Below are 56,180 nucleotides of genomic sequence, written 5' to 3'. Positions count from 1 at the left end.
GCGTGGGGCCGTGCATCCCCGCGCACCGTCTTTCCCCGCATGGCATGCAGGCCCGCAGCGGCCGTGCTGCCCCTCGGCGACCCGGGGAGGACACCATGCCCGAGCAGCAACCATGCCGACACCGATCCGGAGCCAGCCCGCTTTCCCTAATGGCGGCCACGGCTGCACTGGCGCTCTACGCGCTGCGACTGCGGCCGAGACTGCTGACCTGGGGCGCGACTCCGGGCGAGGTCACCCGCGCCTACCCCGGCGACGAGCTCTTCCCCGGCGCCGACGGCACCTCGACCATGGCCACCACCCTTCCCGCGCCACCCGAGAAGGTCTGGCCCTGGCTGGTGCAGATGGGATACGACCGCACAGGCTGGTACAGCTGGGACCGCCTGGACCGCTACGGAGAACCCAGCGAGGACCGCATCGTCCCCGAGTGGCAGAACCCGGAAGAGGGACAACGCCTGAAGACGACGCGGAACGGCCAGTCCTGGTTCACTGTGGCCCGTTTGGAGCCGAACCGGACCCTGGTGCTGCGCTCGGACCTGAGTCTGCCCTCCGGCCGCTCCTTCGACCCGCAGTCGGACCCTCTGGGAGGCCAACCGGAATACGCCAGAAACGTGCCGTAGGGCGTCAGCGCCTGTGATCTGAGGCTTGCGAGCCCGCTGACTGGCCACCCGTTCGGATGGTTTTCTGATGAGAGTCGCAATGCGCCGCCTGGAAGGCTTCTTCCCTGATCACGCGCTTGTGACGCGCTGTGCGGGCGTCGGCTGCGCGTGCTCCGTCCGGGTGAGCGGCCGGGATCGCAGGCCCGCCGCCGGGCCGTCGCCGACGGGAAGCGCGGCGCCCGCCGCGAAGCGTGGGGGAGCGAACTCGTCCACCCCGTGGCCGCCGTGGTCCGTTGCCACGGCGATCCCGCCAGCGACGACCCGCTGTATCTGCGCGAGGCCGACCAAGTTTCCAGGCCCCGGCGCGAGCTGCGCGACCTCGTGGAGCAACTGCGGCCGGACTACCGGGGCACCGACGAAACGCGCTGGTAAGGGCCTATGCCGAGGCCCATGGAGGTCGTTTCCCACGCTATCGCTCCCATTTTCCCGTATGGCTGGTCTGCAGCACATCGAGCCCGGTCTTGGCGATGAGACCCTGGATGAGGCGAGGGGGCTGGATCCGTTTCAGCCGCGTCTTCACCAACGTGGTGAGCTGGTCGAAAGTGTGTGTTTGGTGAGGTTGGCCAGCGACCTCTTCAGGTGCGACCACGCGCTCTCGACGGGGTCGAGCTCACTGGTACACAAGGCGGGCAGCGGTTTCCTGCCCAGCCCTCCAGGCCGTACCTGACCATGTGCGGCGGCCGGATCAGTGACCGGAGGCGGGCCGGTCGTTGATGAAGGAGTGCAGCAGGGCGTTGACGAGGTCGGGACGGGTGGCGAAGGCAAAGTGGTCGGCGCCGGGGAGTTCTGCCAGACGGGCGTGCGGGATGGTCTGGCGCAGGTGTAGGGAGACTCCGGAGGGGACTTCCTGGCCTCTGGTGCTGCTCATCAGCAGTGTGGGAACGGTGATGGCGGTCAGCAGGTGGCGGTCGTCGTCTCGTGAGATGTTGTCGAAGAAGCCGAGCAGTGTCTCCACGCCTGCGTTGTAGCTCATCTGGCGGAACCAGGAGCCGAGCTCCGTGGCGCGGGCGGTGTCGACGTCGGCGAAGACCAGGCCTGGGTCGAGGACCGCGTCGGTGATTCCCTTGATTCCATGGTCGCGGGCGGCATCGGTGAAGTGGGCGATGGCGGCGTCGTCGAAACCGTGTGGCCAGTCGTCGCTGCGGCGGAACTTGGGGGAGCCGTTGAGGACGGCGAGCTTGCCCAGCAGCTCCGGGTGCTGAGCGGCGAACCGTAGTGCGACGTGCCCTGCCGAGGCGAAGCCGACCACGGTGGGTCGGTCCAGGCGGAGGTGAGTGATGAGGGCCGCGAGGTCGGCGGTGTACAGGGCGGTGACGCTGTCCACGTCTGGGGGCAGCTTGTCGGAGGCTCCGTAGCCGCGCAGGTCGAGGAAGACGTTGCGGGCGTGGGGGTCGAAGAACTCCTGCTGGGCGGCCCAGGAGCGGGAGTCCAGGGGGAGGCCGTGCACCCAGACGATGGGCCGGCTGCCCGCACCGGTCTCGTAGAAGGCGATCCTGCCTCCCTCTACGTCGAGGAGGCGGGCCTGGTCGAAGCTGAGCGGAGGCATGGTGGCGTGCTCCTGGCGTCGGGCGGGAGGTGCCGGGTGTGGCACCTCCCGCTGCGGGTGGTCACAGTCCGGTCGGGTAGGTGACGTTGTCCAGGCCGGGCACGGTCACCTTGGCCGGGTTGTTGTCGGCGGCGACGAGCTGGCTGACGGCGTAGTCCGTGACGGAGCCGGACAGCAGCTGACGCGGGTCCTCCATGACCATCCGCAGGCGGGTGGTCATGGCGCGCCAGTCGTCGGGGCTGTGGATGACGGGCATCTCGCTGATCTCGGTGACGGACGGGTCGGAGATGTCGGGGACGGCGAGGCGGCCGGGGGCGTAGCGGGGCAGTCCGGGGAACATCAGGTCGCCCAGTTCGACGGTGGCGCGGGTGTTGGACCAGATCTGGCGCAGGGGCTGCTCCAGGGCTGCCACCTTCGACAGGTCTCCGTCCAGCGGGGTGGTGAAGGTGGGGGCGTGGGGCGCCATGTAGAGGCGTTCGAGGGGGAGCTGGTAGCCGGACGCGCCCAGGAGCATGGTGGCGACGCTGGAGGTGTTCCAGGTGACACCGGCGGTGGGGCGACCCTGCTTGCCGGCGATGACCACCATGGCCCGGTTCCAGTCGATCTGCTGCTCGCGGAACCAGTGGATGATGCGGCGGGAGATGTCCAGTCCGGTGAGGAAGAACGTGGCGATCATCATGTGGTTGACGGTTCCGTGCCCCTCGGCCGTGCCCTTTTCCAGGTAGTCGGTGCGCAGCGCGGTGGCGTTGAGGCGGGTTTCGTCCTCCAGGGCCGCGCTGAGGAAGCGGTCGGTGACGGCGAAGGTGTAGTCGGCCATGTCGGCGATGGCCTGCTCGCGGCCGCGGTAGGTCTCGACGGCGATGGTGTCGCGCCACAGTTCGGCACTGTTGGCCTCGCGGCTGCGCCGCACCTCGGTCAGCAGCCGCTCTGTCTCGCTGCGCCAGCCGGGATCCGCGTACTTCTCCCGTAGCTGTACGAGAGTGGCGACGGCGGGGCCGAGGTGGGAGACGCCGGCGAGTTCCTTGAAGCCCTTGGTGGAGAAGCGGAAGCCCTCGACCGTGGGGGGCTTGCCACCGCCGGGGTAGAGCGCGAAGTCGGTACCGGTGGCGACGATCAGGGGTGCGTCGGCCGTGTCGGCGGCGGCGGTACGGGTCAGGTGGGAGCCGATGCTGGTGGGCCCAGCCGTGTAGGTGGTGAACAGGTCGACGAGTTCGGGGCTTTCGTTGGCGGCCATGGCGGTTCCTTGTCGTGGAGCGGTGCGGAGCGGAGGGGCGGGGTTCAGGGTGTGAAGCGGTAGAGGACGGTGCGGGCGGCGAAGCGCACGTCGGCGGTGAGACTGTGGGAGACCGCGATCAGCAGTCCTTCCTCGTCGTCGTGGATGACGGCGACGTCGGTGGCGCCCGTGGTGGGGAAGGTCTCCGTGCGCACCAGCTGCCCGTCGCGCCACTGGTAGATCTCGGAGTCGAGGTCGGTGGTCGGGTCGGCCGGAGTGCCCAGGACGAAGTTCACGCGCACGACGTACAAGGTCCCGTCCGGGGCCGGCACGATGGCGAACTCGCGTGCTCCCAGCCCGTGCAGCGTCTGATGGACGACGAAGCGGGAGCCGTCCCAGCGCAGCAGCTGCGACTCGCTCTGCAGCCGGGCCACCAGCAGGAAGAAGTCGCCGTCGATGGCGAAGTGCACGAACGCGCGGCCGTGCCGGTCGGCCAGCTCCTGGTGGGGCTGGAACTTCTCTCCGTCGAAGCGGTAGAGCACCGACGGACCGACGTGCTCCGCGTGTGCCAGGAAGTGCTGGCCGTCGACTGCGAAGGCATGCCAGTTGTAGGCCCACTGGGAGTCGATGTCCTGGAAGTGGACGAAACGTTCACCGTCCCAGACGAATATCGGGGAGGGCAGGTTGTCGTCCTCCTGCCCGGGGATGACCACCCCCTGGGCCAAGGCCAGGAAGTGACGGTCCTCGATCGTGAAGTGCTTCCACTGCTTGGCGGCGAAGCTGTCGAAGGACTGGAACTCGACGAAGGAGCTGCCGCCCCATTCGAGGACACGTGAGGTGGCGGCGAACTGATAAGGGCCTTTACCGGTACGGATGCTTGCCACGGCGAGGAAGGAGCGGTCGCCGATGCGGAAGAACTCCGCGTCCTCGCCGCCCGGCAACGACACGCGTTGGAACGGCTCGTACCCCTGGTCGCCTCGCTTGAGCAGCAGCAGGTCGGTGTCGCTGTCTCCCCCGTTCATGTCCACCGGGGTGTCTGGCACGTCGTAGGCGAGCTGGGGAATGGCGAGCAGACGCAGGCCGTCCAGGTCGAAGGGCTCCACGCCACGGGCGCCCGAGGTGGGGATGGACTGGAACTCGGTGAGGTGTGTGCTGGGCATGGTTGTCGGGCCTCTCCGCCGGAGTACGGGTGGTGGGTGCGTTGACCAGGGCGCGGTCGGTGTCGACGCGTCGCTCCCGGGGCTGCCGTGGGCCGGGTCAACCGGGAAGGTCCGCCGACGGCAGGGCGAAGTTGTTGTCGAAGACGTGGTCGGTGTCGTAGCGCGACTTGAGGAGCACGAGCCGGTCCAGCACCGCCCCGGGGAAGGCGTCCTGCAACTGCTGTCGTCCGGTGCCCGTTTCGAAGCTCAGGTAGAGCCCGTTCAGGTGCGGGTGAAGCCTTTCCCACTGCCGGTCCAGGTTCCTGCGCCCCGCCGGCACGGTGGCGGCCATCAGCGAGAAGTTCTGCGTGCGGTGCGCGTAGGCCGTCGCTGTCGAGGGCGTGTCGTTGACCGCTCCGCCGACGGACCGCAGCTGCACCATGGGCGCCCCTCCGGCCATCAGTACCGATGTGATGGCCGCGGCGGCGGGGTCGGTGAGGTGCTCCAGCAGCCCGGACCGCGACACCGTGAGCGGCTGCTGCGCGTACTGCGCCGCGTGCGTGGCCGGCAGCAGCTGGTGGTACGGAGTGACGAAGGCCTGGTTCCGCAGCACGGGTCCGGCGGACAGCACGGGTGCGAGCGCCTCCCGCGCCCCCTCGGTGCCCGCCCCCGCGTGCACGGTCATCGCCTGGGCAATGGGCTTTCCACCGGGGCCCGCCATGAGCGTCAGGAAGCTGGTGACCGTTCGGGGCGCCGCCTCCACGGCGGCCCCCCACCGGGTCAGGAACGCCGCTGTGTCCCCGGCGTCGAACGTGGTGACCGCGGCGATCACGTCGCCCACCGGCTCGGCCTGGAACTCGAACGCCGTCGCGACCCCGAAGTTGGCTCCCGCGCCGCGCACCGCCCAGAACAGGTCCGGGTCGTGTTCGGCGTCGGTTCGCACGAGGGAGCCGTCCGCCAGAACGAGTTCGGCGGTGCGCATATGGTCGATGGTCAGGCCGTGCAGGCGGGACATGAGGCCGATACCGCCGGTGGTGGCCAGCCCGCCGACCCCGACATCCCCGGTGTCTCCGGAGGACAGGGCCAGACCGTGGGGCGCGAGCTGGGCGGCGACGTCTCCCCAGCGTGCTCCCGCTTCCACACGTACCAGCCCGGATCGGGCGTCGAGCACCTGCACGGCGCTCAGTTCGGAGAGGTCGACGACGATGCCGCCGTCGTTGGTGGAGCGGCCGCTGATGCCGTGGCCGCCGCTGCGCACGGTCAGGGGAAGCCGTGCGGTGCTGGCGTGGGCCAGGGCGGCTGCGATGTCCTCGTGATCGCGGACGCGTATCACGGCGGCCGGTGCCCCGGTGCGGGTGTAGGTGTGCCGCACGTTGTCGTAATCGCTGTCGCCCGGCCGGATCGCGACCGCGGCGAGACTGTCGGGGAGGGGCAGCCGAGAGGCCGGCGGTGAGCTGTCGATGGTGCGCATGGATGCCTCCGCGGTCTCCGTACGGGGACGGGGATCCGCACGTTTCCTTTACTGGGGCGGGGGTCCTACTGGGGTGGCGTGGTCCGCACGCCATGGGCGCGGGTGATCAGGTACTGCAGCGAGGCGTCGGCGTACGGGCCGCTGCGGGCGATGAGCCGGCCCGCGTGCCTGCCGAGGTCCTCGGCGCTGAACCAGCCGGGGTTGTCCGCGCCGATCGCGGCCCGTGGACGGGTACGGATGGGGCCGATGATGAGCTCGTACACGCGCGGGCCCGCACTGTTCAGTTCCGCGTCCAGCGAGCGCACTAGCGACTTCTTCGCCGCGTTGGTGGCTCCCACGAGGGCGGCGAACGGATAGGGGATGTCCGCGCTGAAACCGCTCAGATGCACCAGCGCTCCCTTTCGGGACAGCAGTGGGGTGAGCGCACGCAGCGCGTGGAAATGGCTCGTCAGGTTGGAGGCGATCATTTCCTCCCACTCACGGTCGGAGATGTCGAGGATGCCGGTGCGTTCCGGGCTGCCCCAGTCGCCGATCGAGACGACGGCGCCGTCGAGCGCGCCGTGAGGCGACAGCTGTGCGCGTACCTTCTTGCTGTCGGCATCGCCGACATTGACGGTCCGGGTGATCAGGGTGCCGGGCTGCCCGGCTTCCCTGACGTAGTCGGCGAGACCGGCCAGTCGTTCCTCGCTGCGACCGGTGGCCACGACGGTGGCTCCCTGGCGAAGCAGCGCGAGGGTCATTCCCTCACCGATGCCACCGGTCGCGCCCGCCACCAGAACGGTCCGCCCGGACAGCAGCCGGTCCTCCTGTATGTCGCTCATGGGGCGATCTCCTCTCTGCGTGGCGGGCCGAGACCCGCTATGGGGTGGGTATGGATGGGTGCGGTGACTGGCCGGTACTCGTGGGTGCTCGCGTCGACAGCCTCAGGCGGCTGCGGCGGTGCGCTTGCCCAGTTCGACGGCGTTGCCGTAGGAGCGGGCGCTCATGGCCATGGCCGGGACGTTCTCCTGCATCAGGCGCATGCGGTGCGGGGCGTCGTGGTACTTGGGGTCGAGCTGGAACTCGGCGGCCAGGGAGAACCAGGTCACCGGGACGACACCGGCCTGGACCATGCGCTGCACCGCCGCGTTGTGGGCCTCGAGCGAAGGGCTGGCGGAGGCGTCGACCGCCACGTGCACGCGGTAGCCCTCGCGCAGGCCGCCGAGCACGGTCTGCAGCACGCACCCGTCGGTGGCGATGCCGCCGATCACCAGGTTCTCCCGGCCCTCCGCCCGGACCGCCTCGGCGAACGACTCGTCCAGGAAGGAGTTGAAGTCGACCGCGCGCTCGATGACCGGTTGGTCACCGATGGCCTCCAGCAGCTCCGGGTACAGCGGGCCGGACGGCTTGCTGGACTGGCCGTTGGTCACCACCAGGCCGCTCTCGTACCACTTCGCGGTCTTCGCCAGGCCCACGACGTTGTTGATGTGCTCCGCCAGGTCATGGGAGCGCAGCAGGTTCGCGAAACCGACGGCGTAGTCGACGAGAACGACGGTGGTGTTGGCCGGGGTGAGGGTCTCAGGTGCCATGACTGGCCTTCTTTCTCTTGTGGTGAACGGTGGCGACGGTTCGGCTGCTGAGCAGACCGAGCTATCCGATTCGTTGATGACCGCTTGGTCATTAGTGAAGGTAGTACTTCGGGCTTCTAATGTCCAGGTGGCCACTTAGAGAGTTTTGCTGGCTCGGGGTAAATGGGATGGATCGGCATAATTAGGCAGGCTAGGCTCGCGCGCCTAATGACCAATGGGTCAGCGCATTAGTAACCTTGTGTACGCTTACGGGATGGACACGCCACCCACGAACCCCGCCGACCAGGACGCTGCTCCGGTCAAGAAGCGCAGGCGGGACCCGGAAGCAAGCCGGGCCGCGATCCTCGAAGCCGCCCGGGCCGCCTTCGCCGAGCGCGGCTACGCCAAGACGACCGTCCGCGACGTCGCGCGCCGAGCCGGAGTGACCCACGGCCTGGTCCTGCGGCACTTCACATCCAAGGAACAGTTGTTCCTCGCCGCGGTCCCCAGCCCCCGCACGCTCATGGCGGAAGTGGCCGGCGACACCAAGACCTTGCCGACGCGCATCGCCCGGTCCTACGTCCGGCGCATGGCCGAGAGCGGAGGCAGCGACCCGTTCGTGGCCATGTTGCGTGCGGTGGCCTCTGAGGAGGAGACCGCCAAGCGGTTGTTCACCGCGATGCAGCAGGACAGTCTGGAGATGTACCGGCAGGTGATTCCCGGCCCCGAACTGGAGGAGCGTGTGGCGTCTGTGGGCGCCTATCTCATTGGGGTGACGTTCTCCCGGTACGTCTTCAGGAGCGGACCGCTGGCCGAGATGTCGGACGAACAGCTCGTCCGGCACCTCATCCCCAACCTGCGCAGCATTCTGCTGGACTGATGACGGGTACCGCCTGAGCACCTTCGCCGCCAGAGCGTCTTCGGTGTCCGGCTCCGGTCGGCCCTTGCTGCCCTGTCGCCTCGGCGAGGCGAGCGCGAAGGGCCGTCGACGTTGCGGTCAGTGGTCCTCGAGCGGGTTGGCCACCAGCGCGTCCCAGTCGAGACCGGTGAGTTCCTCGCCGGGCGGGACCAGGTCGTATGTCTCGAAAAGCCAGTCCTCCACCCGGTGCAGGTCCAGTTCGAACAGCACCCGCATGCCGCAACGCTCCAGGCGCAGGCGCAGCATCGGCCGACCTCTGCTGATCCTCGGCCAGACCCGCACGTCCCCGATCCCCGTCGGCGCCAGCAGGCCGTCGTGGAGAAGGTCACGGCCGATCTTCCAGGTGACGGGAGGCCCGATTTTCGGGCGGAAGGTGACCGAGGCGATAAGAGGATCATTGCGATCGAAACGGAACTCGGCTCGGAGGGGACTCCGTTGGGAGTCCCAAACGATCCGGAAGATCTGCAGTGACAGGGGGGCCACCCCGTTCGAATTCGGCCCTGGGGGCCAGGGGCCAGGCAGGTTCTCCACCATGGGTTCGACTCTCTGGTGCGATTTCTTCTACGGAATGCTTCCTGCGGTACCACCGCCCTCTCTCGGACACGCCCCTGACGCGTACACACTGGGCCCTGGGACGGCCCGGGGCCCTGCGGACGCGACGGTGACGGTGAGGGTCAAGCAGTAGTGACGGTCAGTCGGTGCCGAGCGCCGAGCGCCGTGCGCAGGGTGCTGATCGCCTGGGTGATCGCGGCCTCGGCGGCGTGGGTGTCGCGCAGGGCGTTGAGCATGACGAAGTCGTGGATGATGCCCAAGGCGCCGCGTCCGGCCGCGGGGAGTCTGGGGCGCGGCCACGGAGAATGTGGGGTGCGGCCTGGGGCGGCCCTGTCGGCCGGGCCGCCCGGCAAGGGTCAGGAACCGCTGTGGAGGTCGGCGTAGAGGAAGCGGTTGGCCTGGTCGACGGCCGCCTTGGCGGCGTTGGTGTTGGCGAGGGCGTTGAGCATGGCGAAGTCGTGGATGGTGCCCTCGTAGCGGACGGCGGTGACGTCGTTGCCCGCGGCGCGGAGCTTGGCTGCGTATGCCTCGCCCTCGTCGCGCAGCACGTCCGCCTCGGCGGTGATGACCAGGGCCTTGGGCAGGCCCTTGAGCTGGTTGAGGTCGGCGCGCAGCGGGGAGGCCAGGATCTGCTTGCGGTCCTTGGCGTTCGGGGCGTAGGCGTCCCAGAACCACTTCATGGCCTTGCGGGTCAGCCAGGGACCGTCGGCGTACTGCCGGTAGGACGGGGTGGTGAAGTTGGCGTCGGTGACGGGGTAGAAGAGCATCTGCCCGCTCAGCTTCGGTCCGCTGCGCTGCTTGGCCATGAGCGTGACGGCAGCCGCCATGTTGCCGCCGACGCTGTCACCGGCGACGGCGACCTTTGAGCCGTCGACGTTGATCTCGCTGCCGTGCTCGGCGACCCACTTGGTGGCGGCGTACACCTGCTCGATGGCAATGGGGTAGCGGGCCTCGGGCGAGGGCGTGTAGTCGACGAAGATGACGGCGGCGCGGGCACCGTTGGCGATCTGCCGGACCAGCCGGTCGTGGGTGTTCTCGTTGCCCAGGACCCAGCCGCCGCCGTGGATGTACATCACGGCGGGCAGCTTGCCGCTCACACCCGTCGGCCGGACTATGCGGATGGTCACCTTGCCGGTGGGGCCGACGTTGATGGTGCGGTGGGTGATGTCGGCCGGGGGCTTGGCGACGGGCCCGGATTGGGCACTGTCCAGGGCCTTGCGGGCGTCGGCGTAGGACAGGGTGTAGATCGGCGGGTTCTGCGCGGCGGCGCCGGCGAAAGTCTGGGCGTCCTTCTCCAGGACCACGCCCTGGTGCGTGGCGGACGAGGATGGGGTGGCGGAGGCGGTGGCGTTGATGCTGATCGTGACCGCGGTGACAAGTGCGACGGCGGCGACGGCCGCCTTGCGGCTGATGCGAACACGGGTGGTGGACATGGAGAACTCCTGGTGCGGTGGTGATGAAGAGGGCGGTGGTATGGAGGGCGCCCTGACCCGCCCCGCCGGTCGGACGGCAGGTCAGGGCACCGGGCTTGCGCACCCTGGCCACGAGGTGGCCACGGTGCCGGTTCAGTGCGGTCAGGCGGTGCGGAAGGCGGTGTGCAGGGTTGCGACGGCCTGGTTGATGGCGGCCTCGGCGGCGTGCGTCTCGCGCAGGGCGTTGAGCATCACGAAGTCGTGGATGATGCCCTGGTAGCGGACCGCGGTGACCGGGACGCCTGCCTGGCGGAGCTTGTTGGCGTAGGCCTCGCCCTCGTCGCGCAGGACGTCCGCCTCGCCGGTGATGACCAGGGCCGGCGGCAGCCCGGCGAGCTGCTCGGTGGAGGCGCGCAGCGGGGAGGCGGTGATCTCGGCGCGCTGCTGCTCGTCGGTCGTGTACTGGTTCCAGAACCACTGCATGGCGTCGCGGCGCAGGAAGTAGCCCTCGGCGAACTGGTGGTACGAGCCGGTGTCGAAGGCGGCGTCGGTGACCGGGTAGAACAGCACCTGCTGGACCAGCGGTACGTCGCCGCGCTCCTTGGCCACGAGGGTCAGCGCGGCGGTCATGTTGCCGCCGACCGAATCGCCGGCGACGGCCAGGCGGGAACCGTCCAGGCCCTTGGACACACCCTGCCCCACGACCCACTGCGCGACCGCGTAGTTCTGCTCGATGGCGACCGGGTAACGGGCCTCGGGGGAGAGGTCGTACTCGGGGAAGACGACCGCGGCGTTCGCGCCCGCGGCGAGTTCGCGCACCAGGCGGTCGTGCGTGTGGGCGTTGCCGAACACCCAGCCCGCACCGTGGATGTAGAGGATCACCGGCAGCGTCCCCTCGACGCCGGCGGGCCTGATGATGCGCGCCCGGACACTGCCCGTCGGCCCGCCCGGGACGGTGATCCACTCCTCGTCGATCGCGGGCTTTTCGATCTCGCCGGACTGCACCTCGTCGACCGCCTTGCGGCCCTCGACCGGACCGAGATCGAACAGGTACGGCGGATTGGCGGTCGCCTCCGCGAAGGCAGCCGCAGCGGGCTCCAGGACCGGCTGAACCGGCTCGACGGCATCGGACATGTCAATCTCCTGGGGTTGGGTTGGTACACCGGCCCTTGCGGCGACATGACACGGATCATGCGCAGATTCCCCGGTGTGCGTTGATCGTCACGCTAAGACCTCTGCCTGGGCGGTGATTGATGGCGAGCGCACCGCTGCTTGTTCTTCGGCGAACGGCAGGTGTCGCCGACCGTCACCCGCCGTTGAGCGGTTCTGCTCCGCCGACCAGCCGTCCGTCCCCGGCCGCGAGACGGTCGGCGCATGTACTCCTGCCGGCGTCTTTTACAGGACGACCACTGGATCATGCGGGGCGCGACGGATGGCGTCCCGCCAGGTGGTGTAGGGGATCAAGACACCGGAATCCGCAGGCCAAGGACGGTTGCTGCGCCCGATCGGTTGTCCGACTCGCTTTACCGGGACGCTTCGTGGGCTGCGGCCTCCAAGCAGATCGTCATGGGCCTCGAACCGGAACGCGTAGCGCTTGATCCCCTACACCACGTCGTGGAACGTCGTGGGACACGGCCGCGCGACGTTCCACCGGCTGCACCTGCTGCTGGACAAGCACGCGGCAAGGCAGAACTCGTCGGCACGCTCAGTGGGTTCAGGTTCCAGGCGTCCGTCGCGGTCGGTGATCCGGCACGCCTCCGAGGTCACGCCGATCCGGGGCGGCACAGCTCACAGCTGCTGTTTACCCAGAGGTGGCCGCGCCGGTGCGCGGCCTGTCGAGGCGGGAGCCGGCGGGGGCCCGTCATGCCCCCAGCACCTCGCCGGGAGCTGTATGCCCTCCTGGCGTGGCTCTTTTCCGCCCCTCAGCGAGCAGGAGCGGCAGTGTGCGCCGCCTGCCATTGGCTCGGGGACATGCCGTAGGCGGCCCGGAACGCCCGGGTGAAATGGGCGGGATGGGGGAATCCCCAACGCTGTGCGATCGCCGACACGCTGGGAGCGGATCGCCCGACGCGGTGGAGTTCCTCGCGGCATTTCTCCAGGCGACGCTGCTTGATCCAGCGGCTCACGGTCGTGGCTTCGCCCTGGAACAGTTTCTGCAGGTAGCGCACGGAGATCTGGTGGGCGCTCGCGATCGCCCCCGGTGTCAGGTCAGGGTCGGCGAGGTGCTCTTCGATGAACGTTTTGATCCGCAGGAGCAGCGCATGGGAAGCGTCAGGTTCGGCGCTCCCGTCCCCGTCATGGCCGAGCTGCCCGGCGAAGAGACTCGCGAGGAGGTTCATGGCGTGGCCCGCGAGCCGCTCGCCCACCTCGGGTCCGCAGTCCGCCGCTTGCGTGGCGAGCCCGGAAAGGAAGCACGAGACCAGCGCGCCCAGCCCCTGGTCTCCGCGGACGGTCGTGCAGGTGATCCGTCCCAGTTCGGCGCTGCTCAGCCCCACGGCATGGCGCGGGACGACAAAGTACACGGTTCGCCCCTCGGACCGCAGCTCGTACGGACGGGCGGCCTCGAAAAACGTGAAGTCTCCCGCCCGGAGGACCGCTTTCCTTCTGTCCTGGGCGAGTGTCCCCGGTCCGCCGCACTGAAGGGCGATGGCCAGGTGCTCCTTCCTGCCACCCGCCGTCAAGCTCGGCCCGCCGACCGCCTGATCCGCCGCGCCGTCCACCGTGAAGACTTCCACATAGGCGAGGCGGCCGGTCGTCGCGCCGCTGCCGGGGCCACTGGTCAAGACATCCATGGTCCGCCCTCTGCTGGATCACAGACGGCACGTGTGCCCGCCTTTTGCAGTCCCTTGCTCCGGCATGTCGGGCAGCGGCCGCCCCAGGGCAGGCAGGCTGCTGCGTTCCTGCCACTCGCGCGGCGACATCCCGTAGGCCGCGCGGAACGCCCGGCTGAAGTGGGCCAGGTGGGTGAAACCCCAGCGTCGTGCGACCGAGCTCACCGTGGGGGTGCGGGGGCCACGGGGGTCCAGCTCGCGGCGGCACTCCTCGAGCCTGCGCCGCAGGATCCACCGGCTCACGGTCATGCCTTCGCCTTCGAAGAGCTTGTGCAGATAGCGCGTGGAGATGCCGTGCGCCCGGGCGATCGACTCGGGCGACAGGCCGGGATGGGCCAGGTTGCGGTTGATGAAGAACCGGATCCGCAGAAGCAGGGCGCGCTGGGCGGTCTCGGCGTCGATCCTGTCGTGACCGAGTCGTTCGGCACACAGCGTGGCCAGCAGGTCTGTCACGTTGCGTGCGAGCTGTTCGCCGACCTCCGCGGTGTGCGCTGCGGCGGTATCGGCAAGGCGCGACAGGAACGGAGACAGGAGCCGTGCCAGTCCTTCGTCACCGCGGATGACCCCTCCGGTGAGGCTGTGCAGATCCGAATCCGGCACGAGCAGGGCAGGCCTCGGCAGCATGACCGACACGATCTCGACCGGCTCCGTATACACCGATGCGTACGGGCCGTACGAGGTCAGGATGACCATGTCGCCCGGTCGCATTGCGCCCTCCTGCCCGCTGTCCTGTGCCACCACCCTCGGCGTTCCGCGGCGCTGCAGGCCGACGAGCACGTATTCCTCGGGATCATGTGAGAACAGGCGGTGAGTGCGGCTGACATGAGCGGGACCTGACAGCACCGTGTTGATCCGCAGAGGACCGAGCTGGTTACTGGCGATGGAGGCCGAAAACGGTCTCGGCCCTTCGAGGAAGTTCATGTTGTGACGGAAGTGCGTCTGCATCACGAGGTCAGCGAAGAAGGCGTGCCGGTCTCGTGGTGTTACCTGGTCCGTGGAGACGATGACGGTCATGGTGACTCCCTCGAATCCTTTCTGCCATGGAAGAGTGCGCGCAGGCCCAGCTCGCGGGACCGCCGCGATGTCTGCGGTCGTTGCCACCTGCACCGGTGCGGCACGTACTCCGCATCTGCAGAGTCGGTCGCGTCCCGCTTCGTGGTGTAAGCGACCTTGCTCGACGCGTTCCGGTAAGCCGCGCGTCGGCCACCCCACCGGACACGGCGCCCGGATCGCACAGCGGCTGACCAGCCGTCAGACCATGCGCGGCCCCGAACCGCGCCGATGACCTGCGGATTCCGGCGCCTTGATCCGCTACACCACTTGGCGGGACGCCACCGCAGAGTCACCGCCCGACCGACTGTGTGGCGCACGAGGCCGCCCCGTCCGCTGGTCGCCCATGTCGCGATGGGCCGCGTGGTGCGCGACGGCCGACCGGATCGTCCCGGACACCCCCACTGTCGCCGTGTGTATCGAGAGAATCCGCTGCCTTGCCGGCCCACTTCCGGCCTCGGTCGCTCGCTCGCTGAGGAAGGCGTGCGGCGTCTCGTTGACCTCTCGGGGTCGTTCAGGCGACGTTGCGCAGGCTGCCTAAACCGGGATCAGGCTCGCTTCCTGCATCAGCACGGGCCCGTACGCGGTCGCGTGGAGGAGCAGGACACGGTTGGCCCTGGCCGTAAGCGTGGACGTATGCGGCGATGTCGGCACGTTTGTCCGTGCTGATCGGGACGTAGGGCATGGCTGGCTCCGGTTACCTCGGTGTGACCGACCAATGCCCGCACATCGGGTGGTCGGCACGCCTGAGTTTCCGGTGCCCGAGGCCGCGAAACATCTGTCAAATGACAGCGGTCGGCGTCACGGGTGGGCGTGAATGGCTGATGAGAGGCGGTACGGGAGACTCCGGCCTCACGGGCGACTCCGGTGCTCGCCAAGCCCCGTCCGTCCCTTGCCTACGCACCGGCCCCCGCTTACCTTTGCCGCTACTCACACGTGTCCCTACCACGTGTGAGTACCTGTGTCAGCGTTTTTTCGAGACGCCTCTCGCCGCATCCCCGTTCGCGTCTCCCAGCACGAAGGCGGTCGCATGACCACCACCCCTCCCCGCCCCGACCCCGCTCCTCCGTACACGGAGCAACGCCCCCCGCCCGAGCGCAGTGCCCGCTCCTGGGTCGTCACCACGATGGCCCTGGCGCAGCTGGGACTCTTCCTGGCCCTGCTCACCCCGGTCTTCTCCAGCCTGGCCATCAAGGTGCAGGACATCGTCCCCAAAGACGACGAGGTCTCCGCGCTCGGCCTGGTCAGCAGCCTCGGCGCAGTGGCCGCGTTCCTCGCCAACCCGGTCTTCGGCCGGATCAGTGACCGGACGAAAGGCCGGTTCGGCCGGCGGCGGCCATGGCTGGTGATCGGCGCCCTGGGACTGACCGTCGGCCTCGCCGTCATCGCCACCGCGCAGAGTCTCGCGGTCGTCGCCGTCGCCTGGTTCCTGAGCCAGATGTTCGCCAACGCCGCCCTGGCCGCGTTCACCGCGTCGGTTGCCGACCAGATACCGGTCTTCCAGCGGGGCAAGGTCGCGGGCCTGATCGGCGTCATGCAGAACGTGGCCATCCTCGGCGCCGCCTACGCGGTGAGGGTCCTCGGCACGGACATACTCCTGCTGTTCATGGTTCCGGCAGCGGTCGGGCTCGTCCTGGTCGTGCTGTACGTGATCGTCCTGCCCGACAAGCCGCTGCCGCAGCGTCCGCCGTCCGGCGGCGGCCTTCGTACGATGCTCAGGACGTTCTGGGTGGACCCCCGCAAGCAACCGGACTTCGCCTGGGCCTTCGTCTCCCGCTTCATGGTGATCCTGGCGATGTTCATGTTCACCACCTTCCGACTGCTGTTCCTGCAGGACCAGCTGGGGCTGTCGGACGACCGGGCGGTGTCCGTCATGGCCACCGGCGTGCTGGTCTACACCGTGGTCCTGATGGCTGCCGGCCAGCTGGCCGGATGGCTGTCCGACCGCTTGCGGCGCCGCAAGGTCTTCGTCGGGTTCTCGGCGCTCGTCTTCGGCATCGGCACGGCCATGTTGATCACGACTCACTCCGCAGCCGGCTTCTACGCCGCCGAAGCAGTCCTCGGCCTCGGCTTCGGCGTCTACGCGGGCGTGGACCTCGCCCTCGTCCTCGACGTCCTGCCCGATCCGGAGGACTCAGCCAAGGACCTCGGCGTGTTCAACATCGCCAATGCCGCACCGCAGTCCATTGCTCCAGCCATCGGCGCGCTGCTGGTCAACACCGCGGGCGGCCGCGAGTACCACCTGCTGCTCGGCGTCGCCGCCGCGGTCTGTGTGGTCGGCGCCCTGGCCGTCATCCCCATCAGGAAGGTGCGCTGATTCGTGTCCACGGGGCAGCGCACGCCGCCCGGACCACCACCCACGTCAGGTGCTCACCGGCGCCGACGCCCGGTCGCCGCGACCTGACAACGGTTGGTGTCAGAGATCGGTGGGAATGGCTGCGGGGTCGCGGTTGAAGGCCTCCCGGGCGATCTCCACGCGGCTGCGCAAGCCGAGCTTGGCGAGGATGTGGGAGATGTGCGTCTGTGTGGTGCGCCGGGTGAGGAACATGCTCTGTGCGATGTCGGATGTGGAGCGGCCGGCCGCGACCAGGAGGGCGATCTTGTGCTCGGTCGGGGTCAGGGCGTCCCAGCCGTGCGCGGGCCGCTTGGTCCGGGCGCCACGCACGCCACTGCGGATCCCGTGCCGGCGTAGCCGTGCCTCGGCGCGGCGGATGTCCCAGACCGCGCCGAATCCGCCGTAGAGGTCGAGCGCTTCGCCGATAAGGCGCTTGGACTCGCCCGTGTTCCCGTGTTCGGCCAGGACGACGGCCAGGTCCTCCAGCGTTCCCGCCAGCTCCACCGGCACGCCGACGGCCCGGTAGTGCTCCATCGCCGAGCGCAGCGGTGCCGGATCGCGCTCGTAGAGTCCTGTGCACCAGTCGGCGGCGGCCGTGGCGCGGGCCGGGACCTGCTCGGTGGCTGCCTCGGCCCGGCAGGCGGCCAGCGCGGCCGCGGCGGCGGAGTCGTCGTCCACGGCGAGTGCCAGGCGGACAACCGTGGGCAGCCACTGGTGGATCAGCGTCATCTCGCCCGGCTCTCGGGTGAGGAGACCGCCGAGGTGCGAGAGGGCCAGGTGCGGGTCCCCGTTCTGCTCGGCGGAGAGCGCCTGCGCGAACAGCAGGAAGTCGGTGTTCTCGCGATCGGCGACCGTGACCGGTGGCTGACTCAGTCCGGCCCGGAGGTGCCCCTCGGCCGCGGCGCGATCGTCCCGGCGGACGGCGATGAGGGCGGCCAAGCCGTGCCACAGCCACATGGGGCCGCGCTCGCGCAGACCCCGGTAGGTCATGGCGGAGACGCTCTGGTCGACCGATTCGAGCTCCGCCAGCGTGTCGTCCCACTGGCCCAGCCAGTAGGTGAGGACTGCGGCGGTGACGCTGAACCTGGCGTCATCGGTCCGGTCGTCGTCGAGCAGGAACTGCCGCGCCTCCCGAAGGGCTGACTCGGCGTCCGACCACCGGCTCAGGTTCTGCAGGGTGAAGATCCGGGCATGCAGTGCATAGCACCGCAGGTCCGCGTGGTCGTCGGTGGCGTTCAGTGTCTCCAGCGCGCGGTCCACGCAGTCCAGCGCGGACAGGTACTGCCGCTGTACGGAATGGGTGAGCCACAGATCGGTGAGCGCGTAAGCGATGGCGAATGTGTCTTCGGCCCTCTCGCCGATCTCCAGTGCGCGGCGCGCGGTGGCGTCTGCGGCTTCCAGCGCGCCCGACCCGGCCCGCTGGAACATCGCCAACGAGCCGAGCAAACGGGCGCGCCAGGCGTCGGGCAGATCTTCCTCCAATGCCTGATCCAGCGCTGCGACCGCCGCGTCGTTGTCACCGCCGCTGAACAGCGCGCGGGCCAGCACCCAGTACATCCGTCCACGGTCGGCCGGCTCCCACGACACCGCCAGGGCCTGCCGCGCGCGTACCGCGGCCTTCTCGTGCTCGCCCGCGCCGACCAGAATCTGGGCAAGAGCCGCGCTCAACGCGGCACGGTCACGCTCGTCCGCGACCCCGTGTTCCAGTTCCCGGTCCAGCAACTCGGCCGCGAGGGTCGGGGCCCTGACCGCCAGCACCGGAGCGGTGTCGGCGAGCCAGCGCCGGGCCCAGCGGTCGCCGACGCGGCCCGACTCCAGCAGTTGCTGCGCCACCCGTTGGGGCTCGACACCGCCGATACCGTCCAGCGCCCTGGCCGCGTCCTGGTGCAGCGCAACGCGAAGTGCCGTCGGTATGCCGTCGTACAGCGCCTGGCGGATCAGCGGATGCCGGAACGCCATCCGCTGACCGGCATCGACGAGGATCCCGGCTGCGACCGCCTCCTGGAGATCACCTGAGATGTCGATGGTGGACCGGCCCAGGAGCGCTGCCACCTCCCCGACCGCGAACTCCCGGCCGAGCAGCGCGGCCACCCGCAGCATGTCGAGCGCGTCAGCCTGTACGAAGCTCAGCCGACTGTCCAGCGCCGCAGCCAACGACCTTCGGACGGTGCTCAGCGAGGTCTCCCGCAGATCGGCACGCTCGCCGACCGTCACGACGCCTTCACGCACCAGGGACTCGACCAGCTCCCGCACGTACAGGGGATTGCCGCTGGCCTGGGCGGCAAGGTCGACCAGCGCGGGACCGGGCGGCGCACCGGCGACATCGGACAGCAGATCGCGGATCGCGTCCGGGCCGAGGGGCCCCAACGAGATCGTTGTCGTGGCGTGGCCGCGCAGCGCGGCGCGTAGCCGCCGCATCCCGGATCCGCGGGGCACCGGCCGGAAGGACAGGACCAACAACAACGGCAGGTGCGCGGCGGTCGACGCCAGGCGTCGGCACACGTCCAGCGACGCGTCGTCGGCCCACTGCATGTCATCGAGCACCATCATGGTCGGCGCGGTAGCGCAGTCCTCCTCGACCAGGGTGTGGAGCATCTCGATCATCGCGGCGTGCACGGCGTTGCTCAGGAGGAGGTCGGGTCGCTCGGCGCGCGCGAAGCGCAGCATCTCGGCGCGGCGGGCATCGTCCGTCCGCTGTTTGATCTCCAGGCAGTCGCACAGCAATCGCAGCGGCAACGGGTGCGCGACCTGATCCGCGATGCCGTGCAGTACCGTGCAGCCTGACTCCTTGCCGGCCGCGGCCGCCGCGGCGACCAGCGACGATTTTCCGATACCGGGCTCACCCTCGAGCAGGACCACGCCACCGGTGCCGACTTGCAGCTGTGCGATGGCGTCCCGCAGCACCGCCAGCTCGGCCTCGCGTCCGACAAGACGGGTCGGGAGGCCCGACGACATCGTCGGGTCCACCCGCCGCACAGGGGATATCCGGGGTCTACGAGTGGTATCTCCTGTGGCCGTTGTCATGTGACCGCTTTCCCGCCGCTTCACCCGTCTCCGACATGGTTTCAACAGAAAGCGTACTGTCGTAGTCGCTCCGTGCCATGAGACGGTAAAACCTGGAATGCGGTGAGAGAGTCGGAGACCTGACTGATGATCTTGAATGCGTGATGTTGTCATGGGTCGGGTCGCCGCTGCAGGACCTGAAAACTCCCTCTGATCTGCCGTCAGAAGCTGCGGGTAAGTCGCTGCGGGCGCCGTCGGCGCCGCGTGCTCAGCGGAGCACGAGTTTGCGGAGTTCCGAGGCGATCTGCTCGGGGGCTTCTTCGGCCATGAAGTGGCCGCAGTCGACGGTCGTATGGGCCAGCTTCGGTGCCCAGGCGGACCAGAGTGCCCGGGCGTCGAAGCCGAGGGCGGCGCCCCAGTCCTGCTGGAGCACGGCGACCGGCATCTCCAGTTGGCTGCCGGAGTTCCTGTCGGCCTGGTCGTGGTCGACGTCGATCTGGGCGGAGGCGCGGTAGTCGGCCACGATCGAGGGCACCGCGTCGCGGCAGGCGTCCAGGTAAGCGGCGCGGATGTCAGCGGGAATGGCCTCGGGGTCGCGGGTCCAGATGTCGAGGAAATGACCGAAGAAAGCGTCCGGTGCGGCCGCGATCATCTGCTCGGGCAGGCCCGGGGGCTGGGCCATCAGGTAGAGGTGGAACCCGATGGCGGCTTTCGTGCCGCGCATCACCTGCCACGTGTCGAGGGTCGGAAGAACGTCGAGGCAGGCCAGGTGGGTGATGGTGGTGGGATGGTCGAGTCCGGCGCGGAAGGCGACCAGGGCGCCGCGGTCGTGGCCTGCCAGTGCGAACCGCTCGTGGCCGAGCGCGCGGGCCAGGGCGACGATGTCGGCGGCCATGGTTCGCTTGGAGTACGCGTCCGGGCCGGTCTCGGCGGGTTTGTCGCTCGCGCCGTAGCCGCGCAGGTCGGGGCAGATGACCGTGTGGTCCGCCGCGAGGTCGGCGGCGACGTGCCGCCACATCAGGTGGGTCTGAGGGAAGCCGTGCAGGAGCACGATCGGGCTGCCCGAGCCGCCGACGGCGGCGTTGAGGGCGATGCCGTCGGCGACCTGGACGCGCTGGTAGTCGAAGCCGGGGATGGTCGGTGCTGCCACGGTGTGCTGCTTTCGTCGAGTGTGGGAGGGGTCCGCGGTCGGCGGACACCATCGAGACTGCCGCGCGCGAATCAGCATCCGATCAGCGCGTACCGTGGCAGGCGGGAAGAGCAAGGCCGGGAGGCGGGGATGGAGCGGGTCACCTTCGGTGTGCTCGGGCCAGTGGTCGCGTGGGATGCGGCCGGTGGCGTTCTCGGGCTGAAGGGGCCGCGGCACCGGGCGGTGCTCGCTCGGCTGATCACGGCGCGCCGACGCGTGGTTCCGGTCGCCCACCTCGTGGAGGACCTGTGGGAAGAGCCCGGGCCGGGCGCCGTGGGTGCCGTACAGACCTTCGTCGCCGCGCTGCGCCGTGTCCTGGAGCCGGACCGCCCGGCCCGGGCCCCGGCCCGTCTGCTGGTCACCGAGGGCCCCGGGTACGCGCTGCGGGCAGCACCGGATGCCGTGGATGCCTGGCGGTTCGAGGCGGCCGTCGGTGCCGCCGCGAAGCTGCCGCCCACGCGGGCGCTGGAACAACTGCAGGCCGTGCTGGACATGTGGCGTGGCCCGGCGTACGCGGAGTTCGTCCAGGAGAACTGGGCACGCGGGGAGCGCTCCCGCTTGGCCGAGCTGCGGCTGCAAGCGGTGGAGCAGCAGGCGCAGGCCCGGCTGGCTCTGGGGCTGGCCGCCGAGGCGGTACCCGACCTGGATGCCCACCTGGCCGAGCATCCCTGGCGTGAGGAGGGCTGGCGGCTGCTGGCCCTGGCGCTCTACCGCACGGGCCGACAGGCGGATGCACTCGCGGTGCTGCGCCGGGCCCGCACCATACTGGCCGACGAGCTGGGCCTGGACCCCGGCCCGGAGCTGCGCCGACTGGAGACGGACATCCTCACCCAGGACCCGCGCCTCGACCCACCGGACGAACCGATGACGGCGGCGGCCCGGCTGTGGGCACGGGCGGCCGCGGCCTACGACCGTACGGGCGCCGCAGGCCCGCGGGCCCGGCTGGATGCGACGGTCGGACTGATCCGCAATCTCGCGGTCACCGGAGGCAGCGGGCTGCAGGCGGCCCAGGAACACCGCCTGGCTGCCATCACCACGGCGGAAGAGCTCGACGACCCGGAGCTGACCGCCCGCGTGATCGGTGCCTACGACGTCCCGGCGATCTGGACCCGCAATGACAACCCGCAGCAGGCGCAGCAGATCGTCGCGGCCGCCGAGCGCACCCTGGCCGCCTTGCCGCGCGGTGGCTCACACGAGGCGGCGCGCTGCCGCCTGCTGGCCACGGTCGCACTGGAGATGCGCGGCACCCGCTCCGCACGCGGCCCGCAGGCCGCAGGCGAGGCGGAGGAGATCGCCCGGCGCCTGGACGATCCCACGCTGCTGGCGTTCGCCCTCAACGGGGCCTTCATGCAGTCCTGCACCCGGGCCGGGCTCGCGCCGAGACGGGATGCGCTCGGCACGGAGCTGGTCGCGCTGGCCATCCGCCACGGCCTGGTGACCTTCGAAGTACTCGGCCACCTGATCCAAGTGCAGGCGCGCAGCGCGCTCGGCGACTTCCCGGCGGCCGACGAGCACGCCGCCGCCGCGGACCGGCTGGCCCAGCGCCACGAGCGGCCGCTGGCGAGCGTCTTCACCCAGTGGTACCGGGCGCTGCGGCTGGCTGCCTCCGGGCAGATCGCACAGGCGGAGGCCGCATACCGGGCCGCTGCCGCACGGCTGGACGGCGCCGGCATGCCTGGCGTCGAGCACGGCCTGCTGCCCCTCGCGCAGCTGTGCCTGCGCCTGGCCGACGGCAGTACGTCGGCAGCGGCAGCAGCCGTACACGTCGACGCCGATGCGGACTGGGGCCCGTACCGCCCTTGGGCCGAGGCCTTCGTCCCGCTGCGCACCGGCCGCCACGCCGAAGCCCGGGGGATGCTGCGCGCCTTGCCGGAGCCGCCCGCGGACCTGATGTACGAGGCGCTGTGCTGCCTGGAGACAGCAGTCGCACTGGAACTCGGTGACCGGGTCGGGCTGGAACGACTCCGCACCCGCCTGCTGCCGGCTGCGGGCGAACTCGCAGGTGCGGGCAGCGGCCTGGTCACCCTCGGTCCTGTGGACGGGTGGCTCGCCGCCATCACCGATGCGCTCGACTGACGTGCTCGCATGCGGATCCGGCTGTGCGGCTCTCACCTGCCACGGGTCAGGGGCGGACGTCATGGCCCCGCTGGTGCGCCTTTGTGGACGTCATCGGTCAGGACGCCGGCCCGGCGTGCCCGTGTCCGGTGGCGGGGATGCCGGCCGGGCATGCGGAGGGCAGGGCGAGCTCCTGCACCAGCCCGGCCAACGACCGCGCCCGGGCGACCCACCGCAGGGCGAGGAAGCCCAGGACCGTGCCGAGGGTGTTGGCGATGACGTCGTTGATGTCCACGGAGCGGCCGTTGCTGAACAGGATGTACGACAGCATCTGCGTCAGCTCGATGGCCAGGCTGATCCCGGCACCGGCCAGAGCGGCCCGTCCCGGGGAGGACACGCGGACGGACATCAGGGACAGCAGCGCCCCCAGCGGCAGCATCATGATCACATTGGGGACGAAGCTGAAGTCCGCGATGATCAGCGGCACCCACTGGACCATCTCGTACCAGGGGGTCTGGTTGGCGTACGTCCCGAACACCACGTGCAGCGGGAAGATTGTCAGCTGGAGGACCGCCGCCGCGTAGAGAGCGCCGCCCAGCCGCAGCAGTGCATGCCTGCCGGTCCAGCCGGGGCTGCCGGCGCGGGCACGCAACAGAACCAGGACGGCGAAGAGGACCAGTGCGGGCACCAGCACCATGGCCGCGGAAACCGTGAAGTCGAGATTGACCATGCGTGTGAACACTTCCCTGTCGTGACAGCCCGTTGCCGTCGTCTCGCCCCGAGTGTCACCGCCTCGCACACCCTCGCGGATCTTCCGCAGGACAGGTTCCGCGGCCGCCCGTTACGACTTTCGGCAGACCGCGACGACCTACCGTGGACGGAGGCCGCACCCCGCACCGCCTTGTTAGGCTCGCCGGTGTGATCGTCCGCTGCAGCTCGTGGTCGCGCGTCTCGGCGTGGACGATCTCCCTGGCAGTACCGCTGGGCACGCTTGGCCTACTGGACCACCGGTGGGGTGCGTTCAGCGTCACGGGGTTCGGGGCTCCGCCGCTGGAGGTCGCGCTGCTCGCCGTGCTGGTGGCCCTCCTCGCCCCGCACCTGAAGGTGAATGTCCTGCCTGTCGCCGCCATGGCCGCTTCCCTGGCCTCGCTCGGCGTCGCTGCCGCGGTCCGCGCCGGGGACTCCTCGGACGGCGACCGCTTCACCGGCCTGGACGGGTACGCGTTCACCGAGCCCGTCGCGCTCGTCGTCGTGCTGGGCTTCGTCACCTGGCGGGCCACGCCCGTCGCGGTGACGGTGACCGCCCCCGCGCTGCTCGCCGCGGTGGTGCTGCGCCCACTGGCCAGCGGTGTGCGCGACACAGTCGTCGCCGTGTCCCTCTTCCTCGCGCTGATCGCCTTCGCAGTGGTGGGGGCAGGGCTGGCCGCCCGCCTCGTCGCCGCAGACCGGCGCCGCCGGGAAACCGCGCTCCAGCTGCGCCAGCGCACCGAGTTCGCCCGGGACCTGCACGACTTCGTGGCCCACCATGTGACCGGCATCGTCGTGTTGGCGCAGGGCGCCGGTGCCGTCGCGGCGAAGAAGCCGGAACTCCTGCCGCCCGCGCTGGAGCGGATCGAGCAGGCGGGGATCGAGTCGCTGGAGTCGATGCACCGCATGGTCGGGATGCTGCGCGAGCCGGACAACAGGGTCGCCCCGCGGCCGGTCACCGACCTCGGGGGTGCCGTACGCCGGCTGGTCGAGCGGTTCGAGCTGCCAGGTGCCCGGACGGAGTTGGCCGAAGAGGGCGAGCCCGGCCCACTGCCGGCAGAGCTCGCCACCACCGCGCACCACGTGGTGATGGAAGCCCTCACCAATATCCGCAAGCACGCCCGCCACTGCACCAGTGTCGAGGTCCGGCTGACCCACACCGGGGACACGGTACGGGTACGAGTGAGCAACGACGGCGGTGGGCGCCGGAGCACCGGCGGGCGGTTCGGCCTCCGAGGTCTGGAGGAACGAGTCGCGATGATCGGCGGCACGCTGCGCTCGGGCCCGGCCGCCCGGGACGGCTGGCTGGTCGAGGCAGTCCTGCCGACCGGCACCGCACCTACGAATGCGTCCGGTCCCGCGGCACCCGGCCAGGGCCACGACCGGACACAGAGAGAGACCGTGTGACCATTCGCGTGCTGCTCGCGGACGACCAGGCGATGGTCCGCACCGGTTTCGGCCTGATCCTCGCAGCGGAGGACGACATCGAGGTCGTCGCCGAGGCGGTGGACGGGGTCCAGGCCGTGGAACTCACCGCCCGCCACCGCCCGGACGTCGTGCTGATGGACATCCGGATGCCCCGGCTCGACGGCCTGGAAGCGCTGCGGCTGCTGCGGCGGCCGGGCGTGGCCGAGCCGCCGCAGGTGATCGTCGTGACGACGTTCCGCGACGAGGAGTACGTCCACCGTGCGCTGCTCGGTGGTGCCTGCGGTTTCCTGCTCAAGGACTCGGGCCCCGCCCTGCTGGTCGAGGCGGTGCGGGCCGCGGCGTCGGGGGAAGCGCTGATCAGTCCCGCCATCACGGTGCGGCTGCTGCGCCATTTCCGTGCATCGGCGACTGCCGCGGGGGCTGCTCCGGGCGCCGAGTTGTCTGCCCGGGAGACCGAGGTGGTCACGCTCGTCGCCAGGGGGTTGACCAACGCCGAGGTGGCGGCTCGCCTCCACATCACCGTCGGCACGGTCAAGACGCACTTGACGCGGATCCAGAACAAGATCGAGGCGCGCAACCGAGTGGAGATCGCGGCCTGGGCGTGGGAGTCAGGCCTGATGAACAGCTGATCCGCGACGCGGGACGCAGGCCGGTACCCCCTGCGGCGCGTACTGCGCCGCCTCCGCCCCGGACCAGCGGGCGAGTGCGTGCGGGAGGGCGACCAGACCCTGGGGCGTGGGCAGGCGTCCTGGTGCTCGCTTGGCGAACGAACGCAAGCCGTCCCTGGACGTGGTGGTGAGCGCACCGTTCCCGGCGTTCGATCCGAGGAGCCGAGGGTGCTTGTGAGTGGCGCCCCTGGTGCGCCGCACCCGCTCGGCAGTGCACCGACGACGGACACGGTTGACACTTCTATTCTCTCAATGAATAGTTACCGCCGTGTCCACGCCCCATGTCCTCCTCGGTCTGCTCACCCCGCGCGCCCTGCACGGGTACGAGTTGAAGCACGCCCACGACTCGCACCTGCCGGGTGCCAAGCCGCTTCCCTTCGGGCAGGTGTACGCAACCCTCAAGCGTCTGGACCGCGACGGCCTGGCCGCCGAGGCCGGGCACGACCGTGTGGGAGGCCCTGACCGCACGGTGTACGAGGTCACCGACCGTGGGCGGGAAGCGCTGGCCGCGTGGATCTCGCGGATCGAACCGCCGGCGCCCCACCTGTCGAACGAGCTGCTGGCCAAGGTCGTGATCACCTTGCTGGTGACGGACGAGGCGACCGCCCGCCGCCACCTCGCCGCTCAGCGGGCCGCCCATCTCGCACGGATGCGCGCACTCACGGCGGCGAAATCCTCCGGAACGCTGCCCATCGCCCACGTTCTGGCCGCCGACTTGGCGATCGCTCACCTCGACGCGGATCTGCGGTGGATGCAGACCGCGATGGACCGCGTCACCGACCTGCACCAGGAGGTGCACCAGTGATCATTGAAGCCCGTGACGTGGTGAAGGCCTACGGGCCGACACAGGCTCTGCGCGGCATCTCGGTCGGCATGGGGGAGGGCGAGATCGTCGCCGTCACCGGGCCGAGCGGGTGCGGCAAGTCGACGCTGTTGCACATCCTGGCGGGCATCCTGAGCCCGGACGCCGGCACCGTCCGGTACCAGGGCAGGCGTGTCGACGAGTGGAGCGAGTCCCAGCGCTCGGCCATGCGGCGTACGGACTTCGGGGTGCTGTTCCAGTTCGGCCAGCTCGTCATGGAGCTGTCCGCGGCGGAGAACGTGGCGTTGCCGCTGCTGCTCGGCGGTGTCCGCCGGCGCCGGGCGGCGGCGACGGCACTCGAGTGGCTCGACCGGCTCGGGGTGGCCGATCTGGCGGACAGGCTGCCCGGTGAGATGTCCGGCGGGCAACAGCAGCGGGTGGCTCTCGCCCGTGCCCTGGTCACCGAGCCGAAACTCCTCTTCGCCGACGAGCCGACCGGTGCACTCGACACCCTCGCGAGCGAGGCCGTCCTGCAGCACATGGTCCAGGCCGCCCACACCCAGCGCACCACCGTCGTGCTCGTCACGCACGACGCCACGGTCGCCGCGTACGCGGACCGGGAGATCAGGCTGCGCGACGGAGCGGTGGAAGCCGCCGAGTTCGCTCTGCTCGGTGCGGGCACAGCGCTTTCCGCCGGCACCGCGGAGACCTCCCGGTGAGCCCGCTCACCACGCTCCGGCTCGCTCTGGCCGGCGGCCGGGCGGACCGGACCCGCATCGCACTGACGGCGTTCGGCGCCGCGCTCGGCACACTCACCCTGCTTGCCGCGGCAACGGTCCTCGCCGTGACCGAAACGCACGCGGCCACGTACACCAACGATCTGCTCAACGACGAAGGGCTGCGCCCCGGTGTCGCGTTCGGGATGCTGCTGCTGACCATTCCGGTCCTGGCGTTCGTCGCGCAGTGCAGCCGACTCGGCGCCCCCGGCAGGGAGCGCCGGCTCGCGGCGATGCGGATGGCGGGAGCGACACCGCGCCAGGTGGTCCGGATCGCGGCGGCCGAGACCGCCCTCGCGTCCGCCTTCGGTGTCGCGACGGGCTACTGCGTGTACTTCCTCGGCCGTGTGCTGCTCGACGCGCCCGGTGCCGACGGGCGCCGGTCCCTGCCGACGGATGTCCTGCCCGGACCCGCATTGATGACTGGCATCGCCGCGGGTGTGCCGCTGTTTGTCACACTGCTGGCGGTGCTCACCCTGCGCCGCGTGACGCTCACCCCGCTCGGTGTGGTCCGCGGTATGTCGCGAGGCCGCCCGAGCAGGACGCCGGGCGTGCTCGTCCTCGCGGGTCTCGGAGCGTGCGCGCTCGTCGAACCGGTCCACCGGTACTTCACCGACCATCCGCGGAACGACGACGTGCCCCTGCTGGTCATCGGAGGACTGATCACGGTCGGTGTCCTCACCGTCAGCGTCGGCGTCGTGTCGGGAACCGGCTGGATCGCGTACACCGTCGGCCGGGTGCTGCACCGTTTCGCCCGTCGTCCCGCCGCGCTCCTCGCGGGCAGGCGGCTGATGGCCGACCCGTGGTCCGGCAGCCGTACCTTCTCCGCGATGCTGGTCGCGCTCATCGCCGGGTCCGCAGCCGCCGGACTCTCCGCGCTGACCGTGGCAACGGTCGCGGCCCAGGAGGAGAACACGCGACGGTTCGCACGGCTCCTCGGTGAACCGTACGACCCGTCCGGCACGGGCTTCTACGAGCGCGCCTACGCATTGGTGGGATACGCCGTTCTGGTGGCGATGGCGATCGCCGCCATGGGCCTGCTGGTGGCGCTCGTCGACGGTGTCGCGGCCAGAAGGCGCACACTCACCTCCCTCGTCGCCGCCGGCACCCCGAGGGGCATCCTTGCCCGCGCGCTCGGCTGGCAGGTCCTCACGCCCGTCGTTCCCGCGGTCGCCCTGTCGGTGACCGTGGGCGCGCTGCTGCCGCGCTTCGCCGTACCGGACGCCCGCGAAGCGGCGCGGATGGAGGTGCGCCGCTGCACACCGCTGCCGGGCGATCCGGCCGACGCCTGTCAGGACCCCGCGTACGAGCAGGCACACACCTTGCTGCTCACGGCGCAGAAGGTGCCGGTCACCGTACACGTCCCCTGGGACCGGCTCGCCCTGCTCGCCGGCGGAGCCGTCGCCGCCACCGTCGCGATTACCCTCGTCGGTCTGCTCTTCCTCCGCTTGAACACACGGGCCACGGAGCTGCGCGTGCAGTGATCCGAGTCGCGCATGCGGGGAACCCGCCGCAAGGGGAAGGTGTGGATCAAGGACCGGTACGCCACCGGTTCTGGGCCGGCCCGGACGTATGGCATGGGCTGCTTCACCTCCGTCGGTGTGCCTGACAGTGGTGGGTGTCAGAGATCGGTGGGCACCGCTGCGGGGCTGTGGTTGAAGGCCTCCCGGGCCACGGGGCTGTGGATGCCGAGCTTGGCGAGGATGTGGGAGGTGGGCGTCTGCGCGGTGCGCCAGGGCGTCCCAGCCGTTCGCGGGCGGCGCTCCCGGACGAGGAGACCGCCGAGAGCCGAGAGGCTGGGTGCTGGTCCCCGTTCTGCTCGGCGGAGAGCGCTCGCGCGAACAGCAGTAAGTCGGTGTTCTCCGATCGGCGACCATCACCGGTGGCTGACGCAGTCCGGCCCGCGGGTGCGCGTCGGCCGTGGTTCCGACTCCGATGCGGACAACGCCGTCCACCGGCAGAACCAACCACAACTTCGTGTGGCACAAGGAAAGGATGCGGACCAAGCAGGCGGGCGCAGGTGGAACGGCGAACGAGCGTGCCGTTCCACCGTCACCGGGACGGATCCGGTGCCGTTGCGCCATCAGTGCTGCGCGGCGGCTTCACCGCGCCCTGCCCCCGGGCAGCGCGGCAGCCCATCGGCGCGGGCCTACCCCTTGTGCAGTGGTGTGGTCGCGCCGGTCGCACCCATGGCCCTGCGCGGCACGAGCGGGGCGGCGCTCTTCAGCCCATCAGCGAGGGGCCGTCGACCGTGCGGGTGGTGCCGTCGGCCAGGGTGAGGGTCAGGGTGCCGGTGAGCAGGCCGTCGGGGTTGCCGTCGGGCCACCAGGCGGTCCAGCGACCGTCCTGCACGGTGGCCTGCACAGTCTGGCCGGAGTCACGCACGGTCACCTCCCTCACGTCCGCCCCGACCGATCCGAGCGCGTAGTTGAACTGGCCGGAGTCGCTGCCACGGGCACCGAGGGTGTCCAGGGTGACGGCGTCGGCGGCGGCGCCGGCCGCCACCGTGTCGATCGCCATCGACACGCCTGACCCGTCCGAACCGGCCAGGCAGTACGTCGTCTCACCGGCGCGCGTGACGACCATCGAAGCGACCGATCCGCGGATGTCCGCGTTGGAGATCTTGGCCGGTGCGCTGTCGTCCTGGCCTCCCTTCGAGGTGTCCAGGCACCACTTCTCGGCGGCGCCGCCGTTGCGTGAGGAGCTGTCCAGGCCCGCCGGGGTGGCGGTCCAGCTAGCCAGCTGCGCGGAGGATAGCGGCCCGGAGCTCTGCGAGCCGGGCAGGATGCCGGTGGCCGCCAGCACCGCCGCCGCGGCGGCCAGCCCCCCGGCCGCCGTGAACGCCACGCGCCGCACCAGCGGACGACGGAAGGGCGCACCGGCCGTCCGCACCGGCTGCCCGGTGTCCTCCAGCACGGTGCGCAGCAGCCGCTGCTTGCGGTCGAGTTCGGCCGCGGACAGCTCAGTGCGCGGCGCGGTGTCCAGGTCGGCCAGGCGGGAGAGAAGATCGTTGTTCACCAGGGTCTCCTATCGGGGGGTCAGTGGATGGCAGCGACGGCGGGCGCACTGGCGCCGTTGGGGGTGAGGTGTTTGGCCAGGCGGCGTTTGGCGCGGGTCAGGCGCATGGCGTAGGCGGCGCGGGTGCAGCCCAAGACCTGCGCCGCCTCCCGGGCTGTCAGCTGCTCCCACACGTGCAGGGCGAGGACTTCCTGGTCATCCGGGGCCAGGGCCTGCCAGGCAGCGCCGAGTTCGAGCCGCTGGTCCACCCGCGCCGTGGCATCGTCGGTCGCCTCCCGCAGGCCGGAGGCGGTGGTCTGCTGAATGTGCACCACCAGCGCGGACTGCCGACGCCTGCCGCGCCCGTCGTTCAGCATCGCGTTGCGGGCCGTGCGAAACAGCCACGGCCGCGGGTTGTCCGGCAGCTCACGCCTGCGGCGCCAGGCCGCCAGGAACGTCTCGCCGACGATGTCGTCGACGTTCATCGGATGCGCCCGTCGGCGCACGAACCGCACAACGTCGTCGTAGTGAGCCCGGTACACGTCCGTGAACTCGGCCTCGGAATCAATGGGCATGGCTTCCTTCCGTAGCGTCTGCCCCTACATGTCCACGACCAGCACAGGTGCAACAGGCACACCAGAAAGAAGTCGTTCGATGTCGAAGCCCACAGGAACGCCTGCCGGCAGCGGTCGGCAGGCACAGCTCGCCTGGCGAGGGCGGACCCGAGCCGTGTCCCGGTGGGCGGGTTCACGACCGGCGTCGAAGGCGTCAAACCCGTCCTGCTGAGTGCACGGTCGCCCGCCGGGAAGGAATGCTCTGGAACCGGCGCCCGCACGCGGCGGTGCGCTGATGAGCACCACCGCATGCGCTCATGGTCAACGCGTCGCCGATGTCAGCGCCTAGCGTCCCTCACGTATCGCAAGCACGGCACCGCGGGAGGCGCTTCATGACCACCAGCCACAACCCCCTGAGCAGCCAGCCGCGGCTGCATCAAAAGGGCAAGGTGATTCAGGAGTTCGGGACGGTCAAGCAGTTCCCTCTCGGCCTGTCCTACGACGCACGCATGTACTCCTGCCAGCGCCTGAACAAGGTCCTGGCGGACACGCAGATCCTCTACAGCCTCTACAAGAAGCACCATTGGAACATGCGGGGCGCGACCTTCTACCAGCTGCACGTGCTGCTGGACAAGCATGCGGGAGAGCAGCTGGAACTCGTCGACACGATCGCCGAGCGAGTCCAGACCCTGGGCGGCGTCGCGGTGGGCGATCCCCGGCACGTCGCCGAGATCACGTCGATTCCACGTCCGCCTGATGGGGTGGAGGAAGTCCCGGGGATGCTGGCGCGGTTGCTGGAGGCACACGAGACGATCCTGGTCGAGGCCCATGACGCGGCGGCCCGCAGCGCCGAGCTGGGCGATGACGGCACCAACGACGTTCTGGTCTCGCAGGTGATCCGCACGGGTGAGTTGCAGGCCTGGTTCCTTGCGGAACACCTGGTCGACACTCCTCTCGTCCGCGTCTGAGCGCATCAGGACCACCGACGCCGCAACCGGCCGCTCCACAGAGGTGGCAGCGGGCCACTGCCAGTTCCTGGAAGTGTCGAAATCTGCGGGTGGCCGACTCCCAACCTGGCCGCGGCTGCCCCGACTTGGCCGCAGCCCCGGTCTTCACGCCATGGGGAAGGGAGGGGCACCGGATCGTACGCGCTCTTCAGGGTGTGCGGCGCCTGTGCCCCGGCTCCGCCGCGGCCGTCGGATTTCCGACCGGCAGGCAAGAGAGTGACCTCCCTTGCCGGCCGAGTCTGCGGTCCAGGATCGCGTCCCGGATCGGTTGCAGAGCGCGCGGCGCGTGATGGAAGACCTGCCCGAGGACATAGGCCTGCTGGGACTGCCGGGCGGTGTGCGGCTTGCGGGGGGCTTCGAAGGCGTCGAGTGCCTGGCGGACAGCGGCGTAGTCACTCAGGTCCACCCCGGCCAGGTGGCGGCCGATGAAGTAGCCGTCCTCGGTGGCCATACCGGCGCCGTACCCCGCGTACGGGGACGTGGGATGAGCGGCGTCGCCGACGAGAGTGGCACGGCCCTTGGACCACTGCTTCAGCGGCTTGCGGTCGCGGATCACCCAGTGCTGAACGTGCGCGGAGTCGGTCGCGGCGATCAGCTGGGGGAGCGGACGGGCGAAGGCCTGGCCGAGGCTGGTCGCGGTCGAGTGCAGGTCCCCGGTGAATTCCCGGCTTGCGTCGAACGCTTCGAGCATCCACCACTGGTGGCCGTCACGTCCCTTGTCGCGGATGGCGGTCCAGCTGCCCTGCACCGTGCGGGTGTGGGAGAGGACGCACATCCCGGGCTCGGTCTCGACGCTCTCGTCGAAGGTGTAGCCGCCGAAGATGTGCAGGTTGTGCTCGCGCTTGGGGCTGTCGCCCCACAGAGTGCGGCGGACCAGGGAATCGATGCCGTCCGCGCCGATCACGAGGTCCGCCTCGTGGACTCGTCCGTCCGCGAGGTGCAGTCGAACACCGCTCTCGTCCTGCTCGACGCGCTCCACCGTGTGGTTGACCTGCAGGACACCCTTGGGCAGCGCGTCGAGCAGCCGCTCGTACAGCTCGGGGCGCAGCAGGCCGATGAAGCCGCCGCCGTAGTCGCGGACAACCTGCTCTGGAAGGGCCGCGCGGACCCGGCGGCGGCCGCGGGCGTTGCGGAACTCGGCCGTACAGGGCGCACCCAGGTCCTCGGTGTTCACGCCGAGCAGCCCGAGTGCCTTGATGGGTGGCGGCCACAGGTTGAGGATGTTGCCGGCGGGTCTGGCGTGCGGGTAGCGCTCGAACAGCACGACCTCGTGGCCGGCCTGATGGACGGAGAGTGCGGCGGCCATGCCACCGGGCCCTGCGCCGATGACGGCGACGCGGCCGCGCTTGGCGGGAAGCTTCTTCATGGTGGGCTCCTCGGTCTTGGTCGTCGTTGACCTGGTAGAGGGTGAGGGCGGGCTTCTCCCGTACAGGGCTCGGTGCCCGGCCATGAAGCCCGGGGTGTGCGCGTGGCCCGTGCTCGTCGAGCGGGTCCTGGCTTTCCCAGCCTCGGTTTGCGACTTCGGTAACTTGCGGGTCGCTCTGATCAGTTCGTTCCGGCCGCTGGGGCGGCGGGCCGCGCACTGCCGGTCACTATGAGCATGTGTACCTCTGTGGACAGGGACGGTCGCGGCGGAAACCGAGGTGCATCCACGGTCGACGCGCCGGCCGATTACGGTCGATGCCCATGGCATCGGTGAAGTCGGCGAACTGCCCTGGTTGGTGCAGTTCCGGGCGTGCCGGGGTCTGGAGGATGGATGTGCCGGACCTCGTCCTGGGCGTATGCGGACGAGGTGGCGGTCGTCGTGCCTCAAGCGGCGGTGTGCAGTTTCGCGGCGGTGGCGGCGGTGATGTCGTGGGGGGTGACGCCGGGGGCGGTTTCGACAAGAACCAGGCCGTTGTCGGTGACGTCGAGTACGCCGAGGTCGGTGCAGTTGTTGGAGACGACCTTCAGGCCGGTGGCGCCCTGGGCGTGCAGGGCGTCGATGAGGACGGCCGGTATGCCGGACAGGCCGAAGCCACCAACGGCGAGCGAGGCCCCGTCGGAGATGTCGGCGACCGCCTCGGCGGCGCTCGCGCTGACCTTGTTCACGTGCGGGTCCTTTCAGCCGGAGTTCGGCCAGGGGGCAAACGGGGGAGCCGGGCAGCACCGTCGACCAGTCGCCGACGGCGACGCGACCGGCGCCGGTGTGTACGAGGCCTCGCCTGAGGCGAGGAGGACGACGGCGTTGAGCACCTCGTCAGGGAGGCCGGCCCGGCGGAGTGGGAGTGGCGGCCGATGGCGCGCATCGGGGTGGTCGTCGGCGAGCAGGTCGCCGCGCGTGGCCCTCGGCGCCGATCATTTAGGGGATGACCGAGTTGGCCGGGTGCCTGTGTCACATCGGTGGCTGTCACGGTCGCTCCCGCCCGGGCCGGAGCCTCCACCGTGCCCTGCCTGCGCGCGGCCCCGGTGACGACGACCTTGTCGGCCGGCCTGCTCTCCGCCGCGCGGTTCACGGGCGCGTTCGCGGGCGCGTACGGGCGCGAGGGACGGCCACCGGTTCGGCACCGGGTACCACGGTGTTGGAGACGGTGCCGATGCCCTCGACGGTGAGGGTGACGGTGTCGCCGGGCTTGAGCGGCGGCGGGTCCTGGCGGCCGCGCACGCCCCAGAGTTCGGCGAGGCAGCCGCCGTTGCCGCAGGTGCCCGAGCCGAGTACGTCGCCGGGGCGTACCCAGGTGCCGCGGGAGGCGTAGGCGGTCATCTCCTCGAAGGTCCAGCTCATGTTGGACAGCAGGTCCTTGCCGACGACCTCGCCGTTGATCTCGGCGGTCAGCGCCAGGCGCAGGAATCCCTCGCTGTCGCGGTAGGGCTCCAGCTCGTCCGCGGTGACGAGGTAGGGGCCGAGGGTGGTGGCGGTGTCCTTGCCCTTGCAGGGGCCGAGGCTGACCTGCATCTCGCGGGACTGGAGGTCGCGTGCGGACCAGTCGTTGTAGATGGTGTAGCCGATGATGTGGTCGCGGGCCTGCTCGGGGGTGAGGTCGCGGCCCTCGCGGCCGATGACCGCGGCGACTTCGAGTTCGAAGTCCATTGCCTGACAGCCGGGCGGCACGGGGACGTCGTCGTGAGCGCCGATGACCGCGTAGGGGTTGGTGAAGTAGAAGGTGGGCGCGTCGTACCAGGCGTCCGGGGCGCCCGAGACTGCGTCGATGCTTCGCCGTACACCCTCGACGTGCTCCTCGAACGTGACGAAGTCGCGTACGGACGGCGGTTGGAGCGGCGGCAGCAATCGCACCTGGGAGACGTGCGGGCCGCGCGGCACGTCCAGGCTTGCGTTGCCCGCCTCGCGCAGTGCCTCGGGACCGGCCTGGATCAGGTCGAGAAGCGTCCCCGTGTCGGGGCAGGGGTAGAGGGTGCCGTCGTCCTCGGCGGTGGCGAGACGGCTGCGGCCGTGCTGTTCGTACGTGGCGAAACGCATGGCATTCCTAGGGAGCTGGGTGGGTTGACACAGGCCGGGGGCCCGGCGGCCTGGCAGGGCGGGGGAGTGCGCCGAGCCCCCGGGGCTAAAGGGTCAGACCGGCGGAGCGACGAAGACGCCGCGGTCGACGTCGTTGTGCATCTCCTTGGCGATCATCTCGTTCATCGGGTTGGACGTGCCCCACTGGTCGGCGTTCTCGGGCTTCGTCAGGTCGTAGATGTGCGGGTGCCAGGTGTCCTCGTCCAGCTTTTCGAGCTCGGTGGTGTACTCCACGGTGTTGCCGTGCGGGTCGAGGAAGTACGTGAAGGTGTTGTCGCCCGCCATGTGCCGCCCGGGGCCCCAGATCTTGCGGGCGCCGGAGCGCATCACGCGGCCGGAGCCGCGCATGTACTCGTCGATGCCGCGCAGCTCGAAGGAGAGGTGCTGCAGGGAGGTGTGCGGACCGCTGGCAATGGCCATGGAGTGATGCTGGTTGCTGATCCGCATGAAGTGCATGACCTCGCCCATGTGCGGAATGCTCATCGTGTCGGACAGCCGGAAGTCGAGGTGCTGCTCATACCAGGCGCGGGTGGCGTTGATGTCGGGGGAGTTCAGGACGACGTGCGAGAGACGGACGGGAATGGACTCCTTCTCCTCGACACGACGGTGCCGGCGCGCCTCGACGTCGGCCGAGACCTCGATGGTGCGGCCGTCGATGTCGAAGAAGCGGAAGCCGTAGCCGCCGCCGGGGGTGTCGACCTTGCCCGGCTGGGAGATCAACCGCACTCCACCCGCGAGGAGTTGCTCGGCGAGTGTGTCCACGTCGGCGGGGTTCGCCGCGCCGTAGGAGATGAGGTCGAGGCGCTTCTCCTCGGCCTTGCGGAGCCGGACGATGTACTGCTCGGGGGAGCCCTCGGCGGCCAGGAAGGAGATGCCGGAGTCCTCGGCGACCTTGGTCAGGCCCCAGACGCCGGCGTAGAAGTCGAGCTGCTTGTCATAGTCCGGCACGGCGAGGTCGACGTGCCGCAGGTGGGTGAGCAGACGGTTGGTCATGTCGGGCTCCTCAGGTGAGACGCAGCAGCGCTGCCGCGTTGCCGCCGCGTACGGCGTGGAAGTGGGGGGCGGGCAGGTCCGTGACGTCGCGCAGAGCGCCGAGCGGGTCGTCGGTGCCCATGTCGAAGGGGAAGTCGGAGCCGAGCAGCACCCGGTCGGGGCCGGCCACCCGGATCAGTTCGCGCAGGACGTACGGGTTATGGACGAGGGAGTCGAAGTACAGCTGCTTGAGATAGCTGCTGGGCGGGTGCGCGCAGCCGCGGGTGTCGGTGCGGGCGAGCCAGGCGTGGTCGGAGCGGCCGATGTGGGTGGGCAGATAGCCGCCGCCGTGGGCGGCGACGATGCGCAACCCCGGGTGCCGGTCCAGGACTCCGGAGAAGATCAGATGGGACAGCGCGACGGCGTTCTCGGTCGGTTGGCCGACGGTGTTGGACAGGTACCACCGGTTGAGGCGCTCGTCGAGCGTGCAGCCGAAGGGGTGCAGGAAGAGGATCGCGCTGGTTTCCTCGGCCCGTGTCCAGAACGGTTCGTACGCGGGGTCCGACAGTTCGCGTCCCGGCGCGTGGCTTGAGATCTCGACACCGCGCAGGCCCAGGCCGAGGGCATGTTCGAGGGCTTCGACGGCGAGGCCCGGGTGCTGGAGCGGGACGAGGCCGAGGCCGTGCAGCCGCTGCGGGGCCTGGGCGACGTGCGCGGCGGTGCCCTCGTTGGCCAGCTCCCACACCGTACGGGCCAGGTCCTCGTCGGCCCAGTAGTGGTAGTGCGAGGGAGAGGGCGAGACCAGCTGGACGTCGATCCCGGAGGCGTCCATCGCGGCGAGCCGGGCCTTGACGTCAGTCAGTTTCGGGAAGCGGTCGCGGAACATCGGGCCGCTGACGGCGATGGCCTCGGGGCCGTTGCGGCGGGCGTCGAGATCGCGGGCCGCGGCCAGCCCGGGGTGTCCGGCGACGGCGTCCTCGACCTGCGGGAGCAGGACGTGCGCGTGGACGTCGATCGTGGGTGCGCTGTTCTGGGGACTCACGGGGTTCACGGAGTTCACGGGGTCTCCTTCAGGACGGACATCGTGCGGCCCATCAGACCGGGTGCGTCGGCGTCACGGACGCCGTCCAGCTGCCACTGACCGAGTTGCACGGATGCTTCGACCACCATGCGGACACGGTCGATCCGGCGTTCGTAGAAGCCGGTCAGCAGGGCGTCGAGGGAGCTCCAGTCCTGCTGGTTGCTCAGCATCTCGGCCAGTACGGAGGCGTCCTCCAGCGACATGGCCGCGCCCTGGGCGAGCGTGGGAGGGCAGACGTGGGCCGCGTCACCGATCAGGACGACCCGGCCGCGGTGCCAGGAGCCCTCGACGAGCAGCCGGTCGAACCAGGTGTAGTTGACCTTGGCGGGGTCGGTGATGCTCGCGGCGATCTCCGGCCACGCACCCCCGTAGGGCGCGGCCAGCCGCCGCATCTCGTCCGCGTACGAGGCCGGGTCGATGGAGGCGCGGTCGCGGTTGGCCTCGACGAGGTAGGCGTAGATGGTGTTCTTGCTGGTGGGGCAGTAGCCGGCGATGTAGCACGGTCCGCCGTAGGACAGGTCCATGCGCTCCACGCCCTCGGGGCGGGGCGCGGGGACGCGCCAGATGGCCATGCCGGTCGGTTCGGGTTTGTCGCTGATGCCGATCATCGCGCGCGTGTGCGAACTGACGCCGTCGGCGGCGATGACAAGGTCGTAGCGGCCCTCGGTGCCGTCGCTGAACCGGGCGGTGACGCCCGACGCGTCCTGGACCAGTTCCTCGGCGGTGGTGCCAAGGCGTATCGTCGCGCCGCTCTCGAGAACGGCCTCACACAGAATCTCCTGCAGCCGGGGCCGCTGCATGCCGAAGATCGGGGGCAGGTCGTCCCCACCGGTGCGGATGTCCTGCTGGACATGGAACACGGTCCCGTCGGGCGCGGCCAGGCCGACGGCGTCGACGGCGTAGCCGCTCTCCCGGACCTTGTCCCATACGCCCACTTCGCGCAGCACGCGCAGCGCGTTGCCCTGGAGGGTGATGCCGGAGCCGAGCACGTTCCAGTCGGGTTTGGCCTCGATGAGTTCCACGGCGATGCCCGCCCGCCGCAGCAGCACGGTCACGGCGTTGCCGGACGCGCCGCCGCCTATGACGAGGACGGTGCGGGGACGGGTGTCGTTCATGGGGTCTCCCTGAGATGGTGCCGCGCGACTTCGAGCGGCAAGGGGGGTGTTGCGGGTCGGGCGGTCGAGGGTGGCGTAGCCGTCCGGGCGCGGCTCGCCCGGCCGTCCAGGGCGTTACTTGACGGCGATGGGATTCACCGGTGAGCCGACGGAACCGGTGATGGGCAGTGGCGCGGCGGTGAGCCAGAACTCGGACCGGCCGTCGGCGGCGCAATGTGCGGCGAGGGCATCGAGGTCCCACATCTCACCGATGAGCAGACCGATGTGGGGGATGGCGACCTGGTGCAGCGGCTGGAAGGCGTGGTCGAACTCGTTGGGCCGCACCTCGAAGCCCCAGGTGTCGGTGGCGATCCCGGCGATCTCGCTCCGGTGCAGCCAGCCGGCCGTACTGAAACTCAGCCCCGGCGCCGGCCCGCCCGCGTAGTCGCCCCAGCCTTCGTGACGGGCGCGGGCCAGCCGCCCGGTGCGCACGAGGACCAGGTCGCCACGACCGACGGTCACACCGTGCGAGGCGGCGGTCGCGGTCAGGTGCTCCTCGGTGATGGCGAAGCCGTCGGGCAGTTCGCCGTCCTGGCCGATGACCAGGCCCACATCGAGGAGGACGCCCCGCCCGGCGACGTGCGGAGCCATGTGCTCGATACCGGTGACCAGGTCGCCTTCGGAGGTGACGACCTTCTCCGCCGGGCGGCCGTTCCACGCCTTGCCGTGATCGAAGATGTGCCCGAGCCCGTCCCATTGGGTGGAGCACTGCAGGGGCATGGCGATCACGTCGTCGGCGCCACCGAAACCGTGCGGAAAGCCCTGGCCGCCCAGAGCGGCGTCGGTGCCGGTGGCGAGCATCGTGTGCACCGGGTTGGTACGCCTCCGCCAGCCTTTCTGCGGGCCGTCCATGTCGAAGGTCTGTGACAAGGAGAAGCTGACGCCGTCGCGGATCAGGGCTGCGCCCTCGCGGCGCTTGGCCTCGTCGAGGAAGTTGAGCGTGCCGAGCACGTCGTCCTCCCCCCAGCGGCCCCAGTTCGAGTACGCCTTCGCGGCCTCGGCGATCGCCGCCTCGGGATCCGTACGGTCGATACGGTCGGCGCTCATCGGGCCTCCTCCGCGACACAGCGGGTGCGCTGGGCGCCGAGCCCGGTGACCGAGCCGTCCATCACGTCGCCGTCGCGCAGCAGCCGGCCCCAGTGGATGCCGTTGCCGGCCGGGCTGCCGGTCAGAACCAGGTCGCCGGGGAGCAGTCGGGCGGTCTGGGAGATGTATGAGATCAACCGTGCGACGCCGAAGATCATGTCGTTGGTGGACTCGTCCTGCATGGTCTCGCCGTTGAGTTTCAGGGTGACCTGTAGGTCGGACGGGTCGGCGATGGAGCCGGCCGGGACGATCCACGGGCCGAGCGGGGTGAAGCCGGGGGCGTTCTTGCTGCGCAGCCAGTCGGTGCCGATCGGGGGCATGTCCCGGCGGAAGACGGTCGCGCGGTCGGTCAGGTCGTTGGCGATGGTGTAGCCCGCGACGTACTCCAGCGCCTCCTCCACGGTGACCCGGTAGGCGGGGCGGGAGATCACCGCGGCCAGTTCCAGTTCCCAGTCTGGCTTCTGGGCCCAGGCGGGCAGCACCACGTCGTCGTAGGGACCGCTGATCGTGGTCGGCAGGCCGATGAAGACGTACGGGAGGTCCTCGGCGGCCCGCTTGTCCATGACCGCCGCGACCTCGGCGCGGGCCTCCTCGACGGTGCGTGGGTCGTCCGGGGCGCGGTGTGCGACCGCCAGGTCGATCACGTGCTGCCGGTAGTTGGCGCCGGACTGGAAGATCTGCCGCGGCTCGACGGGCGCCTGCACCCGCAGGTCATCCAGCGACAGCCATGCGCCGGCCGGATCCGCCGCGAGGGCGTGCAGGCGGGGCAACGTCTTGTCCCAGCGCTCCAGGAGCGTAAGGGTCGTCAGCGCGGGTTCACCCAGTGCCGCGCGCAGGTCGAGCGCCCGGCCGTCCGGCGCCACGAGGCCGGGGAACGCGGCTCCGCCCGATGCGGAGAGAGTGCCGATGGCGAAAGGGCCCGAGAAGGGTGCGAATGGTGCCGGCGCGGCTGCGGATTTCACGGAGATGTCCTCCCGATTGCGGTCCCACTAATCTGGCCCGTAGATTGCAATCAGGGAAATCGATTTCCTATATATAAGAATCCAGCCGGTGAATACCGGTGGTGCCGGCTCCGGAATTGGGACGCTTCGTGAACTTGGCCAGCCTGGACCTCAACCTCGTCGTTGCCCTGCGCGCCCTCCTGCAGGAGCGCAACGTCACCAGGGCCGGCCAGCGCATCGGACTCAGTCAACCCGCGATGAGCGCGGCCCTGGCCCGGCTGCGCCGCCACTTCGACGACGACCTGCTCGCCCGGGTGGGCGGAGGGTACGAACTGACCGCCCTAGGGCAGGCCCTCCTCGACCGAACCACCACCGCATGCGACCTGCTGGAGCGCGTCTTCGCCAGTCAGGCCGAATTCGACCCCTCCCGCGAGGAACATGAGTTCACGCTCATCGCCTCGGACTACGCGGTTGCCGTCTTCGGTACCGAACTCGCCCGCACCGTCCAAGCCGAGGCACCGGGAATCCGGCTCAGGTTCAAACAGGTACCGAACGAAATCATCGACAGCACCGGGTCGCTGCTCAGCACCGTGGACGGGCTACTGCTGCCCCACGGCATCATTCGAGGCTTCCCCATGGTCGAGCTCTACCAGGACAGCTGGGTCTTCCTCGTCGCGGACGACAACCCCGAGGTCGGCGAGCGGCTCACCCTTGACGACCTGGCCCGACTGCCGTGGGTGACGTACCAACGAGCCTACGATGCCCCCGCCGCCCGCCAGATCGCCATGCTCGGCATCGAGCCGCGCGTGGCGGTCTCCGTCGACAGTTTCCAGCTGATGCCACTCCTGGTCGCAGGCACCCGCCGGGTAGCTCTCCTTCAGAGGCGTCTCGCCGACGAGCTGGACGGAGTCGCACCCGTCCGCATCATGGAACCGCCCTATGACGCCGTGCCGCTCCAGCAGGCCTTGTGGTGGCATCCGGTCCACATGCACGACGCGGCGCACATGTGGCTGCGGGAGACGACGGCCCGGGTCGCCGAGATGATGGAGGCCGGTCGGCCTACGACCTCCCGTCCGCCGAAACGATGAGCGCAGGAAGGCGAGCCAGCCGGCGCCGTCCTTGGCGGTGGCGACGTCGATGCCGAGGATCTCGCGGCGGCCGTCGGCGTTGACGCCGACCGCGATCCGGGCGTGGACGTTGATGATGCGGCCGCCCTCGCGGCCCTTCTGGGTCAGCGCGTCCACCCGGACGAACGCATATGGCCCGGCGTCGAGCGGCCGGTTACGGCGCGGCGACCTGCTCGTCGAGGTGCTTCGCCATCGCGCTGACCTGGGACTTCGACAGCTCTTCGTAGAAGTCGTAGAGGTGCTCTTGGACCTGGGGCCGGAAGGCCCGCAGCAGCGATGGTGGTGAGGATGTGGGCATCGCCCGAGGCTAGTGATCAGTGCCGGGACGCACGGTCTCGCCGGGGCTTTTCATCTGGATGAGGGATTCGGGACCCGGGTCGCGACGACGAACCGTTCTCCTTGCTCGTCGACTTCGGGGGCTGGTCCTGCGCGTCGACGCGTTGCCACGCGGGCGTGCGGTCCTTGTCGACCAGGACGGCCCGTACGCCCTCCAGGAAGTCCGGGGAGCGGATGGTCGTGCGGGTGAGGAGGAGTTCAGCGGCGAGGCATTCGCGCAGGGTGCGGTTTCTGCCTGCCGTCAGCAGGGCGTGGGTGATTTCCAGGCTCTGCGGGGAGTGGGCGTCCAGGCTGGCCAGGGTCCTGGTCGCCCAAGGGGTGGCCAGGGCGTGGAGTTCCTGCCTGATGCCGTCGAGGGTGGGGGCGCCGAAGGCTCGGTCCAGGTCGGCTCGTACCGCTGCGAGCCTGCTGTGGGCGATCGAGGGGGCGGGTGTGTCAGCCAGGCCCTTCAGGGTGGTGTCGATCGGGGTGGCGGCGTTGTCGGCCAGGGCTTCCGTGACCTCGTCGATGCGGTTCGCGGGGACGAAGTGGGTGGCCAGGCCCGTGTACAGGGCGTCCGCCGCGTCCAGGCGGTGGCCCGTCAGGCCCAGGTACATGCCGATCGCGCCGGGGAGGCGGGGGAGGAAGTGGCCGGCGCCGATGTCGGGGAAGAAGCCGATGGCCGTTTCGGGCATGGCGAGGATCGCGTTCTCGGTTACGACGCGGTAGTCGCCGTGGATGGAGAGGCCGAGGCCGCCGCCCATGCAGATGCCGTCGATCAGGGACACGATCGGGACGGGATGTTCGGCGATGCGGGCGTTGAGGCGGTACTCGGTGGAGAAGAAGTTCTCGCTCGCCTCCGCGTCACCGGCGAGCACGTTCGCCCGGATCGCGCGCATGTCACCGCCGGCGCAGAACGTCTTCGGGTTCGTGCTCGCCAGCACCACGGCCGTGAGGGGCGTGCTCTCCCAGGCCGCCAGGGCCTCGTCGATGGCGGCGACCATGGGGGTGGTCAGCGCGTTGAGGGCCCGGGGGCGGTTGAGCAGGATCCTGCCGACGCCCTGGTGGACGCCGGTGAGGACCTCGTCGGCCGGGGGGAGGTCGGTGGCGGGGGTGGTAGCGGTCATGTGTCGCAATCAATCATGGGGCGCGGGTTTTCTCGACTCGCCGCCGGACAACCGAACACCTCTCACCCTCGCCTCAGCGCCGAGCTCGCCGAACCGCTGCCCCGGCAGCCCTGAACCGCCAGCTGAACTCGTCCCCTGTACAAGGGTGTTCGGGCAGTTCCGGCGGGTTTATTTCGCTTCTCTCGACCGCCCCGCGAGCCCTAGCATTACCGCCGTTGTGCCGGACAGTGTTCGATATTTCGAACAAAAGTGAACGGACGTGATGCCATTGACCGCGGTGATCGAGGCGCGCGGGCTGTCCAAGGTGTTTCACACGACCGTGCGCCGGCCGGGCTTCGCCGGGGCGCTCAGGTCGCTCGTCAGTCCGGAGCGCGTGGCCAAAGTCGCGGTGCAGGACGTCGACTTCCGTGTCGGCAGAGGCGAGTTGCTCGCACTGCTCGGTCCGAACGGGGCCGGGAAGTCCACCACGATCAAGATGCTCACCGGGATCCTGACCCCCACCTCCGGTGAGGCCGTCGTCGCCGGAGTCGTCCCGCACCGGGACCGGGAGCGCAACGCGCACAACATCGGGGCCGTGTTCGGCCAGCGGACCCAGCTGTGGTGGGATCTGCCGGCCCGGGAGTCGTTCAGCATCCTGCGGGACATCTACGGGGTGCCCGAGGACCAGTACCGGGCCAGGATCGACGAGTTCGACGGGCTGCTCGAACTATCCGAGTTCTGGGACACCCGCGTCCGCCATCTGTCGCTCGGGCAGCGGGTCCGCTGTGATCTGGCCGCCTCGCTCCTGCACGATCCGCCCGTCGTCTTCCTCGACGAGCCCACCATCGGCATGGACGTGGTGGTCAAGGAGCAGGTACGGCGGTTCCTGCGGCACCAGGTCGAGGAACGGGACCGTACCGTCCTGCTGACCACGCACGACATGACCGAGGTCGCCCGGCTCGCCGAGCGGGTCGTCCTCATCAACCACGGCCGGATCGTGCTCGACGGCCCGCTCCAGGAGATCCGACGGCGCTTCGGTGGCACCTGGCAGGTACGGGCGACCCTCGCCGACCCGGCCGATGTGGAAGAGATCGAGCGGATCGAACAGAGAGGTGAACCGGCCTTGTTGCCCGGGACCACCGGCATCGGCGTCCTGCGGCGCGAAGGCCCGCGCGTCGTGTTCGGGCCGGTCGGGGACGACGCCCCCACCGTGCACGAGGCGCTCAAGGCGGTCATCGCGCGGTTCCAGGTCACCGACCTGGCGCTGGAGGAGAACGACCTCGAAGACGTCATGCGCGCCGCCTACCTCAGCGACGTACCGGCCCAGGGGGCCACCGAGGAATTCGCCGTCCAAGCCGCCTCCCAAGGCGGCTGAGCCATGACAGCGAACACTGCCAGCACCATGACCCTGCTCTCCCGGGGCCGGCACATCGCCTCGATCACCCCCCGGGGCGAACTGCTCGCCCCTCCCCGTATGACCGCCACCGCCCTGCGCCTCCTCGTCCAGGTGTGCCTGGTCGTCTACCTCTGGCGGGGGCTGTACGCGCACACCGACTCCAGCGCCGGGCTCGACGAGACGCAGGCCGTCACCTACGCCGTACTCGCCGTGCTCGCGAACCGGATCCGCGGCCTGGACCGGCGCGCGGGCCGCGACACGGTGATCCAGCACCTCCACTTCGGCACGATCGTCTACTGGTACCTGCGGCCGATGAGCCCCCGGCGCTACTACGCCCTGCGCGCCCTCGGCGACCAGCTGTACGGCTTCGGCTGGGTGCTCGCCGGATACGCGCTGTCTCTCGCCGTCGGAATCGTGGTCCCGCCCTCCTCGTACGAGGTGGCCGCGGTCTTCGCGGTGAGCATGCTGCTCGGCCAACTGGTCCTCTACTACGTGATGATGCTGGTCGACCTGCTGTGCTTCTGGACGCTGCGCAACGAGTCCGCCCTCCTCATCCTCGTCTTCGCGCAGAACCTGCTCTCCGGTGTGTACGCGCCGCTCTGGTACTTCCCGGACTGGTTCATCACCCTGAGCGCGTTCCTGCCGTTCCAGGCGACCCTCGGCGTGCCGCTCTCCATCTACGTCGGACGGATCGGCGTCGACGACGCCTTCGTCCAGATGGCGGTCCAGGGCGTCTGGATCGTGCTGCTCGCCCTGTTCACCCGATGGCTCTGGGACCGGGCCGGCCGACGTGTCGTGGCCCAGGGGGGATGACCATGACCACTCGGACGACCATGACCGCTTTCCTCCATTCGTGGCGGGTCGCCTGGCGGATCACCAGGCTCAACTTCAAGGCCCGGCTGGAGTACCGGGGCGAGTTCCTGCTGGGGATCGCCACCGGGGCCATCTGGCAGGTCTCGATCATCGTCTTCGCCTCGGTGCTGCTGACCCGCTTCCCCGGGCTCGGCGGCTGGTCAAGCACCGACGTGCTGCTGATCGCCAGCATGCGCATGCTGGCCCACGGGCTGTACGTGCTCTTCCTCGGCCGGGTCCAGTACATGAACATCCTCGTCCAGGAAGGGATCGTCGACCCCTGTCTGATCCGGCCCATGCCGGTCTACCGGCAGATCCAGCTGAACTTCTTCCCGGTCAACGCCATCGGTGACCTGGTCGTCGCGGTCGGGCTGTTCGTCGCCGCGCTCCAGCGGAGCTCGCTCGACTGGACGGCGGGGCGGATCGCGTACGTGGTGGCGGGGGTGATCGGCGGCATGCTGGTCGAGGCGGCGCTCTTCACCGCCCTGGCCGCCGCCGCGTTCCACTTCCCGGCCACCTCGTACTGGAGCCAGTGGCTGGAGGAGCTGATGGGGACCTTCGGCAGCTACCCCCTCAGCATCCTTCCGAAGGCCGTCTCCGCCGCGTTCACCTTCGTCGTCCCGCTCGCGTTCATCGCCTACTTCCCGGCCGGCGTGCTGACCGGCCACGGCGGCGACATGGGCGTTCCGGAGGCGCTGGCCGTGGCCTCACCGCTCATCGGCCTCGCGGCCTTCGTGCTGTCGCGGCTGCTGTGGAACTGGAGCCTCGGCAAGTACACGGGGGTCAACGGGTGAGCGGGTAGGGCGAGTTGGCCGGCGCGTTCTCCTTGGGCCGCGTTCTCCTTGAGCCGCGTTCAACGGCTACTTGAGTCGCGTCTCCAACCCGTCCAGCACCCGGTCGAGGCCGTACTGGAACCCCTCCTCCCGGGCCGCCCGGGGGTCCGTCCCGCGCTGATCGGAGTAGCTCTCGCGCAGCAGCGGGTGGTCCTGAGCGGCCTCCTCGGCGGCGGGCCACAGACGCTCGACCGCGGTCTGCTCGTCCTGGCCGCTGCGGGCGAGGACATTGAGCCAGGCGGCCTCGCTGGTGGCCATGCCGGTGACGTATGCGACGAGGGTGGACAGCGCCCGGTCGGCCTCGGCGGCCGGGAAACGGGCGGTGGTCAGCAGGTTCAGCATGGCCTCGGAGACGCGCATCCAGTTCGTGCCGAGGTAGGACATGCCCAGCTCGCCGAGTACGGACGCGAGCCACGGGTGGCGCAGGATCGTCGCGCGCAGGCTGTGGGCGCAACGGGTCATATCGGTACGCCAGTTCGCCGGGTCGGGGGAGGCGGAGACCTCGATCTCGCCGTAGATCTCGTCGACGGCCAGCTCGATCAGCTCGTCCTTGTTGGCTACATGGCGGTAGAGCGAGGTGGCGCCGGCGCCCAGCCGGCCGCCGAGCTTGCGCATGCTCAGCGCGTCGATGCCCTCCTCGTCGAGCAGCCGCAGCGCCTCGGCCACGATCTGCTCCCGGCTCAGCGCGGGTTGCTCCCGCCCGGCCCGGGGCCGGGTCCACACGGACTGGAACGCTCGGGGCTGCTCGGTTGCCATGGCTCGCTCCCTCTCCTTCACTGCGTACGGGTTAAGCGCCCAGCGTACGGTGTGCGCAGCTGGCGGGGGTGGGGGCGGGGTCGTGCGGCGGCTGCGGGTGAGTGGGGGCTGGTCGCGCAGTTCCCCGCGCCCCTTAGAAGCCAGGGGGCGCCCCCGGGTAGCCAGGGGCGCGGGGAACTGCGCGAGCAACCACGACCCACCCGCACACGCCAACGCACCCCACCCACCGAGCTCTCCCGCGCAGGGGGTCGAAGGGGCGCAGCCTCTGGGGACGGGACGGGACGAGTAAGGGGCGGCGGGGGCGAGGAAAAAGCAGCTCAGACCCCCGGCACCCGCCGGAACCTCCCCGCCACCCGCAGCTCCGCCTCGATCCGCCCCACCACCGCCCGCAACTCCGGCAGCACCTCCGCCACACACTGCTCGACAGACCGCCGACTGCTGTGCATCGCGACGTTCACCGCGGCCACGACCCGCCCACCCCCATCCCGTACCGGAACGGCGATCGAGCGCAGCCCCTCCTCCAGCTCGCCGTCGACGAGGGCGTAGCCGTCGGACCGCACCCGCTCCAGCAGGGCCAGCAGCTCCCGCCGGTCCGTGATCGTGTGCGGGGTCAGGGGAAGCAACTCCGGAAGCCGCGGCTCAGGGAGATCCGCCAGCATCACCCGGCCCAGCGACGTCGCATACGCCGGCAACCGCGTCCCCAGCGTGATGTTGACGCTCATCACCCGACTCGTGGCGACCCGCGCCGTGTACTGCACCTCCTCCCCACCCCCGGTGAGGATCGCGAGGGACGCCGAGTCGTGGACGCGCTCGGAGAGTTCGGCCAGGTGCGGGGCGGCGATACGGGACAGCGGAAGCATGGACAGGGGAGGGAAGCCGAGGCCCAGCACCCGGGGCGTGAGCCGGAAGACGCGGTCGTACGACTCGACGTACCCGAGGTGTTCGAGGGTGATCAGCGCCCGCCGGGCCGTCGCCCGGGCGAGCCCGGTGGCCTGGGCGACATCCGTGAGGGTCAGTTCGGCGCGCCCCTCCCCGAAGGACGTGATGACGGTCAGCCCACGCGCGAGCGACTCGATGAACTCCCGGCCCAGTTCCTGCTTGGAGGCACTGGTCCAGGCGGCGAGACCGGAGGGAGCCGAGCCCGCCCCGGAGCCATAAGGGCCGGAGGCGACCCGCGGCCCCCGATCCCGCTTCAACTCGGCCTCCATCTCCGCCACCGCCACCCGCAGCCGCGGCAGCAGCGCCGAGCCCAGCGACTCCGCGGTGTGCCGACTGGTGTGGCTGACGACGTTCGCCACACATGCGACCCGCCCGGTCCGCGGCTCCCGTACGGGTACGGACACCGCCACCAGCCCCGGCTCGATCAACTGGTCGTCCAGCGCCCACCCCCGGGCGCCCGCCTCGGCCGTACGCGCCTCGAAGTCGTCGTACGCCCCGCCGCGCGGCGGCACCGCCGGAAACCCGCGGGCCTCGGGGTCGGCCTCCCGCCGGGCCCGCCACCGCGCCCAGTCGGCGGCGTCCCACTCGGTGGCGAACAGCGGGCCGGGCGCGGTGCGTTCGGCGGGCAGGAGGTCGCCGATACGGAAGCTGAGGGACATCGCGCGGCGCCGGGTGGCCTGGTGGATGAACCGGATGCCGTCCCGGTCACCGACCGCGAGCGACACCGACTCGTCGAACTCGTCGGCGAGGGCGTCCGCGTATGCGTCGAGCAGGCGGGGGAGCCGGATGGAGGCCAGATAGGCGTTGCCCAGCTCCATCAGACGGGGCGCGAGGACCGCGTCCCGGCCGTCCAGCCGTACGTATCCCATCCGGGCCAGCGTCGCCGTGATCCGGTCGACCGTGGAACGCGCGAGCCCGGTGGCCTTCTCCAGCCCGCTGAGGCTCAGGGCCCCGTCCGCCTCGGTGAGCCGCCGCAGCACGGTGATCCCCCGCATGAGGGGGGCGACGGCCTCGTCGGGCACGGGCGCGGAGACCGCGGAGCCGACGGCTCCGCTCATGGCGTTCGGGAGCATGGGGCCACCGTAAACCGCGTTCGCATGCGGTTACCTGGCCGAGCCCCGCCACGGCCCCCGTCGGAGCCTGCTCCTGCCGCCTGGTCGGGCCCGCTACGGCCCCCGTCGGAGCCTGCTCCTGCCGCCTGGCCGAGCCCGCCACCGCCTCCGGCGAGCCTGCTCCCGCTGCCCCGCCGAGCCCGTCACCGTTGCCCCGGTCGGGCCCTCTCCTGCCTCCTGCCGGGCCTGCTCGCGCCGCCCGGTCGAGCCCACACCACCCCGGCCGAGTCGGCTCCTGCCTCCCGGCCGGGCCTGTCACCGCCTCTGGCCGGGCCTGCTCCTGCCTCCTGCCCGGCCTGCTCGCGCCGCCCGGTCGAGCCCGTCACCGCTGCCCCGCCGAGCCCGCTCCTGCGCCTGGTCGAGCCAGCCACCACCCCCGGTCGAGCCCGTCACCGCTGCCCCGGCCGAGTCGGCTACGGACACCCCGGCCCCCTGGCCCCTGGACCTCGTCTCGTCCTACCGCCTCATCACCCGCACCCGATGGTTCCCCGCGGCATCCACCTCCGTAACCGTGATCTCGACGCCCGCCCGCACGTCCTTGAAGGCATCCCCAGGGACGAACGGGGCGTCGGAGAGTTCGGCGTGGACGTTCGGGCTGCGGGTGCAGCCTCCGCTGTCGCGGCGGGAGTCGTACACCTTGATGGGGCCGTTGCCGGTGTCGATGTCCGCGTCGACCTTGTAGACGAGGACGCCGGGGCGGCACACGGCGACGTCGTTGCCCGCCCGGGTGCGCAGCTCGACCGCGTATGCCGTACGGGAGTCGAGCGGGACGACGACGAGTTTCCCGCCGCCGGTGGTGGCCAGCGGGGTCAGCGTGTACTCGGCCGTCCCGGGCGCCGAAGCGCAGCCGACCTGGGCCGCGTCGAGCCAGCCGAGCTTCCACTTGTGCCAGCCGAGCAGATCGTTGTCGACGCCCCAGTCCTCGCTCATGATGTCCCAGTGCCCGACCGCGCCGCCGCCCTCGTGGGTGTAGAGGTCGGGCAGTCCGAAGACATGGCCGTTCTCGTGGGGGAGGACGCGGTAACCGGTCTCGTCGTACGAACCGGAACCGTCGTCCTGACGGCTGTAGACGAACGAGGCGTTGGCGACCGGCTTCCCGTCCGCGACCGGCGCCTCCTTGTTCCCGGCGAAGGTCACCGACAGGACGGTGTCGAGGGCGGAGGGGCCCGCGTTCGGCGTGACGAGGACGTTGACCAGGTCGTACGCCCGGAAGTCGACGACCGGATCGGCGACCCGCACCAGATCCTGGACCAGCCGGCGATACCCCGGCTCGAAGGGGGCGCCGCGCTCTATCCCGTACGCGTGGAACGGCTTCGGCATCCGCAGCCACTCGGTGACCGGGGCCTCGGGCCGGTAGTCGATACGGCCGTACGAACTCGTCCTGAACCACCTCTGGGTCTGCGGCGCGAACTCCGCGAACCGGTCCATCGCGCTGCCCTCGCCGGGGACGTCCGAGAAGTCGATCATCAGGTTGAGGGCGCGGACCGTGCCGGTGGAACGGGAGTAGCCGGGCGGGGTCGGTATCCCCTCCGACATCTGCACACCGACCCGGCCGCGGATCATGCAGGGGCCGAGCTGCGTCGTACCGCGGGACGCCAGCGGCGTGGCCTCCGCGGACGTGGTCGGCTTGGCGGTGAGGTGCCCGGTTCCGGCGGAGGTGCTGACCGCGAGCGTGAGGGCGGTGACGGAGGCGAGTGCGATGGCGCGGCGCGGGCGTATCCGACGCCGGGGTATCGCATGTCGTACCCCGTGGCGCACCCCCTGCCGTATCCCATGTCGGCGGAACGGCTGCTGCATGCACGAGCCCTTCACTCCACGGCAGCCGCCGGGGAAGAGGCTGCGCCCTCTCGATCACCCTGTGTCGAGGGGCGTGGGGGCGCGCGCTGGAAGGGCCGAACGTGGGTTTCATGCCCGCACGCAGATCTGCGGAGATCTTGTGACTCAGGTCACAGAAGATCTCTTGGGAGGCGGGAAATAACCGGGGACCGTTTCCCCGTTTAGTCAGGTGTCGAAGCGAACCGGGGATTCGATCCCCGGATCACCGCCCGACTGACCGACTGGCCGACTGACCGACTGACCGATCTCAAGGAGTACGCCGTGAAGACCGCCACCCCCGTGCAGCGCAAGGTGACCCGCCCGCGGGCCGACGCCCTGCGCAACCGGGAGCGGATCGTCACCGCCGCCCGGGAGATGTTCGTGGAGTACGGCCCCGAGGTGCCGCTCGACGAGATCGCCCGCCGGGCGGGCGTCGGCAACGCCACGGTGTACCGCAACTTCCCGGACCGCGACGCACTGGTCCGGGAGGTCGTCTGCTCGGTCATGGACCGTACGGCGCTGGCGGCGGAGGGCGCGCTCGCCGAGACCGGTGACGCGTTCGAGGCGCTGTCGCGTTTCGTGCACACCGCCGCCGACGAGCGGATCAGCGCGCTCTGCCCGATGGTGCAGAGCACGTTCGAGAAGCACCACCCGGACCTGGAGGCGTCGCGCGAACGACTGGAGGAGCTGGTCGGTGAGCTCATGGAGCGGGCCCGGCAGGCCGGGCAGCTCCGCGGCGACGTGGGCGTCGGCGACATGATGGTCGCCGTCAGCCAGCTCAGCCGCCCTCCGGCCGGCACCGTGTGCGCGGGGATCGACCGCTTCCTCCACCGCCACCTGCAGCTGTTCCTCGACGGCCTGCGCGCCCCGGCCCACTCCACACTGCCCGGCACCCCCATGACCATGGAGGACCTGCGCCAGGCCTGACCACGCCCACCTGACCTGACCCGCCCACCCGCGGCCGTCAACGGCGACGAGCCGCTGCCTCTCGACGCCCTTTGCCGCACCGTTCAGCGCACCCTTTTCACCACCGATACCGATATTTCCGTCACGAAGTTACTTCCGTCACGAAGTCCGAAGCCTGAAGTGGGTACCCCCATGTCTGAAACAGTCCGCAGCGTCCGCGAGCCGTCCCCGGTGGACGACTCGCACGCGCACTCGAACCGCTGGAAAGCGCTCGTCTTCATCGCGCTCGCCCAGCTGATGGTCGTGCTAGACGCGACCATCGTGAACATCGCCCTCCCGTCCGCCCAGCAGGACCTGGGGATATCGGACGGCAACCGCCAGTGGGTCATCACGGCGTACGCGCTGGCCTTCGGCGGTCTCCTCCTCTTCGGCGGCCGTATCGCCGACCTGTGGGGCCGCAAGCGCACCTTCGTCACCGGCCTGATCGGCTTCGCCGGCGCCTCCGCGCTGGGCGGCGCGGCCACCGGTGAGGCGATGATGCTGGGCGCCCGCGCGCTCCAGGGCGCGTTCGGCGCGCTGCTCGCGCCCGCCGCGCTCTCACTGCTCGCCGTGATGTTCACGGACGCCAAGGAGCGGGCGAAGGCGTTCGGCATCTACGGCGCGATCGCCGGCGGTGGCGGCGCCGTGGGCCTGATCCTCGGCGGCTTCCTGACCGAGTACCTGGACTGGCGCTGGACGTTCTACGTCAACATCCCGTTCGCGGTGATCGCGGCGGCCGGCGCGTACTTCGTCATCCGTGAGCCGGAGGGCGGCCGCAACCGCTCACCGCTCGACATCCCCGGCGTGGTCCTGTCCACCCTCGGCCTGGTCTCCCTGGTCTACGGCTTCACACGGGCCGAGTCGGACGGCTGGGGCGACTCGGTGACGATCACCCTGTTCATCACCTCCGCCGTACTGCTCGCCGCCTTCGTGCTCGTCGAGTCCAAGGTCAAGGCCCCGCTGCTGCCGCTGCGCGTGATCACGGAGCGGAACCGCGGCGGTGTCTACCTCTCCCTGGGCCTCGCGATCATCGCGATGTTCGGCCTGTTCCTCTTCCTGACCTACTACCTGCAGATCGTGAAGGGGTACTCCCCGGTCAAGACCGGCTTCGCCTTCCTCCCCATGATCACGGGCATGATCATTGGCTCCACCCAGATCGGCACCCGCCTCATGACCCGCGTCGCACCGCGCCTGCTGATGGCGCCGGGCTTCCTGGTCGCGGGCGCGGGCATGCTCCTGCTCACCCAGATGGAGATCGACTCCTCGTACGTCACCCTGCTCCTGCCCGCCCAGCTGCTGCTCGGCCTCGGCATGGGTACGGCGTTCATGCCGGCGATGTCACTGGCGACGTACGGCGTGGAGCCGCGTGACTCGGGTGTGGCGTCGGCGATGGTCAACACCTCCCAGCAGGTGGGCGGCGCGATCGGTACGGCCCTGCTGAACACGATCGCCGCCTCCGCGACGACCTCCTACATCGAGGACCACATCGCCACGGCCACCTCCAAGCCGGCCGCCCAACTCGTCGAACTCCAAGGCATGGTCAACGGCTACACCAACGCCATCTGGTTCGCCGTGGGCATCCTGGTCCTGTCGGCCGCGATCGCCTTCACGTTCATCACCACGGGCAAGCCGGACATGACGTCGACGACGGACGAGGGCGCGGAGGCGGAGGTGAAGGTGCCGGTGGTGGCGCACTGAACGGCTGACCGGTAGTCCTACGGCGCTCCCCGGCCAACCCAGCCGAGCGTTACCGCAACCAAGGCAAATCCGCCCCCACTTCCTTCGGCTGAAGTCCCTCGGCGACGATCTCCATGATCTCGCCGAGGGCCTTCTGCTGTCCGGGCGACAACCGGTCGAACAACGCCTGCCGCACCGCGGCCACATGCTCCGGCGCGCTCTTGTCCAACATCTCCTGCCCCCCGTCCGTCAGTACCGCGAACTGCCCGCGCTTGTCCGACGGGCAGTCCTCGCGCCGCACCCACCCGTTCTTCTCCAGCCGCGCCACGGCGTGCGACAGCCTCGAGCGCGTGATCTTCGTTTTCATCGCCAGCTCGGTCATCCGCAGCCGCCGCTGCGGCTGGGCCGACAGCACCACGAGCAGGTGGTAGTAGAGGTGCGGCATGCCCGCGTCGCGCTGCAACTGGCGGTCGAGATGGTCCTCGAGAAGGGTTGTGGCATGCACGTATGCGAGCCAGGTGCGCTGCTCCTCGTCGGTGAGCCAGCGGGGTTCTTGGGCGGCGGCGGTGTCGGTCACCATGTCGTTCGCCATGTCGGATGCGGGGTTCATACCCCCCACTGTACGAGCCCCCTCCTTGAAATTTGAACTATAGAGATGTAAGGTGAAGCAAGAAATGTTGAGACTTCAACTACGGGGGAGTGGGGAGAAGTCTCAAGTGTTCTCAAGTGCCAGAAGCGACCGCTGTGCCCGCTGAGGCATATGTGTCATGCATAGTCACAAGTGCCATGCGTGTCGCGTGTGTTGAGGGAGTCACCCCTATGTCCGCCGCCACCGCCGAGCGCATGCCCACCCTCTATCTGAGCCACGGCGCGCCACCTCTCGCCGACGACCCCATCTGGCCCGGCGAACTCGCCGCGTGGTCCGCGACCCTGCCCCGCCCCAAGTCGATCCTGATGGTCTCCGCCCACTGGGAGGAGGCCCCGCTGGCTCTGGGCGCGGTCGACCCGGTCCCCCTGGTCTACGACTTCTGGGGCTTCCCCGAGCACTACTACAAGGTCCAGTACGGAGCCCCGGGCGCCCCCGCCCTGGCAGCCGCGGTCCGCAAACTCCTCCAGGCCCCCGGCACCCCCGTCCAGGACATCCCCGACCGAGGCCTCGACCACGGCGCGTACGTCCCCCTGGTCGAGATGTACCCGGAAGCCGACATCCCGGTCCTCCAGATCTCCATGCCGACCCTGGACCCCCTGAAGCTGATGGACATCGGCCGCAAGCTCGCGCCCCTGCGGGACGAGGGCGTCCTGATCGTCGGCTCCGGCTTCTTCACCCACAACCTCGCCGCACTCCGCCAGGCCGGCACCCCCTCCTGGTCGGCCGAGTTCGACGACTGGGGCCACCGAGCCCTCGAATCCCGAGACTGGGACGCCCTCCTCGACTTCCTCCACAAGTCCCCGGCCGGCCACCTCGCCCACCCCCGCACCGAACACTTCGCCCCCCTCTTCGTCACGATGGGCGCGGCAGAGGCCTCCGGCGAACTGGACGCCCAGAAGTCCGTGATCGACGGCTTCTGGGGCGGGTTGGCGAAGCGGTCGGTGCAGTTCGGGTAGCCACGGTTGCGCGCCCACAACTCCGGCCCCGGCCGCACCGTATGGGCTCGCCATGCACATGCCTATCTCGTACGGCCTGAACCGCACCTCCTCGCCCTCCTGGCCCGCATCCGCACCAGGAAGGCAGTCCGTGGGAGCCGAGACGGCACTACACCGATGACTTTCCGCGCCCTCGGCCGTCTACCGGTGTGACTGCAACCCCGAGCGACACGAGGAGACGGAACATGAGCACCGAGCAGACCACCGAGGCAGGCGGCTTCTCCTACACGCTGAGCCGGACGCTGGACGCCCCCGCGGCGAAGGTGTGGCGGGCCTGGACGAGCGCCGAGCAGTACGCGCGGTGGGCGGGCGCCGTAGCCGGGTCCGTGGAGATGGATGTGCGGCCGGGTGGGGCGTGGAAGGCCACGATGGTCACGCCCGACGGCGGGCAGTTCCCGCTGACCGGCACTTATGTCGAGGTCGACGAGAACAGCCGGCTGGTGATCGGCATGGACGTCCCCGGCAAGGCCGCGCCCGCCGTCATGGGCATGGAGCTCGGTGAGCGGGGCAGTCACCGGACCGAGATCGTGCTCCGTCAGACCTGCGACACCGCCGAGGAACGTGACATGGCCGAGCAGGGCAGCACGATGCTGCTCGACAGCCTGAGCACCTTCCTCGCCGAGAAGGCGGGGGACTGACCCTCGCCGATCGGCCATTACCTGTCATGTCATCGACGCCCGCCTGTGCGCCTGGCAGGCTCATCCGCGTACGTACGGAGTGACTGCCCGCCCGACCGACCGGAAGGACGCCATGCCCGCCTACGCCATAGCCCACCTCCAGGACGCCGCCCCGCACCCGGAGGTCGCGGAGTACATCGAGCGGATCTCCGGGACCTTCGAACCGTACGGCGGTCGTTTCCTCGTGCACGTCGCGCAGCACGAGGTGAAGGAGGGGAACTGGCCGGGAGCGGTTGTGGTGATCGGGTTTCCCGGGATGGCCGAGGCGCGGGAGTGGTGGGACTCGCCCGCGTATCAGGAGATCGCGCCGCTGCGAGCGCGGCACATCAAGGGCGACATCATCCTGGTCGAAGGCGTTC

Annotated in this window: 49 protein-coding genes and 3 pseudogenes (1 of these 52 only partly in view); 20 read left to right on the top strand and 32 right to left on the bottom strand. The window is 70.1% G+C overall.

The features are described 5' to 3' along the window. The first annotated feature begins 149 nt into the window (after nt 1-149). Nucleotides 150-617, top strand: coding sequence for a hypothetical protein (locus F3T56_RS18730; protein WP_216372972.1), 468 nt, complete (start codon nt 150-152; stop codon nt 615-617). 147 nt (nt 618-764) lie between these two features. Further along, nucleotides 765-1,028, top strand: coding sequence for a hypothetical protein (locus F3T56_RS18725; RefSeq protein ID WP_149826319.1), 264 nt, complete (start codon nt 765-767; stop codon nt 1,026-1,028). Between the two features lie 37 nt (nt 1,029-1,065). Here F3T56_RS18725 and F3T56_RS50085 read toward each other — a convergent pair. The 7 genes and pseudogenes from F3T56_RS50085 to F3T56_RS18690 all read right to left on the bottom strand — a co-directional run. After that, nucleotides 1,066-1,268: pseudogene (locus tag F3T56_RS50085) on the bottom strand (hypothetical protein); the annotation flags it as partial. Nucleotides 1,269-1,341: 73 nt separating this feature from the next. Next, on the bottom strand, nt 1,342-2,202 hold the full coding sequence (locus F3T56_RS18715; protein WP_149826318.1) for an alpha/beta fold hydrolase: 861 nt from the start codon (nt 2,200-2,202) through the stop codon (nt 1,342-1,344). Nucleotides 2,203-2,263: 61 nt separating this feature from the next. Continuing rightward, complete coding sequence (locus F3T56_RS18710; RefSeq protein WP_149826317.1) at nt 2,264-3,436, bottom strand: DUF5624 domain-containing protein; 1,173 nt, start codon at nt 3,434-3,436, stop codon at nt 2,264-2,266. Between the two features lie 44 nt (nt 3,437-3,480). Next, nucleotides 3,481-4,575 (bottom strand): hypothetical protein, encoded by a 1,095-nt coding sequence (locus tag F3T56_RS18705; RefSeq protein WP_149826316.1) that lies wholly within the window; start codon nt 4,573-4,575, stop codon nt 3,481-3,483. 97 nt (nt 4,576-4,672) lie between these two features. Continuing rightward, nucleotides 4,673-6,025, bottom strand: a complete 1,353-nt coding sequence (locus F3T56_RS18700) for an FAD-binding oxidoreductase (RefSeq protein WP_149826315.1) — start codon at nt 6,023-6,025, stop codon at nt 4,673-4,675. Nucleotides 6,026-6,090: 65 nt separating this feature from the next. Next, a complete protein-coding gene (locus F3T56_RS18695; protein ID WP_149826314.1) occupies nt 6,091-6,846 on the bottom strand; it encodes an SDR family NAD(P)-dependent oxidoreductase in 756 nt (251 codons plus the stop codon). A 102-nt stretch (nt 6,847-6,948) separates the two neighbouring features. After that, entirely contained in the window at nt 6,949-7,593 is a 645-nt protein-coding gene (locus F3T56_RS18690; RefSeq protein ID WP_149826313.1) for an isochorismatase family protein, read from the bottom strand. A gap of 253 nt (nt 7,594-7,846) precedes the next feature. Here F3T56_RS18690 and F3T56_RS18685 point away from each other — a divergent pair, with 253 nt between their 5' ends. Further along, complete coding sequence (locus F3T56_RS18685; protein ID WP_149826312.1) at nt 7,847-8,452, top strand: TetR/AcrR family transcriptional regulator; 606 nt, start codon at nt 7,847-7,849, stop codon at nt 8,450-8,452. A 117-nt stretch (nt 8,453-8,569) separates the two neighbouring features. Here F3T56_RS18685 and F3T56_RS18680 read toward each other — a convergent pair whose 3' ends face one another. The 6 genes from F3T56_RS18680 to F3T56_RS18660 all read right to left on the bottom strand — a co-directional run bounded on the left by F3T56_RS18680 (nt 8,570) and on the right by F3T56_RS18660 (nt 14,300). Beyond that, nucleotides 8,570-9,025: an SsgA family sporulation/cell division regulator gene (locus F3T56_RS18680; RefSeq protein WP_149826311.1), complete on the bottom strand. Its 456-nt coding sequence runs from the start codon at nt 9,023-9,025 to the stop codon at nt 8,570-8,572. A gap of 140 nt (nt 9,026-9,165) precedes the next feature. Further along, nucleotides 9,166-9,303 carry a hypothetical protein gene (locus tag F3T56_RS46210; protein WP_172639002.1) on the bottom strand — a complete coding sequence of 46 codons (138 nt, stop codon included), beginning with the start codon at nt 9,301-9,303 and terminating at the stop codon, nt 9,166-9,168. A 96-nt stretch (nt 9,304-9,399) separates the two neighbouring features. Then, nucleotides 9,400-10,476 carry an alpha/beta hydrolase gene (locus tag F3T56_RS18675; protein ID WP_149826310.1) on the bottom strand — a complete coding sequence of 359 codons (1,077 nt, stop codon included), beginning with the start codon at nt 10,474-10,476 and terminating at the stop codon, nt 9,400-9,402. Between the two features lie 141 nt (nt 10,477-10,617). Then, complete coding sequence (locus F3T56_RS18670) at nt 10,618-11,589, bottom strand: alpha/beta hydrolase (protein ID WP_149826309.1); 972 nt, start codon at nt 11,587-11,589, stop codon at nt 10,618-10,620. 788 nt (nt 11,590-12,377) lie between these two features. Then, nucleotides 12,378-13,238 (bottom strand): helix-turn-helix domain-containing protein, encoded by an 861-nt coding sequence (locus F3T56_RS18665; protein ID WP_216372971.1) that lies wholly within the window; start codon nt 13,236-13,238, stop codon nt 12,378-12,380. Nucleotides 13,239-13,265: 27 nt separating this feature from the next. Next, the gene (locus F3T56_RS18660; RefSeq protein WP_149826307.1) at nt 13,266-14,300 is read right to left on the bottom strand and encodes a helix-turn-helix domain-containing protein; all 1,035 of its coding nucleotides are present in this window, start codon (nt 14,298-14,300) and stop codon (nt 13,266-13,268) included. Between the two features lie 1,066 nt (nt 14,301-15,366). Between F3T56_RS18660 and F3T56_RS18655 the strand changes: the two genes are divergently transcribed. Continuing rightward, nucleotides 15,367-16,653 carry an MFS transporter gene (locus F3T56_RS18655; protein ID WP_149826306.1) on the top strand — a complete coding sequence of 429 codons (1,287 nt, stop codon included), beginning with the start codon at nt 15,367-15,369 and terminating at the stop codon, nt 16,651-16,653. Between the two features lie 99 nt (nt 16,654-16,752). Here F3T56_RS18655 and F3T56_RS18650 read toward each other — a convergent pair whose 3' ends face one another. Beyond that, the gene (locus F3T56_RS18650; RefSeq protein WP_172639008.1) at nt 16,753-19,626 is read right to left on the bottom strand and encodes an ATP-binding protein; all 2,874 of its coding nucleotides are present in this window, start codon (nt 19,624-19,626) and stop codon (nt 16,753-16,755) included. A 316-nt stretch (nt 19,627-19,942) separates the two neighbouring features. Further along, complete coding sequence (locus F3T56_RS18645; protein ID WP_246203691.1) at nt 19,943-20,824, bottom strand: alpha/beta fold hydrolase; 882 nt, start codon at nt 20,822-20,824, stop codon at nt 19,943-19,945. A gap of 129 nt (nt 20,825-20,953) precedes the next feature. Here F3T56_RS18645 and F3T56_RS18640 point away from each other — a divergent pair, with 129 nt between their 5' ends. Further along, nucleotides 20,954-22,939, top strand: a complete 1,986-nt coding sequence (locus F3T56_RS18640; protein ID WP_149826303.1) for an AfsR/SARP family transcriptional regulator — start codon at nt 20,954-20,956, stop codon at nt 22,937-22,939. Between the two features lie 97 nt (nt 22,940-23,036). Here F3T56_RS18640 and F3T56_RS18635 read toward each other — a convergent pair whose 3' ends face one another. Continuing rightward, a complete protein-coding gene (locus F3T56_RS18635; RefSeq protein WP_149826302.1) occupies nt 23,037-23,660 on the bottom strand; it encodes a VanZ family protein in 624 nt (207 codons plus the stop codon). Nucleotides 23,661-23,836: 176 nt separating this feature from the next. Here F3T56_RS18635 and F3T56_RS18630 point away from each other — a divergent pair, with 176 nt between their 5' ends. The 5 genes from F3T56_RS18630 (at nt 23,837) to F3T56_RS18610 (ending at nt 28,823) form a co-directional block, all read left to right on the top strand. Beyond that, the gene (locus F3T56_RS18630) at nt 23,837-25,072 is read left to right on the top strand and encodes a sensor histidine kinase (RefSeq protein WP_149826301.1); all 1,236 of its coding nucleotides are present in this window, start codon (nt 23,837-23,839) and stop codon (nt 25,070-25,072) included. Next, the gene (locus tag F3T56_RS18625; RefSeq protein ID WP_149826300.1) at nt 25,069-25,722 is read left to right on the top strand and encodes a response regulator; all 654 of its coding nucleotides are present in this window, start codon (nt 25,069-25,071) and stop codon (nt 25,720-25,722) included. Before F3T56_RS18630 ends, F3T56_RS18625 begins: the two co-directional genes overlap by 4 nt. A gap of 307 nt (nt 25,723-26,029) precedes the next feature. Next, entirely contained in the window at nt 26,030-26,566 is a 537-nt protein-coding gene (locus F3T56_RS18620) for a PadR family transcriptional regulator (RefSeq protein WP_149826299.1), read from the top strand. Beyond that, nucleotides 26,563-27,282, top strand: a complete 720-nt coding sequence (locus tag F3T56_RS18615) for an ABC transporter ATP-binding protein (protein WP_246203690.1) — start codon at nt 26,563-26,565, stop codon at nt 27,280-27,282. Before F3T56_RS18620 ends, F3T56_RS18615 begins: the two co-directional genes overlap by 4 nt. Next, nucleotides 27,279-28,823, top strand: coding sequence for an FtsX-like permease family protein (locus F3T56_RS18610; RefSeq protein WP_149826298.1), 1,545 nt, complete (start codon nt 27,279-27,281; stop codon nt 28,821-28,823). The genes F3T56_RS18615 and F3T56_RS18610 overlap by 4 nt, the downstream gene beginning before the upstream one ends. Before the next feature lie 739 nt (nt 28,824-29,562). On the opposite strand, the gene F3T56_RS18605 is transcribed toward F3T56_RS18610, so the two are convergent. Next, the gene (locus F3T56_RS18605; RefSeq protein WP_149826297.1) at nt 29,563-30,357 is read right to left on the bottom strand and encodes a hypothetical protein; all 795 of its coding nucleotides are present in this window, start codon (nt 30,355-30,357) and stop codon (nt 29,563-29,565) included. 20 nt (nt 30,358-30,377) lie between these two features. After that, complete coding sequence (locus F3T56_RS18600) at nt 30,378-30,911, bottom strand: RNA polymerase sigma factor (protein ID WP_149826296.1); 534 nt, start codon at nt 30,909-30,911, stop codon at nt 30,378-30,380. A gap of 371 nt (nt 30,912-31,282) precedes the next feature. On the opposite strand from F3T56_RS18600, the gene F3T56_RS18595 reads away from it, so the two are divergent. Beyond that, nucleotides 31,283-31,858 carry a Dps family protein gene (locus F3T56_RS18595; RefSeq protein ID WP_149826295.1) on the top strand — a complete coding sequence of 192 codons (576 nt, stop codon included), beginning with the start codon at nt 31,283-31,285 and terminating at the stop codon, nt 31,856-31,858. 187 nt (nt 31,859-32,045) lie between these two features. Here the strand turns inward: F3T56_RS18595 and F3T56_RS18590 are convergent, their stop codons facing one another. From F3T56_RS18590 to F3T56_RS18555, 8 genes and pseudogenes are all read right to left on the bottom strand, one after another. Beyond that, entirely contained in the window at nt 32,046-33,263 is a 1,218-nt protein-coding gene (locus tag F3T56_RS18590; RefSeq protein WP_149826294.1) for an FAD-dependent oxidoreductase, read from the bottom strand. Between the two features lie 545 nt (nt 33,264-33,808). After that, nucleotides 33,809-33,988 (bottom strand): annotated as a pseudogene (locus F3T56_RS46980) (CoA-transferase); the annotation flags it as partial. Nucleotides 33,989-34,388: 400 nt separating this feature from the next. Continuing rightward, complete coding sequence (locus F3T56_RS18580) at nt 34,389-35,354, bottom strand: fumarylacetoacetate hydrolase family protein (protein WP_149826293.1); 966 nt, start codon at nt 35,352-35,354, stop codon at nt 34,389-34,391. 93 nt (nt 35,355-35,447) lie between these two features. Beyond that, nucleotides 35,448-36,386 (bottom strand): VOC family protein, encoded by a 939-nt coding sequence (locus F3T56_RS18575; protein ID WP_149826292.1) that lies wholly within the window; start codon nt 36,384-36,386, stop codon nt 35,448-35,450. Nucleotides 36,387-36,396: 10 nt separating this feature from the next. Continuing rightward, nucleotides 36,397-37,425, bottom strand: coding sequence for an amidohydrolase family protein (locus tag F3T56_RS18570; RefSeq protein WP_246203689.1), 1,029 nt, complete (start codon nt 37,423-37,425; stop codon nt 36,397-36,399). Then, nucleotides 37,422-38,561, bottom strand: a complete 1,140-nt coding sequence (locus F3T56_RS18565; RefSeq protein WP_149826291.1) for an FAD-dependent oxidoreductase — start codon at nt 38,559-38,561, stop codon at nt 37,422-37,424. The genes F3T56_RS18570 and F3T56_RS18565 overlap by 4 nt, the downstream gene beginning before the upstream one ends. 114 nt (nt 38,562-38,675) lie before the next feature. Then, complete coding sequence (locus tag F3T56_RS18560; RefSeq protein ID WP_149826290.1) at nt 38,676-39,647, bottom strand: cyclase family protein; 972 nt, start codon at nt 39,645-39,647, stop codon at nt 38,676-38,678. Then, nucleotides 39,644-40,654 carry a fumarylacetoacetate hydrolase family protein gene (locus F3T56_RS18555; RefSeq protein WP_149826289.1) on the bottom strand — a complete coding sequence of 337 codons (1,011 nt, stop codon included), beginning with the start codon at nt 40,652-40,654 and terminating at the stop codon, nt 39,644-39,646. The genes F3T56_RS18560 and F3T56_RS18555 overlap by 4 nt, the downstream gene beginning before the upstream one ends. A gap of 122 nt (nt 40,655-40,776) precedes the next feature. Between F3T56_RS18555 and F3T56_RS18550 the strand changes: the two genes are divergently transcribed. Beyond that, nucleotides 40,777-41,715: a LysR family transcriptional regulator gene (locus F3T56_RS18550; RefSeq protein WP_149826288.1), complete on the top strand. Its 939-nt coding sequence runs from the start codon at nt 40,777-40,779 to the stop codon at nt 41,713-41,715. Here the strand turns inward: F3T56_RS18550 and F3T56_RS18545 are convergent. After that, nucleotides 41,701-41,971 (bottom strand): annotated as a pseudogene (locus F3T56_RS18545) (transposase); the annotation flags it as partial. The gene F3T56_RS18550 and the pseudogene F3T56_RS18545 sit on opposite strands and share 15 nt — an antisense overlap. Before the next feature lie 97 nt (nt 41,972-42,068). After that, nucleotides 42,069-43,196 carry an enoyl-CoA hydratase/isomerase family protein gene (locus tag F3T56_RS18540; RefSeq protein ID WP_149826287.1) on the bottom strand — a complete coding sequence of 376 codons (1,128 nt, stop codon included), beginning with the start codon at nt 43,194-43,196 and terminating at the stop codon, nt 42,069-42,071. Between the two features lie 262 nt (nt 43,197-43,458). Between F3T56_RS18540 and F3T56_RS18535 the strand changes: the two genes are divergently transcribed. From F3T56_RS18535 to F3T56_RS18525, 3 genes are read left to right on the top strand one after another with little or no spacing between them, the layout of a single operon-like run. Further along, on the top strand, nt 43,459-44,550 hold the full coding sequence (locus F3T56_RS18535) for an ABC transporter ATP-binding protein (RefSeq protein ID WP_149826339.1): 1,092 nt from the start codon (nt 43,459-43,461) through the stop codon (nt 44,548-44,550). A 3-nt stretch (nt 44,551-44,553) separates the two neighbouring features. Next, nucleotides 44,554-45,384 carry an ABC transporter permease gene (locus F3T56_RS18530; protein ID WP_425473587.1) on the top strand — a complete coding sequence of 277 codons (831 nt, stop codon included), beginning with the start codon at nt 44,554-44,556 and terminating at the stop codon, nt 45,382-45,384. A gap of 2 nt (nt 45,385-45,386) precedes the next feature. Continuing rightward, nucleotides 45,387-46,217, top strand: a complete 831-nt coding sequence (locus tag F3T56_RS18525; RefSeq protein WP_246203688.1) for an ABC transporter permease — start codon at nt 45,387-45,389, stop codon at nt 46,215-46,217. Between the two features lie 66 nt (nt 46,218-46,283). Here F3T56_RS18525 and F3T56_RS18520 read toward each other — a convergent pair whose 3' ends face one another. The 3 genes from F3T56_RS18520 to F3T56_RS18510 all read right to left on the bottom strand — a co-directional run bounded on the left by F3T56_RS18520 (nt 46,284) and on the right by F3T56_RS18510 (nt 50,860). After that, nucleotides 46,284-47,012 carry a TetR/AcrR family transcriptional regulator gene (locus F3T56_RS18520; protein WP_149826286.1) on the bottom strand — a complete coding sequence of 243 codons (729 nt, stop codon included), beginning with the start codon at nt 47,010-47,012 and terminating at the stop codon, nt 46,284-46,286. A 317-nt stretch (nt 47,013-47,329) separates the two neighbouring features. Continuing rightward, on the bottom strand, nt 47,330-49,024 hold the full coding sequence (locus F3T56_RS18515; protein ID WP_149826285.1) for an IclR family transcriptional regulator domain-containing protein: 1,695 nt from the start codon (nt 49,022-49,024) through the stop codon (nt 47,330-47,332). Between the two features lie 495 nt (nt 49,025-49,519). Further along, a complete protein-coding gene (locus F3T56_RS18510) occupies nt 49,520-50,860 on the bottom strand; it encodes a M6 family metalloprotease domain-containing protein (RefSeq protein WP_149826284.1) in 1,341 nt (446 codons plus the stop codon). 300 nt (nt 50,861-51,160) lie between these two features. On the opposite strand from F3T56_RS18510, the gene F3T56_RS18505 reads away from it, so the two are divergent. Beyond that, entirely contained in the window at nt 51,161-51,805 is a 645-nt protein-coding gene (locus F3T56_RS18505) for a TetR/AcrR family transcriptional regulator (RefSeq protein WP_149826283.1), read from the top strand. A 171-nt stretch (nt 51,806-51,976) separates the two neighbouring features. Continuing rightward, entirely contained in the window at nt 51,977-53,521 is a 1,545-nt protein-coding gene (locus F3T56_RS18500; RefSeq protein WP_149826282.1) for an MFS transporter, read from the top strand. 49 nt (nt 53,522-53,570) lie between these two features. Here F3T56_RS18500 and F3T56_RS18495 read toward each other — a convergent pair whose 3' ends face one another. Then, entirely contained in the window at nt 53,571-54,110 is a 540-nt protein-coding gene (locus tag F3T56_RS18495) for a MarR family winged helix-turn-helix transcriptional regulator (RefSeq protein WP_172639006.1), read from the bottom strand. Between the two features lie 209 nt (nt 54,111-54,319). Between F3T56_RS18495 and F3T56_RS18490 the strand changes: the two genes are divergently transcribed. The 3 genes from F3T56_RS18490 to F3T56_RS18480 form a co-directional block, all read left to right on the top strand. After that, nucleotides 54,320-55,105, top strand: coding sequence for a dioxygenase family protein (locus F3T56_RS18490; RefSeq protein WP_149826281.1), 786 nt, complete (start codon nt 54,320-54,322; stop codon nt 55,103-55,105). 224 nt (nt 55,106-55,329) lie between these two features. Then, on the top strand, nt 55,330-55,782 hold the full coding sequence (locus tag F3T56_RS18485) for an SRPBCC family protein (RefSeq protein WP_149826280.1): 453 nt from the start codon (nt 55,330-55,332) through the stop codon (nt 55,780-55,782). 112 nt (nt 55,783-55,894) lie between these two features. Beyond that, a protein-coding gene (locus tag F3T56_RS18480; protein WP_149826279.1) for a DUF1330 domain-containing protein crosses the window boundary here: on the top strand, nt 55,895-56,180 show its 5' portion. 65 nt of this gene lie beyond the right edge of the window; 286 of the gene's 351 nt are visible here — the first part of the coding sequence; the start codon lies at nt 55,895-55,897; its stop codon lies off the right edge, out of view.

Source organism: Streptomyces tailanensis (assembly GCF_008386495.1).
Classification (GTDB): Bacteria; Actinomycetota; Actinomycetes; order Streptomycetales; family Streptomycetaceae; genus Streptomyces; species Streptomyces tailanensis.
The sequence above is the reverse complement of the archived record's forward strand: the minus strand, read 5'-3'. Positions and strand labels throughout refer to the sequence as shown.

Excerpts from the sequence above, each read along its gene's own strand:
- F3T56_RS18640 (WP_149826303.1), top strand. The coding sequence starts at position 20,954 with ATGGAGCGGGTCACCTTCGGTGTGCTCGGGCCAGTGGTCGCGTGGGAT.
- F3T56_RS18590 (WP_149826294.1), bottom strand. The coding sequence starts at position 33,263 with ATGAAGAAGCTTCCCGCCAAGCGCGGCCGCGTCGCCGTCATCGGCGCA.
- F3T56_RS18580 (WP_149826293.1), bottom strand. The coding sequence starts at position 35,354 with ATGCGTTTCGCCACGTACGAACAGCACGGCCGCAGCCGTCTCGCCACC.
- F3T56_RS18485 (WP_149826280.1), top strand. The coding sequence starts at position 55,330 with ATGAGCACCGAGCAGACCACCGAGGCAGGCGGCTTCTCCTACACGCTG.
- F3T56_RS18525 (WP_246203688.1), top strand. The coding sequence starts at position 45,387 with ATGACCACTCGGACGACCATGACCGCTTTCCTCCATTCGTGGCGGGTC.
- F3T56_RS18685 (WP_149826312.1), top strand. The coding sequence starts at position 7,847 with ATGGACACGCCACCCACGAACCCCGCCGACCAGGACGCTGCTCCGGTC.
- F3T56_RS18540 (WP_149826287.1), bottom strand. The coding sequence starts at position 43,196 with ATGACCGCTACCACCCCCGCCACCGACCTCCCCCCGGCCGACGAGGTC.
- F3T56_RS18700 (WP_149826315.1), bottom strand. The coding sequence starts at position 6,025 with ATGCGCACCATCGACAGCTCACCGCCGGCCTCTCGGCTGCCCCTCCCC.
- F3T56_RS18670 (WP_149826309.1), bottom strand. The coding sequence starts at position 11,589 with ATGTCCGATGCCGTCGAGCCGGTTCAGCCGGTCCTGGAGCCCGCTGCG.
- F3T56_RS18535 (WP_149826339.1), top strand. The coding sequence starts at position 43,459 with ATGCCATTGACCGCGGTGATCGAGGCGCGCGGGCTGTCCAAGGTGTTT.
- F3T56_RS18595 (WP_149826295.1), top strand. The coding sequence starts at position 31,283 with ATGACCACCAGCCACAACCCCCTGAGCAGCCAGCCGCGGCTGCATCAA.
- F3T56_RS18560 (WP_149826290.1), bottom strand. The coding sequence starts at position 39,647 with ATGAGCGCCGACCGTATCGACCGTACGGATCCCGAGGCGGCGATCGCC.
- F3T56_RS18680 (WP_149826311.1), bottom strand. The coding sequence starts at position 9,025 with ATGGTGGAGAACCTGCCTGGCCCCTGGCCCCCAGGGCCGAATTCGAAC.
- F3T56_RS18655 (WP_149826306.1), top strand. The coding sequence starts at position 15,367 with ATGACCACCACCCCTCCCCGCCCCGACCCCGCTCCTCCGTACACGGAG.
- F3T56_RS18510 (WP_149826284.1), bottom strand. The coding sequence starts at position 50,860 with ATGCAGCAGCCGTTCCGCCGACATGGGATACGGCAGGGGGTGCGCCAC.
- F3T56_RS18530 (WP_425473587.1), top strand. The coding sequence starts at position 44,554 with ATGACAGCGAACACTGCCAGCACCATGACCCTGCTCTCCCGGGGCCGG.
- F3T56_RS18495 (WP_172639006.1), bottom strand. The coding sequence starts at position 54,110 with ATGAACCCCGCATCCGACATGGCGAACGACATGGTGACCGACACCGCC.
- F3T56_RS18520 (WP_149826286.1), bottom strand. The coding sequence starts at position 47,012 with ATGGCAACCGAGCAGCCCCGAGCGTTCCAGTCCGTGTGGACCCGGCCC.
- F3T56_RS18710 (WP_149826317.1), bottom strand. The coding sequence starts at position 3,436 with ATGGCCGCCAACGAAAGCCCCGAACTCGTCGACCTGTTCACCACCTAC.
- F3T56_RS18500 (WP_149826282.1), top strand. The coding sequence starts at position 51,977 with ATGTCTGAAACAGTCCGCAGCGTCCGCGAGCCGTCCCCGGTGGACGAC.
- F3T56_RS18490 (WP_149826281.1), top strand. The coding sequence starts at position 54,320 with ATGTCCGCCGCCACCGCCGAGCGCATGCCCACCCTCTATCTGAGCCAC.
- F3T56_RS18690 (WP_149826313.1), bottom strand. The coding sequence starts at position 7,593 with ATGGCACCTGAGACCCTCACCCCGGCCAACACCACCGTCGTTCTCGTC.
- F3T56_RS18705 (WP_149826316.1), bottom strand. The coding sequence starts at position 4,575 with ATGCCCAGCACACACCTCACCGAGTTCCAGTCCATCCCCACCTCGGGC.
- F3T56_RS18675 (WP_149826310.1), bottom strand. The coding sequence starts at position 10,476 with ATGTCCACCACCCGTGTTCGCATCAGCCGCAAGGCGGCCGTCGCCGCC.
- F3T56_RS18695 (WP_149826314.1), bottom strand. The coding sequence starts at position 6,846 with ATGAGCGACATACAGGAGGACCGGCTGCTGTCCGGGCGGACCGTTCTG.
- F3T56_RS18660 (WP_149826307.1), bottom strand. The coding sequence starts at position 14,300 with ATGACCGTCATCGTCTCCACGGACCAGGTAACACCACGAGACCGGCAC.
- F3T56_RS18515 (WP_149826285.1), bottom strand. The coding sequence starts at position 49,024 with ATGCTCCCGAACGCCATGAGCGGAGCCGTCGGCTCCGCGGTCTCCGCG.
- F3T56_RS18650 (WP_172639008.1), bottom strand. The coding sequence starts at position 19,626 with ATGTCGTCGGGCCTCCCGACCCGTCTTGTCGGACGCGAGGCCGAGCTG.
- F3T56_RS18600 (WP_149826296.1), bottom strand. The coding sequence starts at position 30,911 with ATGCCCATTGATTCCGAGGCCGAGTTCACGGACGTGTACCGGGCTCAC.
- F3T56_RS18575 (WP_149826292.1), bottom strand. The coding sequence starts at position 36,386 with ATGACCAACCGTCTGCTCACCCACCTGCGGCACGTCGACCTCGCCGTG.
- F3T56_RS18730 (WP_216372972.1), top strand. The coding sequence starts at position 150 with ATGGCGGCCACGGCTGCACTGGCGCTCTACGCGCTGCGACTGCGGCCG.
- F3T56_RS18715 (WP_149826318.1), bottom strand. The coding sequence starts at position 2,202 with ATGCCTCCGCTCAGCTTCGACCAGGCCCGCCTCCTCGACGTAGAGGGA.
- F3T56_RS18565 (WP_149826291.1), bottom strand. The coding sequence starts at position 38,561 with ATGAACGACACCCGTCCCCGCACCGTCCTCGTCATAGGCGGCGGCGCG.